Below are 57,671 nucleotides of genomic sequence, written 5' to 3'. Positions count from 1 at the left end.
TTCATTTCAACAAGGACCTTTTCCAGCAATCCATTGGTTTCAGGGAATCTCCGTATCGTGCCGATAGGGAGGTTGGAGGCGGTTGTCACACCGGAGAAAGCGGTGATGAACATGTATTTGATCCACATCCTGATCAATATGTTTTCCGTTCTGCCAGTCTTCATGATAGCTGATCCGGCTGCCTGCTCGAATTCATCGCAAATCTTTTCTTGTGACGGATGAAGCGGGCCATAGATCAAATCGTGATTATCGTTGGAGTGAATGACATGACCTTTTTCATCAAGAGTGGCGATGATGAAGGCACTTCCTCCCAAGACAGCTTCATCGCCCAGTTCGTCCTGCAAAATGGATACATGTTCCAATCCGTTCAAAAGCGGGAGGACCTTTGCGCCCTTTTCAACAAGGACCTTTAAATCTGGAAGGGTGCCTTGCAGATGCTGGCCTTTTACGGCGAGAATCACAAGGTCGACCTTTACAATATCATTTACGTCCTCTGTGATATGAAGATCGTTAAATTGGTAGTTTCCATGAGGGCTGGTTATGCTGATGCCGTTTTCTTTCAATTGTTTGGCGCGGTTTTTTCGGACAAGATATTGAACATGCTGCCCAGCCTGCTGCAGCCTGCCTCCAAAGTAGGAGCCGAGTGCCCCGGCCCCTATAATGACAATATTCAATGTGCACACCTCTCTTTTGATTAAGATGTACTAATCATAACATTTACTGAAATTTCAGTAAATATTCCCGTTTGAAGGGAAACTGGTTGTTTAGGTGTTTGTAAGAATGGGGAAAACAAAAAACCAGCCTGAATTAGGTTTCAGGCTGGCGCTTATCATTATTTATAGATTTTTACTTTAACGGTTTTTCTGCCCCAATTGATAGCTTTTGAGTGAGAAGAGTAGAAGACGTCAATTTTATTCCCTTTGATTGCGCCGCCTTTATCTGCTGCAATGGCATCCCCGTATCCTTCTACATGAACTTTTGTTCCTAGTGGAATGACCTTAGGGTCAACTGAGATGGCTTTTGCGTTAGGGTTTTTCTTTAAGTTAAGACCAGATGCTGTAATACCGCTGCAACCTTTGCAGTTCGCAGTGTAAGCTGTTGCATTCACGGTGATCGTTTTATATTTCTTGGATGATGATGTTTTAGCTTTAGGTTTAGCAGATGTCGATGTTTTCTTGACCTTTAAAACTTGTTTTGGATGGATGTTATCTTTTTTCAGGTTGTTCCAACTTTTGAGTTGATTGACTGTTATATTATGTTTATTGGCGATACCCCATAGTGTGTCGCCGCTTTTAACTTTGTATGTAGTAGTAGCAGCCGATGAAACTCCGGAAAAACTAAATACCAAAAAGAAAGCAGTGAATAGTGGAAGTAGTATTTTTTTCAAAATGAATAGTCTCCTTTGTTTTAAATCGTAGACTTAGAATAACAGGTCTTTATGACAACAATGTTTCGCTGGAATAGTAATTGTGTTACAAAAAGGTTTCCTTTGATAAATAAATGTAATATAAACTAGGACAAAAGGACTTATCTATTGAATGTAAATATATTATTTATTATGTCAGTATAAGCGTATCTTTGGTAAATAACGTTGGTTTTATGGAATATCCTGTTTAATGAGGTGAAATATGGGGATCTGTTCCCTGGTTTTAAAGTCCTGTATATTTTGTAAAAAAAACAATGAAATATTGAACAATTGAGTGGGGTTTATTTTAGTAGGAAAGGATATTCGAAGCATGAAAAAAGCCCGCATCTATGTGATGCCGGTTTTTTTCATGCTTTGGATTAATTTAAAACAAATTCAGAAGCGAAATCGACTAGCATTTTTTGATAGACTGCCACTGATTCAAGGTTGACGCATTCCCTATCTCCATGCCAGTTCTCACCTTTCGGACCGAATTCAATGGCTGGGATATCATAAGCCGCAAAAAACACGGTATCTGCGGATCCGTGCTGCCCAAAAATGACAGCATCCTGCTTGGTGTTGCTTTCGATAATCGGGCGGAGCATAGCGATGAATGGGTCTGACTCTTCGGTTTTTACAGGTTTACTGTACATATTAAGGTGGACATTATTTCCTGTCACACTTTCGATCTGAGCAATGATATCTTCCATTGTTTGCGTAGGAAGGTAACGTATATCAAGGCTTAGCAAACAGGCATCCGGTACCTTATTATAAACATCCCCGCCTTTAATTTTTGCTAAGTTAAGTGAAGGGGAAGAGTAAAGGGGGGTGTGATCCCTGGTAAAAGGAAGTTCCTTTATTTTTTGATAGAGATCATAGGCCTTTTCAATTGCATTCACGCCTTCCCATGGACGGCTTCCGTGTGCAGATTTGCCGGATACTTCAATATCGAGACGAAGGGCACCCTTTGCCTGGAGTCCGATTCCCAATTGCGTAGGTTCAGCACAGATTACAAAGTCACCTCTATAACCATGTTTCGCTAAATATCCGGAACAGTTCAATCCGCCAATCTCTTCATCCGATACGATTTGTAGCTGGATTTTCAAACCTAAGTCCTTATCTTTCAGTTCGGTAAATGCACACATCATCCCTGCAACTCCCGCTTTCATATCGGCTGTCCCGCGCCCATATAAGTTTCCTTCATGAACCTCAGGGAAAAATTGATCCGGCGTTCCGCTGACAACATCGACATGGCCATTCCAAATTACCGTTTTATCTCCGCTGCCAATCTCGCTAACAAACATTTTATAACCGTTATTTACGATCACATTCACAGTAATACCTTGTTTTTTAAGCCAGTCCGCACAGTAATCAACTGCTTGGTTAGCTCCTTCTTTCGTTGAACTGTCAATAGATACTAAATCTTTAAGTAACTCGATGAGCAAAATGATACCCCCCTAAAAATTTGCATATTATTATTATATATACCCTTTCTAAGTAAGGGTTAACTCAAAATAATTTCCTGTTAAATAACGTTTAGCCTTTTCATCCCCTGGGGTATGTAAAGGGGGAGCGACAATTTACATTCTTTAAGGAGGATGATAGATATGGATAAACGTATAATTGGTGTATATGAAACTGGAGAAGAAGCCATAAAGGCTGTTGAGTCATTACAGGCCCAAGGGTATGATCGTGAAGATATTTCGGTGGTAGCTAAAGATAAAGAAGAATTAAATACAGTGAATGAAGAAACGGGTACAAAGGTTGAGGAGGGGCTCGCAGCTGGTGCGGCGACCGGAGGTATTTTGGGCGGTACTGCCGGATTATTGGCTGGTGTGGGTGCATTGGCGATTCCGGGAATCGGGCCGGTACTGGCAGCTGGACCGCTTGCTGCAACATTAGCCGGAGCGGCAGTAGGTGCTGGTACCGGAGGATTGGCCGGTACATTAATCGGAATGGGCATACCTGAAGACGAGGCTAATCGATATGAAGCGGATGTAAAGAGTGGCAAGCTGCTTGTGTTAGTCGATTCGAATGCGAGAAAATCCAGTTCTTCTTACTCAGGAATAACTGAAACCGATGAAACGCTTACGAACAGTAGAAGAACTCTATAAATAAGTAAGGTAAAAAAGGACGGATCCCTTAGGATTCGTCCTTTTTTTTGATTAGAATGTGAATTTCTTTATTTCTTTGTGCATTTCCTGGGATAAGGCATCCAATTCACTAGCCAGGGCATTTAATTGTTCCATGGAAGCATTCGTTTGTTCTACGGAAGCTGATACTTCTTCAGTTCCTGCTGCAGTTTCCTGACTAATCGAATTTAAGCTTTCTGCATTGCTCGCCATTCGTGTGACCTCGTTTACCATATCGTTCATCATCTTTTTTATTTCGTCGAAATTGCTGAATGTATTCGCGATAATCGATGCAATGTGACTGAAGGCATTTTCCGTATCCGATACAGAAGTATCCTGAAGATGGATTTTTTGATTGACTTGATCAATCAAATGAACGGTATTGGTTGTATCGGTTTGCATGGCTTGAATGATTTCAGAGATTTCTTTCAGTGAGTTTTCCGTCTGTTGGGCCAATTTCTTCACTTCATCGGCTACAACTGCAAATCCCTTTCCGTGCTCACCGGCCCTGGCTGCTTCGATGGCCGCATTCAGGGCGAGTAAATTCGTTTGTCCTGCAATCCCGCTTATGGTCTTTACGATCGCACTAATATCATTGGAGCGTGCATCCAATGATTTGACTGCCGTACTCATCTTACTGGAAATCAGGGATGTTTCATTGAATTGCTGTTTGAGGCCTTGCACTTGAGTGATCCCGTTTTCGGAAGCCTTGAACATATTTTCGGATTCCGTGGCCATTTTGCTCGCTTGCGTTTCAAGACCATGGATTTTATCAGCCAATAGCTTTACAGCCATTTCGTTATTCTGCCCGACTTCAATTTGGTCTATGGCACCGGCCGCTATTTGTTCCATCGTCATGGCCACTTCGTTAGCTGCCGCTGAATTTTCATCTGCACTAGCCACTAGCGTCATGGAGGATTCCGATACTTTATCGGAAAGGTTGTTGACAGCGCCTAACATATGGCTCATATTCCTGGTCATTAAGCTGGTGTCTTCTGCAAGTTGCCCAATCTCGTCTTTCCTAGAAATGGAATTATTGGTTGTGAAATCGCCTTCAGCCATTTTCCGTATGGATTCCTGCAGCTTTTTAATGGGATTCGTTAGCGAACGGGTGATGAAGATGGCAGATAGCGCAGTGACAGTAAAGACGATCAGCAGTGTGATGATATTATCGATTACCATCGGGCTTGCACGGACTTTCACTTCATTTTCATCCATTACCCCTGTTATTCTCCATCCAGTTGTCGGATTGGTGGCGTATCCGATGATCCGGCTTTGCCCAACGTATTCCTCGATCATTGAACCGGATGCACTTTTCATTTTTCTGAACATATTTTCCTTTGATATATCCTGTTGGATTTTTTCCTTGTCTGGATGTGCAACGAATGACCCTTTCTTATCCAGCAAAACCGCATAGCCCGTTTCACCGAATTTCGTTTGATTGATCATCGTGATCAATGTATCGATCGAGATGTCGACACCGAGCACGCCTATTAATTCATCACGATCATCATATATGGCTTTTGCTGCCGTAATGACAAGTGCATTTGTCGCCTGATCCGTATAAGGTTCCGTCCAAATGGTCTTGTTTTTTTGTTTCAAAGCCGATTGATACCAATCCCTTTGTCTTGGATCAAAGTCAGCCGGCAATTCAGCTTTTGGGAATATCAATGTTTTTCCGTCTTTCTCTGTGCCAAGGTATAAACCAATTATTTCAGAACTGCTCGACTGTGTATGGGAAAATTCATCCATTATCGATTCGGGGTTCTTATCATAAGTACTCATGATAGGGTACTTACCGATCCTATCCAATTGATTTTCCGTTTTTTGAAAGAAGATTTCGAAAGAATCGTTCATTGACTTGACTTGTTCTTCTGTCGTTCCGGTAAGTTCCTGGGTCGTCAACTCGATACTATTTTTATAGCTCATGTAAGAGATGGCCATTCCGCTTATCATGATCAAAGCTAAAAAAGGAATCAAAATTTGTTTTTTTAGCGAATTAAAATACCAGTCTGTCAGTCTTTTCATTTTGGACAATTCTCCTTATATTCTTCAAATTGATTTAGGTTCTATAAGATATTTCGGTCTGCTTTGATTTTTTTGAAGTTTCAAGTTAGAAAATTCCCAATATTAATTTTGACTTGGAAGGGCTTACATTTATTCTAGGTGGGAGAGGGGGATAAAGTAGATTAAAAAAGAGCTGACTGCCATGGTCAACTCTTTCATTCATTGCTATTCGACTTGGATATTTTTTGTCCTGCCCATATACCATGTGTAAAACTCGTCTGCATATTCAACGGATACATCTTGGAGCTTTGTATGGTGTACCGGCTTGGAGCGGTTGATCGTTTCAATTGTGGCAAGACCGAAAAGCTTTTGCAACTTTGTACGTTCCACCTCAATTTGAATGACCTTGCTTCTTTTGGTAATGAATAGTGATGTTTCCAAACTTCCGGATTTTAACTGAATGAACTCATCATTTAACAAGTAACGGCTATTTTTGTAATCCATTATTCTCAATGAATAAATGAGGACGAGTAAAATCAGCGAGATATACCATAGGGAGGGTTTAAAAAAATAAATCGCCAATGTTGTGAGAATCCAGAAAAAGCTGGGCCTTAGCATTCGAATCTTGAAGGCCTGTCCCGATAGGGGCTTCATTGACTGTTCCACTTTGTAAGCGGGTAAAATCTCTTCTACCATCCCATATGCCCGTTCAATTGATAAAAAAGGATAGAGTGTATTCGTTTCCAGCTCTTCATCGCCCGTATTTCCTGCACTGACCAGTTTCACTTCTGCCAGGCCTAGCAATCTTTTAATGATGGATTGGGTGATTTCTACAGCTTGTACTTTTTCTTTCTGAATGGAAAAAGCGGATTCATCCAATACACCTTTCTTTATATATATACGCTCGTGATCGGATGAAATTTCATATTTTCCATATTTGACGAAAGTGGAAACGATTCCGAAGGCAACGGCGACACATATGAGGCCTGCAAGAACGATTGTTATGATCCACCACGTATCCAATAACTTGGCAAGAAACCCTTCGGCATTCTCCAAATTGATAAAATCATCGAGTGTATTATATAACGTAGCCAATATCGGGATAAGAGCCAGGAAGCTGAGTGATGTAAAGGAAGCTTTCAGCACATCCTGTTTGGTTGGTGTGAAATGGATCGTTTTCCCATTGATTGATTCTGCTATACGCTCTTCGGGAATTTCCACTTCGATAACCGTAATTTCCTGTTTTGAAGCATATTCCCCCTCCAGCCGTTCGGCCTCTTTTCGGGAAATCACCTCAAAAGGTACGGTACCCTGATCACCAGTCATCCCCGTTTCGAATGTTATAGAGGTTAAACTGAAAATTTTATGAAATAACGTCGTGCGTTGCTGAACATTCTGTACCTTATGAAGAGGGATCGTTCGATACGACTTCGAGATAAGGCCTGAAGTAATATATATGGTTCCTTCTTTGATTTGGTATGTATACGTATACCATTTTAGGATGATGAAAATGACTTTCCAAATCAAATAAACAAGAAAACCGATTTGAAGTACCTTCATATACATCTTTTCAGAACCGAAGTTCAGGACATAAAGCATGATGATGAAAAACGCATTTCCTTTCAGCAATTTCCAAAACTCGAAGGGGATTTTGAAAGGGTGTAATCGTTTTGCATGTTCTTCCATCATTAATCCACTTCCTTAATTTTTGCGAAATGGGCAATTTTATCTCGTAATTCATAAGCCTCTTTCTCTGGGATGGCAGGTATGTCATGAGAGTCCCCCATTGTTCCAATGCTCAGGGAGTAAAGGTTATATTTTCGCAAAAACGGTCCTTGGTTCAATTTGACGGATTGGACCTTCGTCATCGGAATGAGTTCATGCGTTTCACTCCAGGCTCCACGTTTTGTTTGAATGAATTCTTCGTTCACGTCGTAACGCCAATACTTTTGCAACAAGATCGGTTCAATGAAGATGGACCAGATTGCATGAATAAAAGATAATGTGATAAGTCCGTTTAAAATCCATCCAATCCATTCTTTCCAAGTGAAATAATCATCAATAAATAATAGGATGCCAAGGACAGTGAGGATAATGAGATTGGTAATGGCTCCAGTCATCCGCCAAACCTTCACTGATTCTTTGGAAATTTTCTTAGTTGGTGGCTGTATCTTTGAATACATATATTCACTCCTTACTATGTCTTTATACTTATACGGATTAGCCGACAAGAAAGTTCCCTATTATCCTTTTGTGCCAAGAAATCATGAAGTCGGGGGTCCCTATCGGTTCCGTGGAGTGGCGGCCGAATAATCCTCCAGTTTCCTGAGTATGTATAAATAAAGACTTCTAGTGGATCTTTTCTTTTTATATGACTGTAAATTGGACAAGATAGAAGTGGTAAGCTTTTAGAGTGGGAGTGATAGGTTTGACATACAAAAGGAAGTTGAGTTTTATATTCTTCCTGTTTTTGATCTGTTTTTTTAATGGAGAATCGATGCAGGCTGCGAATGATGATGGAAACCTAGGGCAGGAAATTCAACAAATATTGGATGAATCGCCGGGATTGGCTGGCGCGTTAACGGGAATTTCCATCCGTTCAGCTGAAACGGGGGAAATGATTTATGAACGGGGGTCGCAAACAAGATTACGGCCTGCTTCGAACCTTAAGCTATTGACTGCAGCAGCTGCGCTGGAAACTTTAGGGGAAGATCATGCTTTTCAAACGGAACTATACATAAAAGGAGTGCAAGTTGGCCATGTTCTGCAGGGCGATGTGTACCTGAAGGGAAAAGGGGATCCGACTTTATTGGAAAAGGATTTCGATGAGCTTGCAGCTTCACTGAAGCACAAACAAGTTAAGGTGGTTCATGGGGATCTTATAGGCGATGATTCTTGGTATGACGATGTTCGTTATTCCCAAGATTTAGTTTGGAGCGATGAACAGGAATATTACGGGGCGCCCGTTTCAGCTTTAACAGCTTCCCCGAATGAAGACTACGATACCGGTACCATCATCGTGGAGATATCCCCAGGGAAAAAGGCTGGTAAAAGGGCAACAGTGAAGCTGAAGCCGGAAACGGATTATGTGAAGGTCATCAACAAAACAAAAACCGAATCGGAAGATGGCAATAAGAAAATTGAAGTCGAACGCTCTCATGGCACACAAGTCATTACGGTGACCGGAACCATTCCGGAGCATGCCGGGGTGACCAAAGAGTGGATCTCGGTGAAAGATCCCACAGAATATGCCTTAAGCCTATTTGAAAACTCAATGAACAAACATGGAATTAAAGTGTTGGGAAAAAGGAAAAGAGGGAAGACGCCAGTAGGAGCGGACATGATTGCCACTCATCGGTCCATGCCGCTTTCACAACTGCTTATTCCTTTCATGAAATTGAGCAATAACAGCCATGCCGAGGTTTTGGTGAAAGAAATGGGCAAAGAGGCAGAAGGAGAGGGAAGCTGGAAGGATGGTTTGAAGGTTGCTCGAAATCAGCTGAAGAGTATGGGTCTTGATATGCAAACGATCATGATGCGTGATGGATCTGGAATTTCCCAAGTCAATATGATTCCAGCGAATGAAATAACGAAACTGTTGTATGCCGTACAGGAAAAAACGTGGTTTCCTGCATACTTGAACGCTTTGCCGATTGCAGGCGACGAAAATCGGATGGTGGGCGGTACGCTAAGGAAGAGGATGAAAGGGACTTATGCAGCCGGGAATGTTCGAGCTAAAACAGGGACGATTTCAGGAACGAGCTCCTTATCAGGTTATGTTACGACCAAAGGAGGGGAAAAAGTCATATTTTCGATCATCTTGAATAATTTCGTAGAAGAAAAAGGCATTACGGCAATCCAGGATAAGATAGCCGTGATGCTCGCAGAAAAAGAAATCCGGTTGGGGATTGGCCTTTAGTATCCATTTGGAAAACAAAGTCTAGAAACGGATCGTCATCTGCCCATTCATTTTCTTCGGCAAATCCGAATTGGCAGCATATAGCCGATGAGCCATTTTATTGCTGACTCGATATCGGCTTCGATCGTAAATCCGAATGGCGGATTCAATTCAATGGTCATTCGATAACATTGCCAGCACCTCCTTCTAGTTTTTTTCATTTTAATCCTCTCAAGGAAGGAATTTGAGGGAGGATGAATAGAAATAAGTAGTATAGGAGGAATGCTCATGAATTTTCCAACACTTGCTGGACAGTATACAATTAGCAGTCTTATAGCTGAAATTCACGAAATTTCCAATAAACGATCTCCATATATATTGGCCATAGACGGACGGGGCGGATCTGGAAAAAGTACACTTGCTTCCCGTATCCAAGCTGAGTGTCCGGGTAGCGCGGTCGTTCATATGGACGATTTTTATTTGCCATCACCGGATAGGTTCCAACTGCCTCCATCCCAAAAGCAGATTGGTGCGGATTATGATTGGGAGCGGGTGTTTAATCAAATTCTGAAACCGCTTACAAATGAACGGGAAGCAAGGTATCAAAGGTATGATTGGGAAACAGACACTTTGGCAGAATGGCATGATGTTCCTGCTGAAGGCCTTGTTATTATAGAAGGAACATATTCCATCCGTAAAGAATTGGCAGGGTACCATGATTTCACGATTTGGGTGGAATGTCCCCGTGATCAGCGTTTGAAACGGGGGCTTGAGCGGGATGGTGAAGAAACGCGGCAAATGTGGGAGGATAATTGGATGGTGCATGAAGACCTTTATGTGGGTGCGCAAAGGCCTCAAGAAAGAGCGGATCTTGTTGTGGACGGAACGAGCTGAATCCGTGGATTTCTGGAACTCGCTTTTAATTGTAAGGGTTTACCTGTAAAATTATATGTATGTTTAGATAATGCCGGAAACTTGGGGGGGGAACTATGTTTACTAATGAAGAACAAGCTGCCGTATATAAAGCCATTTATAATCGAAGGGATATCAGGAGTTTTTTGCCTAAGCCCATTTCAAAGGATATACTCCGCAGAATTTTGGATGCCGCACATCATGCGCCGTCTGTGGGATTCATGCAACCTTGGAGTTTCATCGTGATTTCATCTCAGGAAACCAAGAACAGTTTAGCATGGGCAGCGGATAAAGAAAGAAGGGCACTCGCCATTCATTATGAAGGCGATAAAGAAAATAAGTTTCTTAGTTTGAAAGTGGAAGGGTTAAAAGAAGCACCTTACACCATTTGTGTTACATGCGACCCGACACGGGGCGGCTCCCATGTTTTAGGGAGGAATTCCATTCCGGAAACGGATATCCTATCCACAGCCTGCGCGATTCAAAATATGTGGCTGGCTGCCTGTGCGGAAGGATTGGCAATGGGATGGGTAAGCTTTTATAAGAAAAATGATATTCGTGATATTTTGGAGATTCCGCCGCATGTAGAACCCGTCGCACTCCTGTCGATTGGCTATACGGATCAATATCCGGATAAACCCATTCTTGAACTTGCTAATTGGGAAAAAAGAAGGCCGATGGATGAACTTATTTTCAAAGATAAATGGGGTAATAAATAAAACGATATATTATGATTCCAGCCCCTGTCTCAGGGGTTTTTTGTTGAGAGGCATGACTTTTTTACAAAAAACAGAAATGAAGCAGTGGAAAATAGAGGACCCTTACGATGGATACATCTTTTGTAAGAGTCTTTTAAAATGCGTCATTCCGTAATATTGACATAAAATTTGGTTTGATTTTAAAATCTGCGCCGTTTTGAAGATCCCGGTATACCGAGGTCTTCACGGTATTTTGCAATAGTGCGGCGGGAGATCTTCATCCCTTCATTTTCGAATATTTGACAAAGCTTCTGATCTGAAAAAGGCTTTATCTTATCTTCAGCGGCAATCAAGACCTTTATTTTTTCTTTGATGGTGGTCGTTGATTCGGCTGCTGGGCTGTTCACGCGGTTTAACCCTCTAGTAAAGAAGTTCCTAAGTTTAAAGAGTCCATGCGGCGTCTGGATATATTTATTGCTCGTCGCCCTGCTGATTGTTGATTCATGAACCTGAAGTTTTTCCGAAATGTCTTTCAGTTTCATAGGTTTTAACCCCGTAATTCCCTTCATGAAAAACTCTTGCTGCTGGTCCACTATTGTTGCTGCCACTTTGTAAAGAGTCATTTGCCTTTGTTCGAGCCCTTTTAAAAGTAATTGGGCATCATTTATGTGCCCTTTTATATAATCTTTTGCTGGATTGACAGGATTCAGAGCGATGTGGTCCTTGTAGAAAGGACTGATGGAAAGCTTAGGTGTGCAGCTATCATTGACCGTTATCAGAAAACCTTCTTTTTCTTTTTCCACGTAAACGTCCGGAATGATGTAATGAGTCAAGTCATTGGAAAAGTGACTGACGGGACGCGGGTTTAACGTACGGATGAAATCCGCCGCTTCTTGCACTTCCTGAATGGTCACTTTGTATAGGGCGGCAATTTTTCTGTAGCGTTTTTCTGCTATGTCCGTTAAGTGCTTTCTAACGATCTTATACGCCAGTTCATTGCGACTCTCATGCTCACGCAGCTGAATGAGTAAGCAATCGGTCAGATCTTTAGCCCCGACTCCAATCGGGTCAAGGGATTGCAAAACTTGAATCATTTTTTCTATTTCTTCGACGGACACGGAAAAATGCGAGGCAGTCCAATTGGCATCCAATTCAAGAAACCCATATTCATTTAAGTTTCCAATTAAAAATTGGAGAACCTTCCTTTCAATTGCTTTCAACGAACTTAGTAAACTCAATTGTTCCAGCAAATGGCTTTCCAGTGTTTCTGTGTTGATTGAATAATTGTTGATAGGGTTGTAATCATTGTCTCCGTTGAAACTTTTACTTTTAGAGGACCGTTTCAGAGAATTTATTTTAGGTATACGAATGCTGGATTCAGAAAGTGATGCGAGGGGGTCTTCAAATCTTATTTCGAGAACGGGATTTTCGTAAGCCTGCCGGTTTAGGAAATCTATTAGTTCATGGGTCGAATATTGAAGGATCTTTATCGATTGCTGTAATTCAGGGGTTAATGACAATTTCAAGGTTTGTTTTTGGTACAGTTCAAATCCTACCTGCATATATATCAACTTCTTTCGTTTAGATTAACTAACATGGCGGCTCAAAAGGGATGGAAAAATATTAACATGATAATAATACAAATCTTCCGAAAATTCAACATTTTGTGTCAGGTTTTATAACATCAACTAGGGGACAGGTAATTTAGTATTTATTCTAATGAATGGGCGTTAGGTGATTCGAATATGAATCGAATGATTTATATGTGAATCAAAGCAACCTCCTAATGATTTATATATGAATCGTTTTAACTTGAATACCTTTAATATAAGGCACATATAATTTGGCATGCATCTTGCTATATCTAAATATATAAATAAAAAATAAACTAGTTTGAAAAAATCCACTACAAGAGAAGGGTGTTTTTTACATGATAAAAGAAACGACGGGTATTCAGGAATTAATCGATTTGGATAAAAAGCATTTTATTCATCCGACTACGGCAATCGAGCAACAGAAGGCAGATGGTCCAAGTTTCATCTTTAAGGAAGGGAAGGGAATATATCTTACGGATGTCACGGGCAGGACTGTCATTGATGGCATGGCTTCACTTTGGAATGTGAATATCGGACATGGACAAGAAGAGTTGGCTGAAGTCGCGAAGGAACAAATGACGAAGCTAGCTTTCACCTCAAGTTTCGCCACTTTCAGCAATGAGCCGGCAATCCGGTTGGCGGCCAAGATCGCTTCCATTGCTCCTGGGGATCTGAATGCGGTTTTCTTCACTTCAGGTGGATCGGAGTCGAATGATACGGCCATTAAACTTGCTCGTCATTACTGGCTTTTGAAAGGGCAGCCTAATCGTCAAAAAATCATTTCCCGCTCGAAATCCTATCATGGAGTGGCAATGGGAGCTACAAGTGCGACTGGCCTGAAGCCGTTCCGAGACTTCACGAATTCAATCGCACCGGATTTTTACCATGTGGACGGTTCTTCCATTGAGGAGTTGCGTAAGGTCATAGAACAGGAAGGGCCGGAAACGATTGCAGCATTTATTGCTGAACCGATTCAAGGTGCTGGTGGCGTGAACCTTCCTCCAGAAGGCTATTTTAAGGAAGTAAGGGAGATTTGTAATGAATACGGCATTTTAATGGTGACGGATGAAGTCATTACAGGTTTCGGAAGAACAGGGACTTATTTTGGGATAGAACACTTTGGTGTTGTACCTGATATGATGTGCTTCGCAAAAGGTGTGACGAGCGGATATGCACAGTTAGGCGGGGTCGTCCTGAATGATAAGATGCATCAGGATTTCATTGCCCTTTCAAAAGGTACCCTTTTACACGGCTACACCTACAGTGGCCATCCTATGGCATGTGCGGTTGCTTTGAAAAATATTGAAATAATTGAACGTGAAAACTTGATAGAAAACTCGAAACAGCGTGGTGAAGAGTTGCTTGCCGGCTTTAAGAAGCTTCAAAGCAAACACCCGATTATTGGTGATGTCAGGGCACTTGGATTAATTGGAGGCATCTCCATCGTAAAGGACAAACAAACAGGCGAAGGCTTTGAGACACAGCTTGCTCCAAGACTGGTTGCTGAAGCGGCGAAGAATGGTTTGATTTGCCGGTCTGTTACGTTTGACCAAGATACACTCGTATTCGCACCGCCTTTAATCATTACTAAATCGGAAGTCGAAAGAATAATTGAAATCCTTGATGAGACATTTACTGCTGTCGAAAAAGAAATTTTATAAGAGGTGAAAGTGATGGTCATGACGGAAACGCTGAAAAAGAAATTATTCATTAATGGTAAATGGCAAGAAGCTGAAAAGTTCACGACACTAAAGTCTCCCTATAGCGGGGAAGTTCTGGCGGAGATTCCTTCTGCAAGCCTTGAAGAAGTAGAGTTGGCAATAGAATCAGCCTATCAAGCTAGAAAAACAATGGCAGCTTTACCTAGTCATAAACGCGCTGCAATACTTGAAAAACTTGCGAGCCTTTTGGAGAGCCGCAAAGATGAGGCAGCTGAAATTATTGCTAAAGAGGCAGCAAAACCGATCAAAACGGCAATGGTTGAAGTATCCCGGACGATTGCCACATATAAATTTGCAGCAGAGGAAGCAAAAAGGATTCATGGGGAAACATTGACGATGGATGCTACAGCTGACGGAGAAGGAAGGATAGGATACACAGTCCGTGAGCCTCTAGGCGTTGTGGGTGCGATTACCCCTTTTAATTTTCCGATGAACCTGGTTGCCCATAAAGTAGGCCCGGCCATTGCTGCCGGAAATACACTTGTCCTGAAACCTGCGAGCCAAACACCGCTATCTTCGCTATTTCTTGCTGAACTATTAGCCGAAACGGATTTGCCGGCAGGTGCGTTTAATTTAGTTACCGGAAGCGGTTCGGTTATTGGTGATAAATTAGTCACCGATTCACGGGTGAAGAGCATTTCATTTACTGGAAGTCCGGCCGTCGGAATCGGAATCCGAAATAAGGCAGGATTAAAGAAAGTGAGTCTTGAACTAGGTTCGAATGCGGCTGTCATCGTTGATAAAGGGATCGATATCGATAAAATCATCCAACGCTGTGTATCGGCAGCATTCGCTTTTCAAGGGCAGGTCTGTATTTCCTTACAGCGCGCATATGTTCATGAAGAGGTATATGATGAGTTCGTCAAAAAATTCATAGAAGCAACGAATGGCTTGAAACTAGGAGATTCTTTGGACCCGTCTGTGGATATTTCGGCATTAATCAGTGCTGGTGATGTACAGCGAAGCCTGGATTGGATTAGTGAAGCTAAACAACACGGTGCAATCGTTGCTGCAGGAGGTAAATCTGAAGGGAATATCCTGCATCCGACTGTGTTGCTGGAAGTGGATGCAATGCTTAAGGTATCTTGCCAGGAAGTATTCGCTCCCATTGTTTTGATCAATAAGGTTTCTTCTGTTGAGGAAGCGATTGACTTGGTCAACGATTCCGAGTTCGGATTGCAGGCCGGGATTTACACGGAAAATATCAATCTGGCTCTTTCTGCCGCAGAAAAATTGGAAGTAGGCGGTGTTATCATTAACGATATCCCAACTTACCGCGTCGACAACATGCCGTATGGCGGAGTCAAAAAAAGCGGGACGGGCCGCGAAGGGTTAAAATATGCCATTGAAGAAATGACGGAAATGAAACTGATCATTATTAACCGAAATTAATTAGAAAAGAGGTGAGCAGCTGCTCATCTCTTTTTTTGAGCTGAGGCTTATTTTTCTATGAATCTTGAAAGAGGTTAAGATGAAGGAGTGCTCATATGTTATGCAAAAATGAATAGGTAATTCACGATTGAATTTAAATGAGACAGGAAAGAGTAAAAAAAACGTGTGTTACCTATTATTTCAAGCTGGCATGAATCTTGCTCATATCTTATATATAGGTTGATAACTTAAAACCGAGGAGGAATTTACATGCAGGAAACTTTGCAAAATAACACGAAAAAAGAAGGAACGGGAGCACTGGACTTAAAGATGTTCATCAATGGGGAATGGGTGAATTCGACTTCAGGGGAGAAGAGGGACGTATTGAATCCGGCTACGGGGGAAATTATTGCCAAAGCTGCGGAAGGAACACAGGAAGATGTGGATGCAGCGGTCGAGGCAGCAAAATATGCTTTCTATGAAGGTGGTTGGTGGGGAACTCCTGCGGTGGAAAGAGCTCGCATTTTATTCAAAATAGCCGACAAAATAGAAGAAAAAGCTGAAGAATTAGCTGCGTTGGAAACATTGGATAATGGGAAACCATTGCGTGAGGCTCGTTATGATATAGCAGATTCAGCAGCCTGTTTTAGATATTATGCAGGATTGGCTACTAAACCGACCGGTCAAACTTTTGAAGTTCCTGACGGTCAGCAAGCGATGGTCGTAAGGGAACCGATCGGTGTATGCGGGCAGATCGTACCTTGGAATTTTCCGCTAATGATGTCAGCGTGGAAACTCGCCCCGGCGCTTGCTGCAGGAAATTCAGTTGTGTTCAAACCATCTGAGATCACTCCTGTGACAGCGGTCAAACTATTCGAAATCATGGATGAAGTCGGATTGCCAAAAGGTGTCGCAAACCTTGTGTTAGGAGCGGGACCAGTTGTCGGACAAGCCATTGCCGAACATGAGGAAATCGATAAAGTGGCCTTTACAGGAGGAACGGCAACAGGACGTAAGATCATGGAGGCTTCACTGGGTAACCTAAAGAAAGTGACATTGGAGCTCGGCGGGAAATCGCCTAATATCGTATTTGCGGACTCTGACTTTGAGACGGCCGTTGATTATGCTCTATACGGGATATTCTGTAATCAAGGACAAGTGTGTTCAGCAGGTTCTCGTTTACTGTTGGAAGAGTCCATTTACGATCAGTTCATCGCAAGTCTTACTGCGAAGGCGAAAAAGATCAAAGTAGGTTCAGGTTCTGATGAAAGCAGCCAGATGGGACCTATCGTTTCAGAAGCCCATATGAACAAAATATTATCGTATATCCAAATCGGAAAAGAAGAAGGTGCCAAAATAATCGTCGGTGGAAATCGAATGAAAGAAGAAGGCTTGGAAAAAGGTTACTTTGTCGAACCTACAATTTTTGTTGATACGACACCGGACATGCGGATTGTGCAGGAAGAAATTTTTGGACCGGTGCTTGTCGTTCAAAAGTTCAAGGATGAAGCGGAAGCACTTCGACTGGCAAATGATACGAAATATGGTTTAGCGGGAGCGGTGTTCACGAATGATATTGCAAAAGCGTACCGTGTCATTAAAAAAGTGCGTGCCGGCATCACGTGGATAAACTCATATCATCCGACTTATAACGAAGCTCCGTGGGGAGGATTCAAGCAAAGCGGAAATGGACGCGAACTGGGAACTTTCGGTTACGAAGCTTACACTGAAGTGAAGCAAATCAATAACAACTTGGATATCCAGCCAACAGGCTGGTTTGATGAAGAATAAATGGCTTGACGAAAAGGCTGTTCCTTGTGGAACAGCCTTTTTTTGTGGAATCGCAGATAAATATCAAAAATCGAAGATATAACTCCGGAAAGTGCAGATAAATATCAAAAATCGAAGATATAACTCCGGAAAGTGCAGATAAATATCAAAAATCGAAGATATAACTCCGGAAAGTCAGATAAATATCAGAAAGTGCAGATATGACTCCGGAAAACGCAGATATATTCAAAGATTGCTTACATTGATTTACTTTTGGTGGACTTTTTCAAGATCAACCCGTCCTGAAAAGAAAACGGCGCCATTACCCATATCTGAGAGACGATCAGGGGTAAGGGAATTGATGTGCTGTTTTGTTTCAGGCGTATTCTGCCACAAGCCTTGGCTGACAAGAACGCCGGGTAACACATTTTCACCGGGAGCAGCGGTAAGCAAACATTCACCGCGACCGTTCCAGATTTTAACCATATCTCCAGAGGATATTCCCATTGTTTTGGCATCGGCGGCATTCATGTGCAGCTTCGGTTCCTTTTCCAAGGAGATATGTTTGGCATTATTTGAAAAGGTTGAATTCAAGAAATTGTGATTAGGTGCCGGAATGAATAAAAATGGCAGGTCGCTGTCTTTTATGATTGGAGTATATGTTGGCAAAGGCTCGTATCCAACCTGCTTCATCCGTTCGGAATAAAGTTCGATTTTACCGCTTGGTGTCGGGAGTTTTCCTGGGAACATCGGCTGCATCTTGGCTTTGACAAATTGATTCCTTGAAAGGGAGTCATAGGTGATGCCTTCTAAATGAGGGTTTTCGGAAAAATCCAGCGCCTGACGTATCATATCTTCCTCTGAATCCCTAAATGCTTGTTCCCCAAATCCCATTCCAGCAGCTAACAGTTTGAACAGTTCAACATTCGATTTCGACTCGCCATATTTTTCGACTACAGGTTTTTGTATTTGCACGTAATGATGCCAGTATGAATTATAAAAATCCTCCGTTTCATAAGATGATGTGGCAGGGAGGACGAGGTCGGCAAACATTGCCGTTTCGGTTAAGAATAAATCATGTACAACTGTAAATAGATCTTCCCGCATTAGGCCTTCCTGCACCTTATTAGCATTCGGAGCGACAAGTGCTGGGTTGGATCCGTATACAAACATGGAGCGAATCGGGTTTTCTTTTTCCAGAAGTGCTTGACCGATTTGGTTCATATTAATGGTCCGGGTAGCTTTATTATGCAATAAATCAGGACGTCTCAAGGCATTTGTATTAAAAGCCAGATATCCAGAATTTCCTTTGATGGCTCCGCCGCCTTCGGCCATCCATTGGCCGGTAAGTGCAGGTAGGCAGGCAATGGTACGTACCGCCATGCCGCCATTGTCATGGTGCTGCAGGCCATTGCCTATCCGAACGAATGATGGACTTGTGGTGCCATACATCCTGGCTAATTCATATAAGTCTTCAATTGGAACGCCAGTGATAGCAGAGACGGTTGCAGGGTCATATTGGCGGACGTGTTCCCGCAATTCGGCAGCACCCACTGTGTATTCATCGAGAAAGGGCTGGTCGACTAGATTCTCGGCATATAGTATATGCATTAATCCGAGGGCGAGCGCACTATCGGTGCCAGGCAGAATCGGAATGAACCAATCTGCCCACTTGCCGGTTTGGTTTTTATGTACGTCAATGACAACTACTTTGGCCCCGTTTTTTCGGGCTTGCTGGGCAAGCGTTACTTGGTGCATATTTGTGCTCACAGCGTTAATGCCCCACATGATGAAAAGCTTTGTATGAATCGTTTCTTCTGGATCGATGCCGAATGAACCACCCATTGTATAGTTGTATCCGACTGAGCCTGCCGCGTTACAAATGGAACGCTCGAGCATGCTTGCACCGAGTTTGTGGAAAAAACGGCGATCCATCCCCTCGGCGCTGAGGTTGCCCATGTTTCCGTAAAAGCTGTAGGGAAGTATGCTTTCCGGTCCGTGCATTTCAATCAGGCCTTTCCATTTGGAAGTGATTGTGTCAATGGCCTCTTCCCAGCTGATTGGAGCAAAATTCCCTTCTCCTTTCGGACCGATGCGCTTTAATGGCTGTTTTAAGCGATTGGGGTCATATAGGCGGGCAGTCATGTTTCGGACTTTGTTGCAAATATTCCCTTTTGTGACTGGATGATCAGGATCTCCTTGAACTTTAATGATTTTCCCGTCTTTTTTGTGCAACAGTAAACCGCATTGATCAGGACAGTCTAGAGAGCAAACAGAGGGAAAGACTCCATCTGGCTGATTGATATAGGATTGCATGGCGTATTCCTCCTAATAATTTAATCTAATAAAATGAATTTTCTTAATTATATTGAAAGTGAAATCGATCAAAGGTGCAAGAACTTCTTAACATATGTTTTTTTTTCTGATAAGCTTACAAGATGAAAATTAACCTATAAATAGGAGGATTCATTTTTGGATTATGGAATTATAATATCAATTGGAATATACATGGCAGGCATGCTGTTAATTGGTTATTTTGCTTATCGGAAAACGGCCAACTTAACCGATTACATGCTTGGGGGCCGGAACTTGGGCCCGGCTGTAACTGCATTGAGTGCAGGGGCTTCCGATATGAGCGGCTGGCTGTTGATGGGTCTTCCCGGTGCTATGTACATAAGCGGGTTAAGTGCTGGCTGGATTGTCATCGGCCTGTGTACAGGATCTTATTTAAACTGGTTATTCGTGGCACCAAGACTTCGGACATACACGGAAGTGGCCGGCAATTCGATTACGATTCCGGACTTTTTGGGAAATCGGTTTAAAGATGGCTCAAGGGTCTTAAAAGTGGTATCAGCATCTGTCATTTTAATTTTCTTCACCTTTTACACATCCTCAGGCATGGTAGCGGGCGGTGAGCTTTTCCGCTCCGCTTTCAATTTGGATTATCGGTGGGGCATCTGGCTGACGGCGAGCGTTGTTATACTTTATACATTATTTGGCGGATTCCTGGCTGTTAGCTGGACCGACTTCGTACAAGGTACAATCATGTTCATTGCCTTAATTCTAGTACCAGTTGTCACGATTGTAAATATTGGTGGCTGGGACCCTACCTTCAATGAAATAAAATCGATCAACCCGAATTTATTGCATGTCTTTGAAGGAACATCAACCATTGGAATCATATCTCTTCTGGCATGGGGGCTTGGTTATTTCGGGCAGCCTCATATTATCGTTCGATTCATGGCGGTTTCATCTGTTAAAGAATTGAAAAGTGCACGCCGGATCGGTATGGGCTGGATGATTTTTGCTATCGTCGGAGCGATGTTCACCGGATTGGTGGGGATAGCTTATTTTAACCTTGCAAATAGCCCTTTAGGGGAAAAAAATGCTGAGTCCGTCTTCATCATTTTATCTAAAGAACTGTTTCCTTCTTTAATTACAGGCTTCTTATTGGCTGCTATTTTAGCAGCGGTCATGAGTACGATTGCATCACAGCTGTTAGTATCGGCAAGTGCTCTGACCGATGATTTCTATAAGCAGTTCATTCGGCCGAATGCATCTGATAAGGAATTAGTGCTGGTAGGCCGGTTTGGCGTGTTGGCGATTTCCGCCATTGCCCTATTATTGGCTTTTAATCCAAGCGGCACGATCCTTAAATTGGTGGGTTATGCATGGGCTGGCTTTGGAGCGGCCTTCGGTCCTGTCATTCTGTTAAGCCTGTACTGGAAACGGATGACGAAATGGGGAGCCCTGGCGGGAATGATTGTCGGTACGGCAACCGTGATCATCTGGGATATGATCGATAAGTTCGCTGAAGTATACGAAATCATTCCTGGTTTCATCGCTGGTTCAATAGCGGTAGTCGTTTTCAGCTTATTATCGGCCAAGCCTACAAAAGATATAGAAGAAGAATTCAATCAAGCCATTAAGAACCTCTCTTGATCATTGAAGGTCGTTAAAATGGTGCTGTTTTTTTAGCTATATAAAACAATGAATGTAATATATATGGTACAATACCGATAGAGTCCTTATGTTGAAAACATGAGGGCTTTTTTTGAGTGATTTGGGAATAATAAACCAAAAAACAATACAAAGGAAAAAATATGAACCAATCTCATAAAATTGCATGTAAAGTGGCTTTAATATATATAATCATTGGGGTCTTATGGATTTTCGTTACGGATTACATCTCTATGACACAGTCAAGGGCAGATGTTCAGAGATATGCAATGTTTCAACATTCGAAAGGGTGGATGTTCATTTTCATAACCGGACTTATCCTATACTTCATTATCAGGTATTGGACGGGGAAAATGTTGAGGTCCCAACAGGAATTCGTTCTGAAGGATGAACAGTATCGGTCGCTGTTCAAGCATAACCCGGATTGTGTCCTTGAGCTGGATCTCGAAGGAAATGTCGTTTCGATAAACCCTGAAGCTGAAAAACTATTAGGTCATAACAGTGACAACTTGAAAGGCAAGAATGCGAATCATCTCCTCAACTGGAATGAAAGTGATAAAGTATCTGTATTCTTTAAACGGTCCCTTCAAGGGGAGGCTGTAAAATTCGAAACGACCATCCAGAATGGCAGTGATGAAGAGCGGATAATCCGTGTAACCTTTTTACCGATCATCGTTCACGCGGAAATGCTTGGAGTATATGCAATCGTTCGGGATATTACTGAATTGCGGCGCGAAGAGGAATTGATGATCATGTCTGAAAAGCTATCTGTAATCGGGCATCTGGCAGCAGCAGTCGCACATGAGATACGGAATCCCCTGACATCGTTAAAAGGTTTCGTACAGTTAATGGATATGACGCAGGAGGTGAACCCGCTGCATTCTGATATCATGTTGAAGGAAATTGACCGAATTAATATTATCTCAAGTGAACTTTTGATTCTTGGGAAGAAACAGGATGTAGCATTCCGCAGGATCGATCTTGCCGACAGTTTACAACAGGTATTCACGTTGATGAAAGCGGAAACGAATTTGAATAATATCGAAATGGGGTTCAGGGTTAAAACCGCCGAACCGATTTATATTATGGCTGATCCAATTGAAATTAAACAGTTGATAATCAATATCGTCAAGAACAGCATTGAAGCGATTGAGGATAATGGGAAAATTGATATATCACTGCAAACCGTCGATGGACAAGCAATGGTCAGCGTGAGTGATAATGGCATGGGAATGGTGCCCGAGCGTCTTGAACGGATTGGTGAGCCTTTTTATTCGACGAAAGAAAAGGGCACAGGGATCGGGCTAGCAATTTGCCGGAAAATCGTTCATCGGCTTCACGGGGAAATGCATTTTGAAAGTGAGGTAAACAAAGGGACGACGGTTACAATTCGTATTCCATTGGCTACTGGACAAGAATAAATGGTACTATGAAAGATAGGAAAAGTTATATTTTAAAGGAGAAAGATATGAGCGAATTACCTGAATTAGTGAACGATAGAAAAGCATATATACAAGAGGTCTGGAAAAAGTCCGGATTCGGGCAACTTACCCCGATTCAAACGAAAGCGATTCCGGTGATTGTCGAGGGAAAAGACATCTTGGCCGAATCACCGACTGGTACGGGAAAAACATTAGCATATTTACTGCCATTGCTAGAAAAGGTAGACCCTGAAAAGAAATCGCCCCAAGCTTTGATTTTGGCATCATCACGAGAACTGGTCATGCAAATCAATGAAGAGATTCGCATTTGGTCAGAGGGAAGCGGCATTACGGGTGCAGCATTCATCGGCGGTGCTAATGTGAAAAGGCAGTTGGACAAACTGAAGAAGCGTCCCCAGGTGATTGCTGGAACACCGGGGCGTATTTACGAATTGATTGCCCAAAAGAAATTGAAGATGCATGAAGTTAAGACGATAGTACTTGATGAAGGTGACCAATTGATCACTCCAGAGCATATGGGAACGATCAATAATATTATCAAAACAACGCTAAAAGATCGACAAATCATGGTATTTTCAGCGACCTTGCCGGAGGAAACGGAAAAAGCGGCCCGGGGATTCATGAATGAACCCGAAATGATCAAGGTCGATAAGCATGAAAAAATGGAATCAAAGGTGGACCATCTTTACTTTGTTGTTGAGAGACGGGAAAAGTCCAAGATTCTCGAGAAAATCACAAGAATTAAAGATGTGAAGGCCCTTGCATTCCTGAATGATATAGCGGAGCTGAGCGTCCTACATGAAAAGCTGAGCTATAAAGGTATTGAAATGGGTGTTCTTCATGGTGAATCCAATAAAGTCGACAGGGAGAAAGCGTTGCGGAAGCTTCGTTCGGGAAAATCCCCAATGCTGATAGCAACGGATGTAGCGGCAAGGGGGCTTGATATTAAAGGTCTTACTGCGGTCGTTCATATTGATATGGCCGACAACATCGAACAATATATCCATAGATCTGGGAGAACTGGTCGTGCAGGTGCAGATGGCACTGTCATTTCAATCGTAACGGAAAGAGAAGAGCGAGAGTTGAAAAAAATGGCCCGTGAACTGGAGATTCCATTAACGAGAGTAACCTTCTATGGTGGAAACATCGTAGTCGATGAATGATACAAAAAAAGGGACGGCCATGGCGGCTGTCTTTTTTTTGTAAATGCCCGTTAAGATATAAAAATTTAAAAGTTGCTCATTGTGCAGAATTCCCTGTAGAAAAGTGCCTGTTATTGCTGAATCAAATTGAACGATGGCTGCCTCGGCAAAAGTGCAGTTCAAAAAGAAATGATCCAATAAAGATCAGGATATTATCACCTCAAAGCATTTGATACTATAAAAATTGAATTGGGAAATGATTCTAAATTCAGGAGTTCATTAATGGGGGATAAACATGAATGAAAACGCTTCCTTTATATGGTTTTTTGACATATGATAGCAATAGACATAGGTTAGGAGGAGACGGTATGACAGGAAAGTATAAACAGTTTGAAACGGCAGTCATCCATGAAGGATATGACTCGAAGAAGCATTTAGGAAGCTTGGCAACTCCCTTATTCCAAACCTCAACATTCACTTTCGAAAATGCCGAGCAAGGGGAAAGGCGTTTTGCCGGTATGGAAGATGGATATATTTATTCTCGCCTTGGAAATCCAACGGTACAAGTACTTGAAGAAAAGATTGCCGCTTTGGAAGGAGGGGAAGCTGGCCTTGCATTCGGTTCAGGCATGGCTGCCGTTTCAGCAGTGCTTTTTGCGTTAACAAAAACAGATGACCACATCCTGTGCTCACAGGGGCTATATGGTTGTACATTTGGCCTCCTGCAGCTAATGAAAAATAAATACCGCATCACACATGATTTTTGTGAAATGGATTCAGAAGAACAGGTAAGGAAAATGATCCGGCCGGAAACGACCTGCATATATGTGGAAACCCCTATCAATCCGACGATGAAAATGATTGACTTACAGATGGTGGTGAGAGTTGCGAAGGAATATGATGTGACGGTCGTTGTCGATAATACGTTTGCGACTCCCTACCTACAGAGACCGCTTGAATATGGCTGTGATATCGTCCTTCATAGCGCTACGAAATATCTTTGCGGGCATGGTGATGTCGTTGCAGGCCTTGTCGTCGGTAAGAAGGAATTCATGAATCAAGTAGCCGGGACTACACAGAAGGATATCGGTGGAATCATTTCACCATTCGATGCCTGGTTACTATTACGGGGGCTGAAGACCTTGCCTGTCAGGATGGACCGTCATTCGGCCAATGCAATGGCAATCTTTCAAGAACTTAAGAAACATTCAAAGGTGAAAAAGGTATATTATCCAGGTGATGTAGCTTCACCGGATCATTATATAATGCAAAAACAAATGAAACATGGCGGCGGCCTTATCACTTTCGAACTGCATGGCACAAAACAGGATGCACAGGAATTCCTCAATAAATTGAAACTTATCAAAATTGCCGTAAGTCTAGGTGATGCCGAAACATTGATCCAGCATCCCGCTACCATGACGCACTCTGCCGTTCCTGAAGATTCACGGGAACAAATGGGCATCAGTGACCAGCTGGTCCGTCTCTCAGTTGGCCTTGAGGCTTGGGAGGATATCTGGCAAGATCTTCAGCAAGCATTTTAGGGTAACATATACCTTATTTGTTCCTCCTATTTTGAATGAAGATGGTGATGGATACGATAAAAGTGATGGCAGCCAGGATATAAGAAATGTCTGTGATTATCGGATAGGCGTCGCTATTTCGTATCCCGATGCCTATGAATGCCCAAACGAATACGAGAGGATAGCACCAATCCCGGTTTTTACCTGCAAAGAAAAAGGCCAAGGCTGTTGCTGCAATCAGCAGGACGATCGTCCAGGTTATACGGGAAGCCCCAAAACCGTCCCATTTGATATAGGTGAGGTAATAAGAAATGTCAGCTATGGTTGCAACACTTACCCAGCCCGTATATACGGAAAACGGAAATAGGTCAAAAGCAACATGCTCGACTTTTTTCATTCTTGTATAAATGACCATTAAAGTAGCCAATAGAGCAATGATAATGAATACGGATAACAAAAAGCGTTCATAGTGCCAAGCCAAAAGCCAAGCGCCATTCAAGACACAGCTTAAAGCAAACCAAGGAGAGGATGCCTTATATGCAGGGCTGTTTTGATGTTTACTTAAAAACTGCCTGAATACCCAGATGGCGAGCAGGAAATAGATCAAGCCCCATATGGAAAATACATAACCGGCAGGAGTGAAAAGGACATCAAGTTTATCGGAAATCTCTCCTGATGTTTGGCCGTTCAATGGCAAGAAATTGGCTAAAAAATTCATCGTGACGACGAATAGATAGAAAATCAAGTTAATGATGGAAATAATAATCGGCTTCCTCCTTGTATGAATTGTGATCCTTCTAACCTTATTCCACATATTCAGCCTGGTTAACCTTTTCGGAGCACATCGGGAGTACTTGGAGAGATTTTTCCATAAAAAGAGGAAGTTCCTGTAACAATGGAACCATTTAAGGTTAGAAATTTTACATCTTCACTTTATGGTGATAAAATGTTCAAAGATTCATATTTTTTTAGTCCTTCGGGGTCGGGTGAAAATCCCAACCGGCGGTGATGAAGAAATTCTAAGCCCGCGAGCCTGATAAAGGCAGGATTTGGTGAGATTCCAAAGCCGACAGTACAGTCTGGATGGGAGAAGGACGTGTGGAACCCAAGTGTATACGTATGCCTAATTTTTTGAAAATGAAAATATTAGGCTTTTTAGGTATACAATTTTTTTCACTCATTTCTCCTGCTAACTCCTTAGGTCATCCTAAGGGGTTTTTTATATTTTATAAAAGGGGGAAAAACATGTTTACGGGAATCATTGAGGATATCGGTACCGTGCATTCCTTAAAAAAAGGAAAAAGCAGTATGGAGTTATCGATTCGTTCTGAAAAAGTCCTTGAAGATGTGCAACTGGGGGATAGTATTTCAGTCAACGGGGTCTGCTTAACGGTAACATCCTTCACGAAAAGTTTGTTTACGGTCGACGTGATGCCGGAAACGGTCAAAGCGTCCACGATCCGGACATTGAAATTGGGATCACCTGTTAATCTCGAACGAGCAATGAGTGCACAGGGGAGGTTTGGCGGTCATTTTGTTTCAGGTCATATCGACGGAACCGGAACAATCATAAAAAAAGAACGGAAAGAAAATGCCGTATATTATGTAATCCAATTGGATGAAGGGCTTAGTACCTTCTGCATTCCAAAAGGTTCCGTGGCCATTGATGGAACAAGCTTGACGATATTTGGGATCGAAAGGAACCTTTTGACTGTATCACTGATTCCATTGACTCATCAGGACACCATATTGGGACAAAAAGCGGCTGGCGATATCGTTAACATCGAAAACGACATGATAGGGAAATATATAATACATCAAATGAAAAATGGCAATCCGAAACCAGGACTGAATTTAGAGTTTTTGGCAGAGCATGGATTCTAATAAAAGGGCGGTGTAATGATGTTCCATACAATAGAAGAGGCAATAGAAGATTTGAAGGCTGGCAAGGTAGTAATCGTATCCGATGATGAAGACCGTGAAAATGAAGGGGATTTTGTAGTGTTGGCCGAAAGGGCGACACCGGAAGCGATTAATTTCATGGCGACCCATGGACGTGGTTTGATTTGTACCACCATCACTGAAGAACTGGCAGCGAAATTGAAGCTGCATCCTATGGTAGGTGAAAATACCGATCATCATGGCACTGCTTTTACGGTAAGTGTCGATCATAAAAGCACCTCTACAGGAATCAGTGCTTTTGAACGGTCCTTGACCATCCTTGAACTTCTAAATGAAGATTCTGTCGCTGAAGATTTCCAAAGGCCTGGTCACACTTTTCCGATAGTCGCTAAAAAAGGCGGCGTATTAAGAAGGGCAGGACATACGGAGGCATCGGTGGACTTGGCGAAGTTATGCGGTGCCGCTCCAGCTGGTGTCATTTGTGAAATCATGAATGAAGATGGATCAATGGCCCGCGTATCCGATTTAGAAGTCATCGCTGATAAATTTAACCTGAAATTCATTACGATAGCCGATTTGATTCGGTATCTTGAACAAAATGATTCAATTGGGAAACAGGAACTTGAACTGAACATTCCTAAAGCTTGAATGATTATCAGAAATTAAATCTTAACGTGAAAAAAATGATATTGTTTTTTAAAATTAGGAGGAATTGGACATGGGGAAAACTATTGAAGCACAATTAATCGGATCAGGATTGAAAGTCGGAATCGTGGTAGGAAGATTTAATGAGTTTATAACTAGCAAGCTTTTAGGAGGGGCATTGGATGGCCTTAAGCGTCATGGCGTTGATGAGAATGATGTTGACATCGCGTGGGTCCCGGGTGCTTTTGAACTTCCGTTAATAGCTAAGAAGCTTGTGAATACAGGTAAATATGATGCTGTAATCGGTCTTGGAACGGTAATCAGAGGTGCCACTTCACATTATGATTATGTCTGCAACGAAGCAGCTAAAGGCATGGCTTCCGTTTCATTGGAAACAGGTGTACCGGTTATCTTCGGTTTGCTGACAACTGAGAATATTGAACAAGCCATTGAACGTGCAGGAACAAAATCAGGTAATAAAGGATATGAAGCTGCGGTTAGCGCCATTGAAATGGCTAACCTTGGAAAATTAATAGAACAATGATTTCACATAAGGAAGCCGCAGGGAATAACATTCCTGTGGCTTTTTTTAATTGTCCGTTGGAAATACCTCGATTTCAGAGTAATGTATTTTTAGGTATAAATCATGGAAAATAAAGAACCATTAGGAAATTTCAAAAAAAAAAACGAACAAAAGCATCACGTAATGGAAGCATGATAAAATATGCGGATATGATTATGCTACAATTGTAAAGATTGCAATTGAAATTCATGACTTTAGGGAAAAGTAATTTTATTAGTTATTAGGAGGGGTTTGTGTGTACCATCTCTTTACACATAATGATTTAGATGGAGTCGGCTGCGGCATTGTAGCTAAGCTGGCATTCGGAGAAGAAGTAGTGGTTAGTTATAATTCAATTGGGCGCCTTAACCAGAATGTAGGAGCATTTCTTGAGCAGGCTAAGATTGAAGATACATTGATTGTAACTGATCTATCGGTTGATGAAGATAACGAGAAAATGATTACTCAGTTTGTGGAAGATGGAGGCAAGGCACTGCTGATTGATCATCATAAGTCAGCACTGCATTTGAACGAACATGATTGGGCATCTGTAACTGTCGAACAAGAAGATGGTAAACAGACGGCAGCGACATCTCTATTCTATCAGTACGCAGTTGATAATAAATTGCTGGAACCCTCAAGCATTGTCGCTGAATTCGTTGAATTGGTTCGTCAATACGATACTTGGGAATGGGAAGTCAATAAAAATACAACGGCAAAACGATTGAATGACCTGTTTTTCATGATTCCGATAGAGGAATTCGAAATGAAAATCGCAAATAAGCTGTCCACGGCTGAAAGCTTTACTTTTGACGAAGTGGAGCAAACCCTTCTTAATGTTGAAGAGAGTCGAGTAGATCGGTACATAAACAGGAAAAAAAGAGAAGTCTATCAGGCTACGGTCGGTCCCCATACAGCTGGTGTGGTCCATGCAGAGTCATACCACTCGGAATTGGGTAATGAACTGTCGAAAGAGTTCTCGCATCTGGATTATATAGCCATTCTGATGGTAGGAAGTAAGAGAATCAGCTTCCGGACAATCCACGATGATATAGATGTTTCTGAGGTTGCCGGCAAGTACGATGGGGGCGGTCACCAAAAAGCCGCCGGTTGCACCATGTCCGAAAAGGCATATAGCCAATATGTCGAAAAGACCTTCCATGCCGAGCCCCTTAAACGAGACGCACATAAGAATCAATTGAATGTAAAGGAGTCCCCAGAGGGTTGCCTATATTCAACGAGAGACAAACAGGACATATTCATCTATGAAGATGAAGAAGAGGAATGGATTGTTGAAATCAACGGAAAACAACAGAAAAAAACATTCGATTCTTTTGCGGAAGCGGAAAAATACATGAAGCGGAAACACGCTGCATGGCTGGCCCATGATGAAAGGTATGAAGAGTTCGTCAATAAAGGTTGAATAAGAAAGCGGCTGTCCGAATGGGACAGCCGCTTTTCAATCTTCCATTGTCATTCATGCTTTACCTTTTAAGCGGGACAGGATGAACGATCGTGCGGGACCGTTTTTTCGGAATTGAATTTTGGCGATGTAGAATTGCATTGATTTCTCCGCCGATCACAAAAATCAGACCACTCAAATACAGCCATAGCATCAAGATGATCACGCCTCCCAAACTGCCGTAAGTGGAAGAGTAGTTGGCAAAGTTACTGACATAGAATGAAAATCCAAGTGATATTCCCAGCCAAAGTACAGTTGCGGTCACTGCCCCTGGGATGACATGTTTAATGGGAAAACTTTTATTCGGTGCAAAGCGATATAAAAAGGCCAGGACAAGTGAGATGACCACAACCGCGATGACCCACCGTAATAAGCTGAATAATATTTGCGTTTCTTCAGGGATCGGAATGACCTGCTGTAATAAATCGATGATGACTTTTCCGAAGACGGGAAGACCCAACATGACGATGAATGCTACAACCAGGCCTAATGTCAATACAATGGAAATGATGCGGGCTTTGATGAAATTCCTTGTTTCTTCTACATCATAGGCGATATTCATGGAATGGATGAACGCATTCATTCCGTTGGAAGCCGACCAAATGGTCCCAAGGAAACCAAAAGTCAGTAAGCCGCCGTTCCGTTCAGATAATATGTTGATGATATTTTTCTCGATGACATCCATCGTTTCCGCAGGCATGAAGGTTTTTATCGTGTCAAGGGCTGTCTGAATATCGATGTTCAGATAAGGTAATATGGACAGAAGTAAAATGAGCAAAGGAAATAGTGCCAGTAAATAGTAATAAGCTTGTTCTGCCGCCAGCCCGGTTACACGATCTTCCTTTATTTCTTTAATCAGTTTCTTTGAAAATTTTATCGACTTATTCATCGGGGCATCACTCCTGAATAGTTACTTAGGTTATCTCTTCTTTTCCCTCTGGTCATGTAAGTTAATCCTCAAAACAAAAGAAATTGAAAGTTCTAATCGACGCACTAGTGGAAGCTGTGATAATGACATAACCTCATAATAACCAAAAACAAATTTGGGGAGAGGAAAATCTATTTTAAATGCACCAGTAAAGTGCAAAATCGAAAATGATGGGGCTGAAGAAATGGCAATCCAAGGATGATCAACCTTAGCCTATTTTTATGACACTCTTTTTTGGAAGGTTTTACAATTAACTGTAAATAGGTGCTGTTGATACTTCAAGCCTATGGCCAAACACTACTACTAAGTTATTTTATGCCTTTTTTATAACAAGTATAATAATTATGATAGCATGTTATGGAAGGTAAACAGCAAAAAGGCCAGACATCTTGTCTGGCCTTTTTGCTCTATTGCACTTCTTTTCCCTGTTCCTTTTGGACCTTCGGAGGGGTCCATTTGAAGACTTTATTTAGGATATTATAAATGTGTTTGGATTCCTTGGTCAGGATAGGTCCAAGAATCGCTAAGGTCAACACATATAATGCAGCAAACGGGGTGAGTATAGGCATTAAACCGCCTGCAATGCCTAAGTTGGCTAAAATGATGGAGAATTCGCCGCGTGAAACGATTGTTAAACCGATGTTTGCGGAAGCTCTGTGAGATAAACCGGATTTGCGTCCGGCAATCATTCCAGCTGCAAAGTTACCGATTATGGTGATGATGACTGCTCCAAGAACCATCCAGACTGCTCCCCCAAGGGTCGTCGGATCGATACTCAAGCCAAAACTGAAGAAGAATATGGCCCCGAAGAAGTCTCTAAAGGGAATGACAAGTTTTTCAATCCTGTCGCTATGTTCCGTTTCCGAAAAGACTAGGCCGAGCAATAATGCACCAATGGCTTCTGCAACATGAATCGTCTCCGAGAAACCTGCAATGAAGAATAGTAACGCGAACACGACAATGATAAATATCTCATCTGAGGTTATATTGAATAATTTATTCAATACCCCAGAAGCCTTCCGGGCAATAACGAAGAATATCAGCATATACCCAATTGCGATAAATGTAGAAAGTAATGTTCCCCAAACGGAACCAGAAGAGCTTAATACCAATCCGGATACGACTGATAAATAAACAGCGAGGAAGATATCTTCAAACATGATAATACCAAGGATTAGCTCCGTTTCATTATTACCGGTCCTTTTAAGGTCCACAAGTACCTTTGCCACAATGGCACTTGATGAAAAGCTGATAATCCCTGTTAGTATCAGCACCTCTTTTAATGGGAGTCCGAGCAGGAAACCGTACAGCAAGGCCATTCCCACGTTAATTAAAATGTAATAGGTTCCGCCTGTCACGATATTTTTCCCGGACTTCATGAGCTTTTTCACGGAAAATTCAAGCCCTAGGTAAAACAGAAGGAATAAAATACCGACACGACCGAGGAAGGCTATGATTTCATCACTTTCAATGAAACGCAGGTCAATTAATCCGACGTGCGGGGCATGGGGGCCAACGAGCATCCCGATGATAATTAATAGTGGAACATTTGATATTTTGAATTTACCTGCTACGAGAGCGGCTAATGCCACTAGAAGTAGGGCAGTACCCACTTCAAAGACTAAATGGTCCATATGAGCTTAGTCACTCCTTTCGTCAGTCAATAATTCTCTTGTCAGGTTACGGATATCTTTTCTTTCACCGGATATCACAAGAGTGTCGCCTGTTTCAATGATGGAGTCAGGACCAGGATTACTCAATTGTTTTTTTCCTTTTTTAGAATGGGCGATGACGGTCACGTTATAATTACTCCTGATATCAATCGAACCGATCGTTTGATTGATGGCCTTTGAACCTGGTTCGACTTTGAACCATTCAATCACCAAGTCACCCAAAGACATTTCAATTGTTTCAAGTGCTTGTGGTTTATAAACCATGCCGCCTATGATGGAAGCCATTTGCCGGGATTCCTGATCGTTAAGGGTGATGCTCGATATGACGTCCTCATGTTCATTATCAAAATGGTATAATTCCCGACGGCCGTCATCGTGAATGACGATTACTAACTTTTCATCATTTCTCGTTATGATTTCGAATTTTTGGCCAATACCAGGAAGTTCACTTTCTCTAATTCTCACTGGAATTCCTCCTTAAAATGTTGGTTAGAGTTAAATAGAAGATAGCAGGATGTTTATAAGTTAACGTCAATATTCGTCTTGAATTTCTTCTCCTTGGATATGCCGATGTACTTTAATGTCTCCGATGGACTGGAATGATGGTAATGCTTCTGTATCAAGGCCAGTGAAACTCCTTGCTTATAGGCATGGTAGCCAAAAGTTTTACGCATCGAACTTGCTCCGAATTTTCCTGTCAGCCCTGCACCTTCCACAGCATCATGGATGATTCGGTGCGCCTGTTGACGTGTTATCGGCTTTTTTGTCTTAGGGGAAAGAAATAAAAATTGACCTTCGATAACCTTAGAGCCTTTAAGGTATTCTTGTAACGCGGTACGGACTTTCAGGTTCAAATAAATTTGATTGACTTCGTCATTTTCCGTCCGTTGTTCATAGAACTCCTTGATTTTGCCCGTTTCATCCAGAACACTGGCCACGGTGATTTCAAGCATTTCATTTATCTTCATACCTGTATTGATGCCGAGTACAAACAATAAATAATCCCGACTGGAGTGAGCGCGTAGGTATGTTTTTATTTTGCTGATTTGATTGATATCCTTAAAGGCTTCTACATATTCCATAAATCTTCTCCTCTTGCTAATGTAACATAATTACATTATAACACAAGTTATGTAACGTTGCATACATTTAGTCTTGAGGTGATTTCTATCCAAACAGTAATGCATGCTATCGAACGTAAAAAAACCTTTTCCTTATTCTCTGCTCAAACGAGGTAAATTATTTCAGGGAAGTTATTTAATGTGGAGATTACTGTTTGCATCATCGAGAATATCAGCCTGGAATGATAAAAAAAAGAAACCCCAAGTTGGGGTTTCCTCATCTTTTTAGTACACGGCTTTTTGTAGTTTGTGAATGACCTCAAGTGAAAGCCCGGTTCCGATGGCAACTGATTCAAGCGGGTTATCTGCAAGTTGGACTGGGACGACAATTTCATTCGTCAGCCATTCTTGTATCCCGTTGAGAAGTGCACCCCCGCCGGATAAGATGACACCTTGATCGACGATATCCCCGCTCAATTCAGGAGGACAATCTTCCAAAGTGGCCCTGATTGCTTCCAGTATATGAAGAAGCGATTCCTGAATAGCTTCCTGGACGTCAGTGGATGATATTGTAATCGGCTTTGGAAGACCCGTTACAAGATCGCGGCCCCTGACTTCCATGCTGATCTCGGAATGTTTAACGAGTGCGTAGCCGATTTCTTTTTTTATTTCCTCGGCTGTTCTTTCCCCAATCAGCACATTATGTTTTTTTCTAACATATTGGCTGATATCTTCATCCAATTGATCTCCGCCAATTCTGATTGAATTGCAAGAAACGACGCCGCCATAAGAGATGATCGCGACCTCAGTCGTTCCGCCGCCGATATCAACGATGACATTGGCAATAGGCTCTTCGACAGGCAGGCCCGCACCTATAGCAGCTGCTACTGGTTCCTCAATCAGGTGGACCTGTTTCGCTCCGCAGCTTTTGACTGCATCCTGAATGGCCCTTCTCTCAACCGACGTGGAACCTGATGGTGTACAGACCACTACACTAGGTTTGCGAATCGATAAACCTAGGGCCTTACTTGCTTTTTTCATGATTTCCCGAAGCATTTGCGCGGTTACATTAAAATCCGCAATGACACCATCCTTAAGCGGACGGATTGCCACGATATTTCCGGGTGTTTTCCCGATCATGTTTTTTGCATCCACACCGACTGCCAATACTTTATTAGTCTCTATATCAATGGCCACCACAGATGGCTCATTAAATACGATTCCTTTATTTTTACTGTAAACTAGCGTATTTGCAGTCCCTAAGTCAATGCCTATTTCTGTATTTGATAACATTTAGTCACCCCTCCATAAGAGTTTGACCCCCTATATACTCATTCTACCTTTTATTGCGAGTTTGTGGGGGTGGGAAATCTAGTAAATGGTGGAATTGCCATGCCCTTTCTTTTCAGAGAGCGAAAAAATGATCTAAATATAAAAATGCATTGGTGATGGCAAGCGAGTGGATAACGGCAAATGTCCAATTGTAACCAATCCACTGATGGCGGAAAGGCTGATGGCGCCAACATTCTGCTATTGTAATAGTGACCCCTCATATGTACCGTTTTTAATATATTTCACATAGCGCACCTCGCATCAGTCGAAAACAAGCATGGGTGGCCGCTTTGAATCAGCTTATTTTATGTTAAGATATAGATGAAAATCCGCTTAGATAAAGAAGGTAATTTTGTGAGTGCAAATTTAATCGAGAGTAAGAGTTTTAGAGTCATCTTTACAGCCTTTCTAGCCTTCCTGGGTGGTTATGCGTTTGATAGCCTTGGAATATACCTGCCATGGATGCTTGGACCATTATTCGTCGTGATGATCGCGAAAATGAAGTTAAGGAAGTACTTGTTTTGGTCTAAAACCTTTAGAAGTACTGGATTGGTCATTCTAGGTTTACAACTGGGCAGTTCATTCACGAAACAATCGTTGAATGAGATGATTGAATATCTGCCTGTTATGCTTTTTACGACAATCGCAATCATTTCATTTACAGTGTTGACTGGCTGGTTTGTCGGGAAACGGATGAACTTATCCTTGGGCACATCCATGCTTGGAAGTTTTCCTGGAGGTCTTTCGCAGATGGTGGTCTTAAGTGAGGAAATGAAGGATAGTGATGAAACGGTAGTGGGTTTCATGCAAACACTGCGGGTCATCCTGGTGATATCCATTGTTCCTTGGGTTGTGACTCATGTAATGTCAGTTGAATCAGGTGCGGTAATGGCCGTATCGGAGCGGCCGTTTTTCTTATTTGAATATGATGGGAAATTAGCCATCATGATGTTGTTAACCTTGCTATTATTCATCTTCATCACAAAGAAGGCGAATTTTCCGCTGCCTTTTTTGCTAGGACCTCTCATGGCCGCAGCACTTTTCAATTTAGCAGGCCCAGGTGCCCCGCAGATTCCTGACTTTTGGTTGAATTTGTCGCAATTGTTGATCGGCGCACATTTAGGCTACACACTGAAGGTTGATAATCCCCGACTTTTCAGAAAGATGTTCGGGGTCGTATTCGTCAGTAATGTCCTATTGATTGGATTTTGCTATTATCTTTCCATTCAGTTTGCCCCGATCCTATCATTACAGGCGAACGAATTATTTTTGAGCATGGCGCCAGGCGGCGTCGCCGAAATGGCAGTCACAGCCATGTCTGTGCATGTAGATTTATCCGTTGTAACAAGCTTTCATTTATTCAGGATTTTATTCATTTTATTTTTCCTGTCACCCATCATAAAATGGCTGGTTGGAAGAAGCAAGGGAAAACAAGAACAGGGACAAAGTTAACAGGCTTTGTCCCTTTTTCTTTTCGGAAATACTGAAGTGTGAAAAGAATAAATGCCAGGCGTTATGCGGAATTCACGAGTAAACCGCTGAAACTTACGAGTAAACGCGCATATTCCGGACGTTATGATAAAAGTACGAACGGAACATGCTTGAAATTCCATTCTCGAAAGAATATTGTACCAGAACCATTGAAATGTGCTGTTGAATAAGCTCATGTAGGCGCCAAAGCTGGTAGCTTTTGTGATGATATATTGAAAATTGAATCCGAATAATAAAATAATCCTCACTTTTTTTGAAGTTCATCCGATATAAGGAGGAGATGAGACTTTAAATGAATGGGTGAGTATTATGGATATAACATCAGTTTTGGGCGTAGTTCTCGGTATTGTGGCCATCTTGGTCGGAATGGTGTTGAAAGGCGTTAGTGTAACGGCGTTGATTAACCCGGCAGCTATTTTGATCATTATTGTAGGGACGGTAGCTGCTGTCGTAACGGCTTTCCCTTTGTCGGAATTAAAAAGACTACCAAAAATATTCAAGATTTTATTCTTTGAACAAAAATTGACAAAGCCTGAAGATTTAATAAAGACCTTTTCGGAATGGGCGGTCATTGCCAGGAAAGAAGGCTTGCTGGCATTGGAAAGTATTTCGGATCAAGTGGATAATGCCTTTTTGAAAAATGGCTTGAATCTTGCAGTCGAAGGTCAGAGTGCCGATTATATTCGTGATATTTTAGCGGAGGAAATAGACGCGATGGAAGAACGTCATTTAAGCGCGGCAGCGATTTTCAGTCAAGCCGGTACATACGCACCGACTCTTGGCGTATTGGGTGCGGTAATCGGGCTGATTGCTGCATTGGGGAATATGGCTGACACCGAGGCATTGGGACATGCCATATCAGCCGCTTTCGTCGCAACCTTGATGGGGATTTACACGGGGTATGTGTTATGGCATCCATTTGCCAATAAGCTCAAACGGAAATCGCAGCAGGAAGTCCGAATCAAAGAAATGATGATCGAAGGTATTTTATCGATCATCGAAGGGGAAGCGCCAAGAACGATTGAACAGAAATTAACATCCTATTTGCCTGCTGGAGATCGTAAGAAGTGGTTGGAAGGCGATGTGAGAGAAGATGGCTAGGCGCAAAAAGAAACAAAGGCATGAGGAGCATATCGATGAATCATGGCTGGTTCCCTACGCCGATATCTTAACGTTGCTTCTCGCGCTCTTTATCGTCTTGTTCGCTTCAAGTTCGGTTGATGCAATAAGGTTCCAGCAATTGTCCAATGTATTTAATCAGGTTTTTACAAGCGGAACGGGTTTTATGGATTTCCCAAGTGATTCCCCCAGCAATGAGCCGACGTCACCAGAACAGAGAACAGGTGCAGAAGAACTTGAGAAGCTTGGGAAAAACGAACAAGAAGAACTTATGGAGGTTCAGAAGCGTGTGAATGCCTACATAAAAAAGAATGATTTAACGGATAAATTGGGAACGAACCTTACTGATGAAGGAATGTTGATTTCAATTAGGGAAAACGTGCTGTTCGAATCGGGGGTGGCAGAGGTGAGACGTGAAAACCGAAAAATCGCTAAGGAAATCTCGGATTTATTGGTCATGGACTTACCCAGAAACATTATCGTAAGCGGGCATACCGATAATATTCCGATTAAAAATTACCAATATGAATCCAACTGGGATTTAAGCGTGATGCGATCCGTGAATTTTATGAAACTTCTCCTGGAAAATAAAAAGTTGGATCCCGAAATGTTCAGTGCTAAAGGACATGGGGAATTCAAGCCGGTTACTTCTAATGAAACGAAAAAAGGAAGGGCGAAAAACCGGAGGGTTGAAATTCTAATTGTTCCACGGACAGCGATAAATGAGTGAAAACCTGTCAGGAATGGACGGGTTTTTCTTTTTGAAGGAGAATATATGGAAAGAGAATATAAGAATGTGATGGAAGAAATCGTTGTGACATGGGTGCATGTATTAATGACTGGTATGGAATACCAAACATTTTGTTCGTGCAGGAAATGTAAGAATGACATCATCACATTATCATTGAATAACCTGCCTAATTATTATGTAACAACGGAAGAAGGGCGGAAAAGAATATTTGGAAATTTGAATACAGAAGAAAACAGGAAATGGATCAATAAAAGAATCATCAATGCGATACATGTAGTTGGCCAGTATCCTAAACATTGATCAAAAGGCTGCCATTATCTTTTTTCCGATATTAAAAAAGGTGGACAGCGACCGCCGAAGAGATGGCGGAAATACCTCGAAATATTACTCATAAACAAAAGGGACAACCATTAATTATGTGTTTTATTTATGGTGGCAGAGGGAACATAAATAAAGTACAAAGTAGGTTCATTCGATAAAAATTGAGGAGATGAATGATTATGGGTAAAAATATCGCATGTGTTGTAACGAATATGTTTGAGGACTCGGAGTATAGTGAACCGGCAAAAGCATTCGAGGAAGCAGGCCATAAGGTAACGACGATTGAAATGGTAAAAGGGAAAACGGTTAAAGGGAAACAAGGGGAGGTAGAAGTGGAGATTGATGAAAGCATCGACTCGGTGAAACCGGAAAATTTCGATGCACTATTCATCCCCGGCGGTTTTTCCCCTGATCAACTGCGTGCTGACGAACGCTTCGTAACTTTCGCCAAATCGTTCATGGATGATAAAAAACCAGTATTTGCAATCTGTCATGGACCACAGTTGCTGATTACGGCCAAAACACTTGAAGGGCGCCACGCAACAGGATATACATCCATTAAAGTCGATATGGAGTATGCAGGTGCCACATATTTGGACAAAGAGGTTGTGGTTTGCGGCAACCAGCTTGTAACCAGCAGGACACCTGAAGACCTTCCGGCATTTAACCGGGAATCGCTCAATCTATTGAAATAATGAAAAATCCCGGCAGCTGCCGGGATTTTTCATTTTAAAGGATTCATATACTTCAATCTTTGCAGTAAAATAAAAGGAGAGACCAATTACAAAGGAAGTGTCACGATTGATCGTATTAAAATCTGCACGTGAAATTCAAGCGATGCATGAATCGGGAAAAATTTTGGCAGCTTGTCATAGGGAGATTGCAAAGATGATTGTTCCTGGGGTGACAACATGGGAAATAGAAGAATTTGTTGAAGGATTCTTAAAAAAGCATGGTGCGAAGCCGGAACAAAAGGGTTACAAAGGGTATGAGTATGCGACATGTGCCAGCATAAATGAAGAAATTTGTCATGGTTTCCCTCGTAAGACCCCTTTGAAAAACGGAGATATCGTAACGATTGATATGGTTGTCAATCATAACGGGGCCCTTGCTGACTCTGCTTGGACGTATACGGTCGGTAAGGTTTCAAAGGAAACCGAACATTTAGTGAATGTGACGAAGGAATCTTTATATAAGGCGATTGAAGTATGTGTGGAAGGCAATCGGATTGGAGATATAGGTCATGCCATACAATCTTATGTCGAAGCGGAAGGCTTCTCTGTCGTTCGTGATTTCATCGGACACGGGATAGGAAATGTCATTCATGAAGAGCCGCAGGTTCCGCATTATGGACTGCCGAATAAAGGTCCGCGTCTTAAGGAAGGCATGGTATTCACCATCGAGCCAATGGTAAACGTAGGTACATATAAAGCAAGCCGAGATCCGAATGGATGGACGGCATCCACTGCAGATGGGAAATACTCGGCACAATATGAGCATACAATTGCCATTACGAAAAACGGTCCGCTTATTTTGACCGAACAATGAACATAAAAAACAGCATCGGTCATGATGCTGTTTTTCATTTTAATCGATGGGACGTTCCAATGAATACAAATCTTCTTCAATATTTCCTAATCTGTCCTCAATGACTTTTTGAGCATCTTTAATACCTTCATTATAAATAAAGGGAGCAATATTTTCGAAAATGAACTGCAAATGATTTTCAGCAGCGATTTCACCGATTTCCTTGCCATGTTCCTGATACACATATTCTTGGATGCTTTCGATCATCTTGCGGCGTTTTTCTATGGGAAATTGTATGAACATTGTGCCCTCCTTCATATTTGTTCTAAAAACCATGTAATGAATTGATCCGAATCCAAAGGGAAGACGGGTACTGAAGCATGACTCCTTGTTCGTTCCAGACATTCGGGCCAAGCCACAGCTGCTTTGACATTAGTAAGCCGTTCCAATAACAGGAGGTCACTTTCTTCTTTGATTAAAATGGCCTTAGGAAAGTCCTCTTGCTTATAACCTTCAATTAAAATCACATCAGGGAGAAATAGGCACAGTAATTGAACGAGCTCAGTGATAGGGGCTTTACCCTTGAAATTGCCGAGCAGCTCGATTGTGCCATCTCCTTCAACAAGTGATGCGGCCGCGCCTGCATGAAAGTGTTTATTAGAATCCTTCGTGGCTGTGACATCTGGTTTTCCGCCATGTCCATGATGTTTTAAAACGGCTGTCTCTAATTTTTCTTCGCGAAGCTTTTTGATTATATTCGTTATGAAGGTCGTTTTTCCTCTATTTTGGTAACCAACAACCTGGAAAATAAATGGCTTTACCAAGGCCATTGGCATCCTTCTTGGTCATCGAGAAGCAGGATGTCCACAAAATCCCCAGTTTGGAAACCACGTGTCCCCCCAGGTAAGACTGTCAGTGAATTGGCACCTGCCAAGCTTGTAGTAATATTGGATTTATCCACACCGCTAGGAGTTACCTTCAGCTGGCCGGATTCGTAAAATAATCGGGTCCGAAGCAGACGTGAGAATGGATTGGGTTTTAAGAAGTCTTCTGCCAATTGTGCCGTCTCTTTTCGTAAATGCGGATGCTCCGAAAACAGCATGGTGCGGATGATCGGTCTTGCAAATAGTTCAAAGCCGACATAACTGGCGGATGGATTGCCGGATAAACCGAATAAATATTTGTTATTATATACGGCTACGGTCGTCACGCTTCCGGGGCGCATGGCCACTTTGTTGAATAAGACATCAGCGCCAATTTTTTGATAAATATCCGGGAGAAGATCAAAATCACCGACAGAAACTCCTCCTGTCGTAATGAGCAGATCCACTTCCTTCAAGGCATTGGAAATGGCTTCGTAGCTTAATTCGAATTCATCCTTAAGCTTTCCATAGAAACGGACTTCCCCTCCTGCCCTCCGAATTTGGGCGGAGATCGCATGTGAATTGCTGTTGCGAATTTTGCCGGGCTGCAACGGTTCATTAACATCAAGAAGTTCAGACCCCGTAGCGAATAATCCAACGACAGGCTTAGTGGCAACTGGCACTTCTGCATAACCGAATGTTGCGAGCAAGCCGATGATCCCTGGATTGATCGCTGTTCCTTTTTTCACAAGAACATCGCCTTTCTTTGCATCCTCACCTTGAAAAGAAACGTTTTCGCCTTCCTTAAGAGAGCGTTTAAATGATATGTACTTCTTTCCGTCCTTTTCGAATTCCTTCGTAAGCTCGAGCATGATTACTGCATCACACTCAGCTGGCATCTGAGCTCCAGTCATGATTCTTGCCGCTTGATTTTTTTGAACAGGAATATTCGATACCATACCCGCAGCCAACTCTTCAACCACTTCGAACTCGAGAGGGGTATTTATGGAACCTTCTGCCGTATCCTTGGACCTAAGGGCGAATCCATCATATGGCGAGCGGTTAAAATGCGGAACATCATTTGTAGCTACAATATCTTGAGCCAAAAAACGGTCGTGGCTTTCCTCAAGGGGGATCAGTTCCGTATGTCCTGTTAATTTATGCTTCATCACTTTTTCCACTGCTTCTGCAATACTGATGGGCGTTCTTCTTTCTACCATGCTTACAACTCCTGTCGGTTTTCAAATTCTATATCAAATGTAGCAGGATTTTTTAAAAAATGAAAAAAATCCTCACCGGAATGGGAGGATTTGAATGTTACTTATTACGCAGTCTTCCAAGTTCTTCAGCGATAGCTTCCATTTCACGGACACTGAAATTCGTTTTTTTCATCACCATTGTATAAATATCGTGCAGTTCTTCGTACATCTCAATATCAAAATGGGTCGATTTGATTGCACCGAAGTTCATAACTTTTAATTTATCCTTGATTGCTTCAATCATAAACTCGACACTTTCGGCTGTGTTTTGCGTTAAATCCATTTCCTTCATCCTTTCATACGTTCCTAAATATTTTCATCTTTGCATGATTACCTTGAGAAGTCAATGAATATTCGGGTGGAAAACGAAGCTTGATTCCCGATATACTTGGTCATCTTCACGTTTTAAAGTGAGAGAGTTTGGGAAAAGATAGGAAAAAAAATATTTAAACATTGTATAATGGAGATAGCTACTACTATTATACATCAACTAATATATGACTAGGAGGAGAATATATGAGCAACATTCGTGAAGAATATAAGTGTGCCAAGAAAAGCAAATTTATGCAAGCGGTCTTTATTGGGGCGTTGGCTGGGGCAGCGATAAGCCTTTTTGATAAGGATACGCGTTATTCTGTATTGGAAAATAGTAAAAGCTGCATGGGTAATATGAAAGAATTCATAAAGAATCCCAACGGGGTGCTTACACAAGTACGTGAAACATCATCTAAGGTCCGTTCCACTGTTGAAAAAATTTCCGATGATGTCTCCTTCATTTCCCAAAAGGTGGAGGAAATGAAAGACATTCCTTCACAAGTTGCCCAAGTGGTGATGGAGACGAAGGAAGTTTTTGCTGGAGAGGAAGAAGGGACAACTTCAAGTCACCATGAACGGATTTCCTTAAATTAGAAAATGGGGTGGAGGTATGGCCAATAAAAAAGAATGGCTGAAAGGCTCATTCTTCAAGGCTTTCATAAAACGGTTGCAGGTCGATGATGTGTCTGGTCTTGCCGCACAACTGTCTTATTTCTTTTTACTTTCCCTGTTTCCATTACTTATTTTTTTATTCACTTTATTGGCCTATCTGCCATTTTCCCAAGAAGATATATTAAATACCGTTCGTACATATGCGCCTGACGATTCGATGAGAATCATTGAGGCTAACCTATCGGAAGTGATGGAAGCGAATGGGACTTTATTGTCGTTTGGTGTCATCGGAACGATATGGTCGGCATCGAATGGGATGAATGCAATCATTAAAGCATTTAACCATGCATACGGTGTAAAAGAAAGTCGAACTTTCTTTATTTCCCGGGGAATGTCGATTCTTCTCACTTTAGCGATGATTTTTGTTTTTATTGTCGTTTTATTGCTGCCGGTATTCGGAAAACAGATCGGAGTGTTTTTATTTGCCGAAATTGGACAATCCGATGAATTTCTTACGATTTGGAACCAACTTCGATGGGTGATCAGTACGCTTGTATTTTTAATTGTGTTCACCATCCTTTATTGGATTGCGCCGAACATAAAGCTGAAGTGCATAACCGTACTGCCTGGTGCTATCTTTGCAACGGCAGGATGGAGTCTCGCTTCCTTTTTGTTTTCATTTTATGTGGAGAACTTCGCTAATTATTCAGCAACATATGGAAGTCTTGGAGGAATCATCGTATTAATGGTCTGGTTTTATTTGTCGGGGCTCATAATCATAATGGGTGGGGAAATAAATGCGCTCATTAGTGAAAAGAAAAAACCGGAATGTGGATGATCTTCCTGGAGTTTCCGTAATAGCGGATTATCATGCTGCGGATACTATTCAAGAAATGACAACTTTAGAAGAGGAGGAGTTCTTTCATGAGTAAAAAGGATGGCAGCACAAAGCAAAAAGGGAAAAATAAAGGTTCGAACCATAAAACTTCAGGTTCTGCAAACGGTAAGAACGGATATCACTAAATGAAATAAACATAAAAAAAGGGAGCCTTGGAAGGCTCCTTTTTCATGTTTAGTTTCTCAAAAGTCTTAAGCTGTTCAGTATAACGAGAATTGTACTTCCTTCATGGCCAATGACGCCATATGGGAGGTCTAGAAATTGAAGGAAATTGGATGCTATCAGGATCATGATGACCGAAATTGAAAAGATGACGTTTTGTTTGATGATTCGATTCATCTTCTTGGATAATTTGACTGCTTCCGCAATGCGTGGCAGATCATTCTTCATCAGAACGACATCCGCTGTCTCCAAGGCAACATCCGTGCCTTCACCCATTGCAATTCCAACAGATGCTGTTGCAAGTGCAGGTGCATCATTAATGCCATCCCCAACCATTGCTACAGTGCCAAAATGTTCTTTCAGCTTTTTCACTTCAGTCACTTTGGTTTCAGGTAGACATTCGGCAATATATGCATCTATATGGCTCTCCGAAGCAATCGCTTTAGCCGTTTTTTCCCCATCCCCTGTAAGCATGACGGTATGGATGCCCTCATTTTTCAAGGCTTCGATGGCTGTAACGGTTTCTTCACGCACGACATCTTTCAAAGTGAGTATGCCTGCAATTCCTTGATCATCTTTTGCATAAACGATTGTCTTGCCTTGTTCAGCCAATGTCAGTGCAATGCCATTTTGGAATCGTTCTGCTTCACTGCGACCGACGAAATCAGCCTTTCCGACTTGCCAAAGCACGCCATTGATATAGGCTTGAACCCCATTACCTGAGATATCTTCCATGTTATTTGGTTTAATGATATCCTTTTGCAATTTCGATTTGGCATAACGTACGATCGATGTTGCCAAAGGGTGATTCGAATAATTTTCAACAGATGCAATATGAAATAAGAAGTCATCTTCGTTTAAATCTTCGCGGATAATGACATCGGTTACCTCTGGTTTTCCTTTTGTCAATGTACCGGTTTTATCTAAAGCAATTGCCTGCAGATTACCTAGATTCTCAAGATGGATGCCCCCTTTAAATAAAATGCCATGACGGGCTCCATTTGAAATGGCAGAAAGTGTAGCTGGCATGATAGAGGCCACAAGGGCACAAGGAGAAGCGACAACGAGCAGGATCATCGCTCTGTAGAATGTCTCGGTCCAGCTCCACCCCAATAGGAAATGGGGTATGAACATCATCAGGGCGACAACCGTCAATACTACTTTTACATAGGTTCCTTCAAACCGTTCAATGAACAGCTGGGAAGGGGACTTTTCACTTTGTGCGGATTGAACGAGAGTGATTATTTTTTGAAATAAAGTTTCACTTGCCGGTTTGGTGATTTCCACGGTAATCGTTCCTCGGAGATTGACCGTTCCCGCAAATACTTCATCATCCAATGATTTACTGACTGGTATGGATTCGCCAGTGATGGCGGCCTCATCGATATTGGTACGGCCGTCCGTGATTTTTCCATCTGAAGGGACTCTCTCTCCTGGTTTCACTAAAATTAAATCCCCGATATGCAGTTGTGAAACGGATACGGTTTCTTCATATCCGTTAGTGATGCGCAGTGCTTCTTCCGGCTGTAAGTCCATAAGTGCCGAAATTTCTTTATGGCTTTTATTCATCGTGTATGTTTCAAGGGCACCGCTTAAAGCGAAGATGAAAATCAATATGGCGCCTTCCGTCCAGTATCCGATGACCGCAGAACCGATTGCCGCAAAAATCATCAGCATCTCAACATTCAATTCCCGGTCGGCAATCGTATCTTCTATGCCTTCTTTCGCCTTGGCATATCCGCCAATCAAGAAAGAGGCCAAGTAAATGATTATGGAGGCAGTTTCCATTCCATTCTTTGAAAGAGCCCAGCCCAATACTATAAGTAAACCGCTGAATAATGCAGCAATAAGTTCTAGATGAGGTTTTGCTTTTTCCACCCAAGTGGTTTTGCATGCAGCCGGTTGGGTTAAATGTTTAGTATCTGTAGTCATAAGATTCCCTCCCACATTCTTCACTTTTTTTGTGTAAATGATATAGATTATCATTTGTGTTATATCTAATTGAGAAAGATAATCAACGTCATTTCTCTGGATAAAATATGAAAGCTGCCACCGTAATTGCGATGACAGCAATGTTTTCAAAGGTTTATAAACGTGATGTCCCTTTTGTTATTATTATAATACCACATATCCTATTCAGAAATAAAGAAGAATGATTCTAATCTAGTAAAAAATATAAAGTATTTTCTAACCAATATAAAGTCTATTGAAAAATTGAATAATAAAAGAAGCAGTCAAGATAAAAAATTATACTACATAACGGGAGCAGGCATTTTTTCCTTAAACAAGGCCAATGATATGAAGACAAGGAAAAGCATGATACTTATCATATAGAAAAAACTTCCTCCATCAATGTGTTCTATAACCAGGCCGCCAAAGAATGGACCGCCGATGCTGCCGAGACTAAAGAATATACTGCATAATAAATTCCCGGCAGGCAATAGGTTTCTAGGTAAAAGATCTGCCATATAACTGATTCCCAGCGAGAAAGTCGAACCAACCATCATTCCGCCAAACATAAAACAGATGAATAGGCCAAGCACTGAATAGGAATATATCCCTGCAAGCGTGAATATGGCAAACCCTGATATAAGAATCGTCAGCAAGGTCTTTCGCCGTCCAAAACGGTCACTGACCATCCCCAAGGGAATCTGGGTAAGCAGAGTCCCTGCAGAAAATGCCGGAATGATGATGGATACTGCGGTTAAATCGATTCCGGAGCGCAAAGCGAATACAGGGAAATTGCTATTCAATGAGGCTTCAAGCACGCCAAATGTAAACGGAAGTAAAAAAGCGACCCAGGCTATGCGGCTAACTTTCGTAAACCTTTTGAGTGTGCCAAGGAATGATGTGCTTTCAGAATCATCTTGTTCAGGAAGCTCATTTCTAATAAGGAACACAGTGGACCAAGCCAGAAGGCTAAGTATGGATGTGATGATGAAAGGCAAAGACTGATTGATCTCAAGAAGCTTCGTCATCAGCGGGCCAACCATGAAGCCAAGACTGAAGAAGAGTCCATAAATGGCAAGATTCCTTCCGCGCTTCGCTATTGGTGAAATGGCCGTGATCCAAGTCTGTGTAGCAAAGTGAAGTGTATGATCGCCGATACCAATGAAGAAACGCAGTACGAACCAAAACCAGAATGATTTCCAGACAGGAAATAGGGCAAGTGATACGATGACCGTTAGCCCGCCAAATAATATCAATGGCTTATAGCCGTATTTACGGAGTGGGGCTTCCATAAAAGGAGAAATCAATAGAATTCCGATATAAAGGGAGGCTGCATGAAACCCGTTTTGGGATGAGCTAATTCCTTCATTTTCAAAAATGATGGCAATGATCGGCAGAAGCATCCCTTGAGAAAACCCTGATATGCCGACAATTAAGATTAAAACGCTTAAAAGCAATTTATTATTCATAAAATCATGTCTCCTAAGAAGTGTATACCTTCTTGATGTTACATCTTAGGAAGAGGATTAAGCAATAGAAATTTGGGTAAATATTGTCAAGAAGAGAGGGGATGATAAAATTTTCCTTTGTCATCACCCGAAGATTATGTATGATAGTTTTTGTTACATAAAAAGAACTACAGGATTGTGAGGAGAAGTATCGTGAATAAAATATTTTTGGGGCTTGTCCTGTTAGGCGTCCCTTTATCTGTCATTGGGTCATTATTGCATTGGCCGAGTGTAATCATGTTCATAGTATATTGCTTAACAATCGTGGCGCTGGCAGGCTTCATGGGCCGGGCCACTGAAAGCTTAGCGATCGTTATGGGACCAAGGATTGGCGGTCTCTTGAATGCAACCTTTGGTAATGCAGTAGAATTGATCATATCCATCTTTTCATTAAAGGCGGGGCTAGTGGGTGTCGTGCTGGCGTCTTTGACTGGTTCCGTTTTAGGAAATTTATTGTTGGTAGCAGGACTTTCATTCTTTATCGGAGGGACTAAATACAAACGGCAGAAATTTAATGTATTCGATGCGAGGCATAATGCCGGTCTATTGATTTTTGCAGTAATTGTAGCCTTCGTCATACCGGAAGTATTCACACAAAACATGGGTGAATCAAGCACGATGTCGTTAAGTGTCGGAATTTCCATTATAATGATCATATTATATCTTGCTGCATTATTCTTTAAATTGGTTACACACCGCGGGGTATATCAGCATACAGAGAAACTCGAGGATCATGAAGCGGAAGTACCGGAGTGGAGCAGGAAAAAGGCAATTATAATACTTGCTGCCGCTACATTGGCTGTTGCTTACATATCGGAAAAACTTGTCCATACGTTTAGCGAGGTGGGGGAAGCCTTCGGATGGTCGGAGTTATTCATCGGTGTCATTATCGTAGCGATTGTCGGTAACGCGGCAGAGCATGCTTCCGCCGTCATAATGGCCTATAAAAACAAAATGGATGTCGCTGTGGAGATTGCCGTTGGTTCCACGCTTCAAGTAGCGATGTTCGTTGCTCCTGTACTCGTATTGATTTCGTTAATGTATCCAACGAGTATGCCGCTTGTTTTCACAATGCCAGAACTAATATCAATGGTTACAGCAGTCTTTCTGGTGATCATGATTTCTAATGACGGGGAAACGAACTGGTTTGAAGGGCTTACCTTATTGGCCGCTTACTTCATTATGGGAATTGGATTTTACTTATTATAAGAATGCAGGCCTTCCGATGCGGAAGGTCTTTCTTTTTATAAAATGAAAAAATAAAAATGACTCTGCTCGGGTTAGATTTAGCAGAGTCATTTCTATATTAGTAAATTACCATTCATAAGTTATTCCAAAATTTTTCATCATGCTTTTGAACAAGTTGAGAAAATATTCTAGAGTGTCACACCATCCTTTTACATCAGATTTAAAGGCGAATTCGTTTTCTGTCATCCTTTAAAAGGGTGTCATGGATTGTTCGATAAGCATACCTCCTGAAGGTTTAATAGGTATGAACGATTTCGCCTCCTTTTTATAATGTAAAATAAGTATAACTGATTCGAAGAGAAAAGTAAATATTCTGAACTTTACAAATTCATTACAAAGTTGAAATCGGAATGAAATGTATAGAATGTTGGCTAAAAACAAAATCTATAATCAATATGATTGAACCCCTCAAAGGAGTGCGACAGCATGAAAAGAACTATTATTATTACGATGATTGCCCTAATTGCCTTTATTCAGGCGAATGTAAGTTTTGCAGCTGATATACCGGAAGTCAAAGCAAATCAGAATAAGGTGAATATCCCACCTTCAGTATTGAATATTGCAAAGGAGAATACGTATCCGAACCCGACCCAGGATCTTCCGATGCTGCAGCCGAGTAATCTTGCCAAACAATTGATCGATTCGTCGGATATCAAGATTGAAAACCCAGAACTCATCCAAATGTTGAATGAATCCGCAATTGCAAAAGCCCCGCTTGCTTTTGGATACAGGGCAACCATTTACCTTGGCCATTGGGCCTTGAATTATGAGTCTTCTGAAACGGCACCAAACTGGGAATACCAAAAGATCAATACGAATTACTATGATAATCGCGGCGGTGAAGTTCCCTATAAGATTCGTTATGTCCAGGAAAGTCAGAAGGCAGTGAGTGGCGGTCTGACAGCGAAAATTCCAAAGGCTGAGGATGTTCAAAAGATGATGCTCCTAAAAGCCACTGAAAAAACGAATTTGCCTTTGGCTTTTGAAACGATCATCGGAGCTGGTACGAAAAAAGATCAAGTATATAATGTGGCTTCAAATAGGATTGGTTACTTATCCAGTTTTGCTTCCGCCGTCAATGAAAAAGGCAAGGTCACATATGGGGAAGTATATTTGAATCTAAAAGGAAATAAAAGAACCATTACGATAAAGAACATTACATCACAAGGCATCGGTGCATGGATACCGGTTCAGGACCATGTTTCCTTCAGCTTTACAGTCTCGCAGCAACCAAGGTAAATTGAAAAAACTCGCCGGATTGGCGAGTTTTTCTTCATATGGTTGACTTCCTGATCCTGAAGTCCTCCTTCGGGTAGTAAGCATTTTTGACGAGAACATTCGGGCCTAGACATTTGACTGCCGGGCAGTGGCAGTTCAATTCATTGGCCAGTTTCGAATTCATCCATGTGTCATAGGAATCGGTCAAGGGCTGATCTTTGATATTCCCTAATGTAGGCGCGTCCCCGAAATCGGTCACGATCACTTCCCCAGTGAAAATATTGATGTTCAACCTGGAACGTCCATCAGGGTCATTCCGTACCGTCACTTTATGTGAACCATAAAGGCGTTGAAGCAACTTTATGTCCTCTTTACTGTTATTGCAAGGATAAAATGGCAGGGTACCGAAAAGCATCCAAACATTTTCATCACGGATATCAAGCAAATGATGAATCGCTTCACGCATATTATCCAATGGTAAAGTTTCAAGTGCCGAAGCGAAATCGCTTGGATACATCGGATGAATTTCATGTCTTTGACATCCCATTTCATCGACGATCTGTCTGTGAATATGCTCAAGATGAGGCAATGTCCGTTTATTAAGCATCGTTTCAGCAGATACCAGCACACCAGCTTTTGTCAGGGCACGGGAATTTTCGATCATTTTATCGAATAGTTTCTTTCGCTGTTCCCGAGATGGTTTTCGATCCATCATGGCAAAGCCGATATCAATGAATTCATCGATCGTTCCCCAATTATGGGAAATGTGCAGAACATCCAAATAAGGAATGATTTCCTCATACCGTTCCAAGTCAAGGGTCAAATTGGAATTGATTTGTGTCCGTACCCCGCGGCTGCGGGCATATTTCAATAGAGGCAAAACATAATTCTTCACTTGTTTTCTTGAAAGCATCGGTTCCCCGCCAGTGATGCTGAGCGAGCGGAGCAAAGGGATCTCATCAAGGCGCTGAATCAGTAATTCCAGAGGCAGGGCATCCGGGTCCTTGGGCTGGAGTGTGTAACCGACGGCACAATGCTCACAACGCATATTGCAAAGGGTGGTGGTGGTGAACTCCACATTGGTGAGGCTGAGTTTTCCATATTGTTCAACGTCCATATATGCTTCCCAAGGATCATACTTGGGTGTAATTGGTGTTAAAAGATCTTGCTTGATTATTGACATATTTAAAACTCCTTACGTAATAATGCACTAACCCATTATGAACAATGGGAATAAAAATTGTCAAATGGCGGAGAGCTGTATTTATAGCTTGCCATTGCACTTTCAAGCAGATTTCGTTACGATGAAAGAAGAACGGAAGGAGAGTGCCTCATGGGAAAATCCATTACAGGTAAAAACGAACAATTAACATACTTAAAAGAACGCCTCACGATGTTCATGGAAGTTCTTGATCATATCGAACCGGAAACTGCGGAGTTGGAAGATATAGACCGTTTAATCGGCATGATAGATGATTTGGAAGGCAAAGTGGAACAATTCAAAACCCGGGAAGACTGATATCTGTTTCGATAGTATGACTTTTTCAATGTTAATATTCATGAAGGGATGACGAGAAACCTGCGTCATCTCTTTTTAATATCAAATCTTCCTGGAAATGATTGGTGATGGTATTTGACTTATGGGCTATTTAAGGCGCTTTGATCATTTCTCTCCAAATTGCTATTCATTAAGAAAAATAATTACTTGTTTTCGAAAGATTATGTTAGATGTATAATAAAACGGGTGTTGAATCATTCGCTATTTATAGAGAAGCAGGGAAATGATTAAATCTAAATCTAGGGGAAAATAAGAGGGGGAAGAGAAATTTGGATATTCAAAAATTCCAAGAAAGTATGTACAGTCTTATCGTTGAAACTTCAACGAATCTTCCAAAGGATGTTCGTCGTGCGGTCAAAAGTGCAAAACAACGTGAAAATGCTGGTACTCGTTCTGCATTAAGCTTGGATACCATCACGAATAATATTACAATGGCTGACGACAATGTATCACCGATTTGTCAGGATACTGGTCTGCCGACTTTCAAAATAAAAACTCCAGTTGGCGTGAACCAACTTGAAATAAAAAAAGCAATCCGAAATGCGATCATTTTAGCGACTAAAGGCGGAAAACTTCGTCCAAACGCAGTTGACTCTTTATCGGGTGAAAATAGCGGGGATAACCTTGGGGAAGGTCTTCCCGTCATTAAATTCGATCAATGGGAAAAAGACTATATTGATGTTCGCCTTATCTTAAAAGGCGGCGGCTGTGAAAATAAAAACATCCAATACAGTCTGCCTATGGAACTTGAAGGATTGGGGAAAGCGGGCCGTGATTTGGACGGAATCCGTAAATGTGTACTTCACTCTGTCTACCAAGCACAAGGACAAGGCTGCAGTGCCGGCTTCATCGGCGTTGGTATCGGTGGGGACCGTTCATCCGGATATGATCTGGCAAAGGCTCAACTCTTCCGCAGTAATGAAGATGTGAATCCGAATGAAGACCTTCGTAAACTTGAAGATTACATCATGAAGTCAGCTAATGAATTGGGAATCGGCACGATGGGCTTTGGCGGCGAAACTACACTGCTTGGGTGTAAAATCGGTGTCATGCACCGTATTCCGGCAAGCTTTTTCGTATCCGTTGCTTACAACTGCTGGGCGTTCCGCCGTTTAGGAGTGAAAGTCAATCCTGAAACAGGTGAAATCAATGAGTGGTTGTATCAAGAAGGCGAGAAAATCGACTTTGCTTTAGAAGCAGAAAAAGCAGCCAAGGACGAAGTGGCAGCCGCTGCTGAACCGGACGTTAAAGCTTCCCGTGAAATCACCCTGCAAGCACCAATCACGGAAGAACAAATCCGCGAATTAAAAGTTGGTGACGTAGTTCATATTAACGGCAGAATGTATACAGGCCGTGACGCGATCCACAAGCATTTATCTGAAAATCCTGCACCAATCGACCTGGATGGACAAATCATCTATCATTGTGGCCCGGTTATGCTGAAGGACGAAGAAGGTAAATGGCATGTGAAGGCTGCGGGACCAACGACAAGTATTCGGGAAGAACCATACCAAGGCGATATCATGAAACGATTCGGCATCCGTGCAGTTATCGGTAAAGGCGGAATGGGTCCAAAAACACTAGAGGCACTTAGTGAACACGGCGGCGTTTATCTAAACGCAATCGGCGGGGCTGCTCAATATTATGCAGACTGCATCAAATCCGTCGAAGGTGTGAACTTCACCGAATTTGGTATTCCAGAAGCGATGTGGCATCTGAATGTTGAAGGATTTACTGCCGTAGTTACCATGGATTCACATGGAAACAGCCTGCATAAAGACGTTCAGCAATCTTCGTTGGAAAAATTGGCACAATTCAAAGAACCAGTATTTAAATAATTGTATGGGAAAAGACGCTCACCAAATGGTTGAGCGTCTTTTGCATATCCTACTTTTCGGTTTTCGGCAGTGGATCGATCCTTGAAGCATCCTCTACATTCAATCCACTTTTCACAAAATGAACAAACACTCCGCCACCTAAACCAAGACAACCAACAAAGCCTATAGTGATAACCCATTCCAGCATTTCATTCCCCCCCTTGCTAAATGTATATGAAAAAAAAGGCGATAATTTACTCGAAAAAGTACAATCTTTTGGAACGCTCGCACATACATTAGAAGGGAAAGGGGGGATTTTCATGCAGAATAGCTACATCTTATTCTTTATCGCCATGTTAACCGGCTTTGCTTTCATCCAACTCCCTGTGGCAAATACGATTTTCTCCGGTCTTGAAACATTCCTTGACGTAGTCGGAATTGTTATCGTTCTCATTTTCGCTATCGCCATTATTTGGAAGGCGGCACAAGCGTTATTTAAAGGATAAACAAAGCATGGGGGGCCCATCCTTTTTGGAGGATAGGCCTTTTTTTTGTGGATTTAGGTTTGGCAGGGAAATACCTCTAATATTTTGGCCGTGGTACTAAAATTGGTTCCTGAGCGTAGTGAATTAGACATAGGGTCCAATAATTCGACATTCACAATATCATGCATATAAATCTCCGTGTTCCAAACAATAAGAAAAAAGGACATGGGGGATATTCCAATGAAAAAAAAGGTGATTTTATCCGCTTTAATATGCTTGATATGCTCTTTGGCAAGCCCAGCTTTTGCAGAATCCTATAACTGGGGTTTCAATAAAGGTAAAAATGGGACACCTGCCGATGCAGGTGAAAAATTCAATGAGATGCTGCCTGAATATGAAGCGATTTATAAAGGGGATACAAGGAAAAAAGTCGTTTATTTAACATTTGATAACGGTTATGAAAATGGCTATACGGCCCAGATTTTAGATGTTCTGAAGAAACATGGTGCTCCTGGAGCTTTTTTTGTCACGGGTCATTATTTAAAGACCGCACCTGAGCTTGTTGTCCGTATGGCTAATGAGGGGCATATCGTAGGAAACCATTCATGGAACCATCCGGATATGACCAGTGTGACGGACGATGTGATACGCACGGAGCTTGAGAGGGTAAAAGAAGCAACGGAAAAATTAACGGGGCAAAAAGGAATGAATTACTTAAGGCCGCCTCGTGGGGTATTTAATGAGAGAACGATGAGAGTCGCAAAAAAAGAAGGGTATTACCACATCTTCTGGTCACTGGCATATAAAGACTGGATTGTTGATCAACAAAAGGGTGCCCCGTTCGCACACGATGAAGTGCTTAAGCAGATTCATCCTGGCGCTATTTTATTACTGCATACCGTATCGAAGGATAATGCGGAAGCATTGGACTCGATTCTGACGGATCTTGAAAAACAGGGGTACACATTCAGTAGCCTGGATGCTTTAATGATTGAGAAACAATTGCCGAACCGAATGCTTTATTAAAATGAGAAGCGGGTCCTGTAGTGATAATTCAGGTCCCGCTTTTATCCATTCTCTTTAATTTCAAGTAATATTTCTGGAAACATGCTATAATACGTGGAAAACTGCTAAAGGATTGATCGCTTGTGTGGACAGAAAAATTACAGGTTCAAGGACCCTATAATTTCGATCTAGTTCTCGAACGATTATCGTTAGACCCACTTCAGGTAGTTGATTTTACTAACAGGACGGTAAAAGTTCCGCTATATATAGAAAAAGAACCAATCGTTTTACAGGTTCAGGCAATAGGAAATATCGATGAACCATCCTTTATCATCAAAGGTCATTCAGAGGTTTACAAGTCAAAAGCAATCGAACGGTTAAAAAAGGTTTTTCATTGGCATCAGCCATTAGAAGGCGTTTCCCGGCATTTCCGGGAAACGGATTTAAGTAAAATCTTCGAAGAGCACCGCGGTACTGCCATAGTCTTGGACTTCGATTACTACAGTTGCCTCGTCAAATGCATCATACATCAGCAATTGAACTTATCCTTTGCCCATACGCTCACGGAACGATTCGTTAAAACCTTCGGCTACCAGTTGGAAGGTGCCTGGTTTTACCCGACACCGGAAACAACAGCCCAACTTCAAATCGAACAATTAAGAGCCATACAATTCAGTGGCCGGAAAGCCGAATACGTCATCGGACTTTCAGAGCAAATCATTCAAGGCCATCTCAACCTTGATATAATGGAAAAGCTATCCGATCAAGAGGTTATGGACACACTAATAAAAATACGCGGTATCGGTAGATGGACGGCTGAAAACTTCCTGCTTTTTGGACTTGGCCGGCCGAACCTATTTCCTAAAGCCGATATTGGCATTCAAAATGCCTTGAAAATATTATATGGCTTACCGCAAAAGCCAACCCAAGAAGAAATGGAGTCCTATAGTGTGAAATGGGCCCCATATCTAAGCTACGCTTCCCTCTATTTGTGGAGAAGCATTGAAAAACGGAGTGAAAAGAAATGACAAACATTCAAGATACAAAACTGGAAGTGAATCAAACCCTTCCCCTTACGATTAAACGGCTGGGCATTAACGGGGAGGGAGTCGGTTATTTCAAAAAGAAAGTCGTCTTCGTCCCAGGTGCATTGCCTGGTGAAGAAATTGTAGCTTTGGTCACAAAGGTTCAGCCAAACTTCACCGAGGCGAAAATAAAAACCATCCGTAAAGAATCACCGCATCGCATTGCAGCGCCATGTCCGGTTTACGCTGAATGCGGCGGATGTCAGTTACAGCATTTAAGCTATGCCCAGCAGCTAATTGAAAAACGCGATATCGTCATTCAAGCGATGGAACGTCATTCTGGATTCCCAGTTTCTTCATTAAATGTAAAAGAAACGATCGGCATGGAAGATCCTTGGAATTACCGTAACAAAAGTCAGTACCAAGTCGGCCAAAAAGATGGCAAATTGATTGCTGGCCTTTACGGCTTGAATTCCCACACACTGATCGATATCCCGAATTGCCTTGTACAGCATAAGGCAACAAATAAGGTAACGCGGACAGTGAAAAAGATACTAAAGAACCTGAACATCTCGATTTATAACGAAAGAAAAAGAAAAGGTGTGATCCGTACGGTCATCACACGGGTAGGATTTGAAACAGGTGAAGTGCAGGTTGTCCTCGTTACTGGTGCGGAGGAAATTCCACAAAAAGATCAGTTGCTTAAACAAATTCGTGACCAACTGCCAGAAGTGAAATCGGTCGTTCAAAACATCAACAACCGGAACACATCACTTATCTTTGGCGAAAAAACGATTCACCTGGCAGGCGAAAAAGTCATCAACGAAACATTGGGTGACCTATCATACGAACTATCAGCCCGTACATTCTTCCAGCTTAACCCGGTCCAAACTGTTCGCTTATATGATGAAGTGAAAAAAGCGGCAGCCTTAACCGGCACGGAAAAAGTGGTTGACGCTTATTGCGGTGTCGGGACCATTGGCCTATGGCTGTCCGAAAATGCCAAGGAAGTCAGAGGAATGGACGTCATTAAAGAATCCATTGAGGACGCCAAGAAAAATGCCAAAAAACATAAACGGAACAATGTATACTATGAAACAGGCAAAGCCGAGAATATCCTTCCACGCTGGACCAAAGAAGGCTGGAAACCGGACGTACTGGTCGTCGACCCGCCAAGATCCGGCTGTGATCAATCGTTACTGCAGACAATCTTGAAAGTTAAACCGAAAACCATTGTGTACGTATCATGCAACCCGTCTACATTGGCGAAGGACTTACAAGAACTGGGCTCTTCTTATCGCGTGGAGGCCATGCAGCCTGTGGACATGTTCCCACAGACGAGCCATGTTGAAGTAGTGACCTCATTGAAGCTGATTGAAGAATAACCAGAGTGATCCG

53 protein-coding genes, 1 pseudogene and 1 riboswitch (1 of these 55 only partly in view) are annotated in these 57,671 nt (G+C 42.0%); of the genes and pseudogenes, 31 read left to right on the top strand and 23 right to left on the bottom strand.

The genetic code is table 11. The features are described 5' to 3' along the window. The 3 genes from ACFRAK_RS10445 to ACFRAK_RS10435 all read right to left on the bottom strand — a co-directional run. On the bottom strand, positions 1-674 hold the 5' portion of the coding sequence (locus ACFRAK_RS10445) for a ketopantoate reductase family protein (protein WP_394571711.1). 238 nt of this gene lie to the left of the window's left edge; the window shows 674 of its 912 coding nt (coding positions 1-674); its start codon is at positions 672-674; its stop codon lies beyond the left edge, outside the window. Between the two features lie 158 nt (positions 675-832). Further along, on the bottom strand, positions 833-1,387 hold the full coding sequence (locus tag ACFRAK_RS10440) for a LysM peptidoglycan-binding and 3D domain-containing protein (protein ID WP_260286542.1): 555 nt from the start codon (positions 1,385-1,387) through the stop codon (positions 833-835). A 398-nt stretch (positions 1,388-1,785) separates the two neighbouring features. Beyond that, on the bottom strand, positions 1,786-2,850 hold the full coding sequence (locus ACFRAK_RS10435) for a M20 family metallopeptidase (protein WP_387601866.1): 1,065 nt from the start codon (positions 2,848-2,850) through the stop codon (positions 1,786-1,788). 162 nt (positions 2,851-3,012) lie between these two features. Here ACFRAK_RS10435 and ACFRAK_RS10430 point away from each other — a divergent pair, with 162 nt between their 5' ends. Then, on the top strand, positions 3,013-3,519 hold the full coding sequence (locus ACFRAK_RS10430) for a general stress protein (RefSeq protein ID WP_192207736.1): 507 nt from the start codon (positions 3,013-3,015) through the stop codon (positions 3,517-3,519). A gap of 51 nt (positions 3,520-3,570) precedes the next feature. Here the strand turns inward: ACFRAK_RS10430 and ACFRAK_RS10425 are convergent, their stop codons facing one another. From ACFRAK_RS10425 to ACFRAK_RS10415, 3 genes are all read right to left on the bottom strand, one after another. Next, positions 3,571-5,565 carry a methyl-accepting chemotaxis protein gene (locus ACFRAK_RS10425; RefSeq protein WP_394571710.1) on the bottom strand — a complete coding sequence of 665 codons (1,995 nt, stop codon included), beginning with the start codon at positions 5,563-5,565 and terminating at the stop codon, positions 3,571-3,573. A gap of 204 nt (positions 5,566-5,769) precedes the next feature. Then, positions 5,770-7,233, bottom strand: coding sequence for a PH domain-containing protein (locus ACFRAK_RS10420; RefSeq protein WP_387601873.1), 1,464 nt, complete (start codon positions 7,231-7,233; stop codon positions 5,770-5,772). After that, the gene (locus ACFRAK_RS10415; RefSeq protein WP_387704396.1) at positions 7,233-7,727 is read right to left on the bottom strand and encodes a PH domain-containing protein; all 495 of its coding nucleotides are present in this window, start codon (positions 7,725-7,727) and stop codon (positions 7,233-7,235) included. Before ACFRAK_RS10415 ends, ACFRAK_RS10420 begins: the two co-directional genes overlap by 1 nt. A gap of 314 nt (positions 7,728-8,041) precedes the next feature. Here ACFRAK_RS10415 and dacB point away from each other — a divergent pair, with 314 nt between their 5' ends. After that, complete coding sequence (dacB, locus tag ACFRAK_RS10410) at positions 8,042-9,463, top strand: D-alanyl-D-alanine carboxypeptidase/D-alanyl-D-alanine endopeptidase (RefSeq protein WP_483878284.1); 1,422 nt, start codon at positions 8,042-8,044, stop codon at positions 9,461-9,463. A 47-nt stretch (positions 9,464-9,510) separates the two neighbouring features. Here dacB and ACFRAK_RS10405 read toward each other — a convergent pair whose 3' ends face one another. Continuing rightward, positions 9,511-9,663 (bottom strand): hypothetical protein, encoded by a 153-nt coding sequence (locus tag ACFRAK_RS10405; protein WP_387601881.1) that lies wholly within the window; start codon positions 9,661-9,663, stop codon positions 9,511-9,513. A gap of 67 nt (positions 9,664-9,730) precedes the next feature. On the opposite strand from ACFRAK_RS10405, the gene ACFRAK_RS10400 reads away from it, so the two are divergent. Both ACFRAK_RS10400 and bluB read left to right on the top strand, forming a co-directional pair. Next, a complete protein-coding gene (locus ACFRAK_RS10400) occupies positions 9,731-10,336 on the top strand; it encodes a uridine kinase family protein (protein WP_394571709.1) in 606 nt (201 codons plus the stop codon). 95 nt (positions 10,337-10,431) lie between these two features. Continuing rightward, positions 10,432-11,073, top strand: a complete 642-nt coding sequence (gene bluB / locus ACFRAK_RS10395; RefSeq protein WP_260286553.1) for a 5,6-dimethylbenzimidazole synthase — start codon at positions 10,432-10,434, stop codon at positions 11,071-11,073. A gap of 179 nt (positions 11,074-11,252) precedes the next feature. Here bluB and rpoN read toward each other — a convergent pair whose 3' ends face one another. Further along, positions 11,253-12,614, bottom strand: a complete 1,362-nt coding sequence (gene rpoN, locus ACFRAK_RS10390) for an RNA polymerase factor sigma-54 (protein ID WP_394571708.1) — start codon at positions 12,612-12,614, stop codon at positions 11,253-11,255. Positions 12,615-12,982: 368 nt separating this feature from the next. On the opposite strand from rpoN, the gene ACFRAK_RS10385 reads away from it, so the two are divergent. The 3 genes from ACFRAK_RS10385 to ACFRAK_RS10375 all read left to right on the top strand — a co-directional run bounded on the left by ACFRAK_RS10385 (position 12,983) and on the right by ACFRAK_RS10375 (position 17,530). Beyond that, positions 12,983-14,308 carry an aminotransferase family protein gene (locus ACFRAK_RS10385; RefSeq protein WP_394571707.1) on the top strand — a complete coding sequence of 442 codons (1,326 nt, stop codon included), beginning with the start codon at positions 12,983-12,985 and terminating at the stop codon, positions 14,306-14,308. Positions 14,309-14,326: 18 nt separating this feature from the next. Beyond that, a complete protein-coding gene (locus ACFRAK_RS10380; RefSeq protein WP_387704410.1) occupies positions 14,327-15,760 on the top strand; it encodes an aldehyde dehydrogenase family protein in 1,434 nt (477 codons plus the stop codon). A 249-nt stretch (positions 15,761-16,009) separates the two neighbouring features. Further along, complete coding sequence (locus ACFRAK_RS10375; protein WP_387601890.1) at positions 16,010-17,530, top strand: aldehyde dehydrogenase family protein; 1,521 nt, start codon at positions 16,010-16,012, stop codon at positions 17,528-17,530. 246 nt (positions 17,531-17,776) lie between these two features. Here the strand turns inward: ACFRAK_RS10375 and ACFRAK_RS10370 are convergent, their stop codons facing one another. Beyond that, positions 17,777-19,825: a molybdopterin oxidoreductase family protein gene (locus ACFRAK_RS10370; RefSeq protein ID WP_394571706.1), complete on the bottom strand. Its 2,049-nt coding sequence runs from the start codon at positions 19,823-19,825 to the stop codon at positions 17,777-17,779. A 156-nt stretch (positions 19,826-19,981) separates the two neighbouring features. Between ACFRAK_RS10370 and putP the strand changes: the two genes are divergently transcribed. The 4 genes from putP to megL all read left to right on the top strand — a co-directional run bounded on the left by putP (position 19,982) and on the right by megL (position 25,597). Further along, positions 19,982-21,451: a sodium/proline symporter PutP gene (gene putP, locus ACFRAK_RS10365; protein ID WP_387601896.1), complete on the top strand. Its 1,470-nt coding sequence runs from the start codon at positions 19,982-19,984 to the stop codon at positions 21,449-21,451. A gap of 251 nt (positions 21,452-21,702) precedes the next feature. Beyond that, positions 21,703-22,890 (top strand): ATP-binding protein, encoded by a 1,188-nt coding sequence (locus ACFRAK_RS10360; protein ID WP_387704386.1) that lies wholly within the window; start codon positions 21,703-21,705, stop codon positions 22,888-22,890. Between the two features lie 47 nt (positions 22,891-22,937). Next, entirely contained in the window at positions 22,938-24,074 is a 1,137-nt protein-coding gene (locus tag ACFRAK_RS10355) for a DEAD/DEAH box helicase (RefSeq protein WP_387601902.1), read from the top strand. A gap of 347 nt (positions 24,075-24,421) precedes the next feature. Then, positions 24,422-25,597 (top strand): methionine gamma-lyase, encoded by a 1,176-nt coding sequence (gene megL, locus ACFRAK_RS10350; protein ID WP_387601904.1) that lies wholly within the window; start codon positions 24,422-24,424, stop codon positions 25,595-25,597. 13 nt (positions 25,598-25,610) lie between these two features. Here the strand turns inward: megL and ACFRAK_RS10345 are convergent, their stop codons facing one another. Then, on the bottom strand, positions 25,611-26,390 hold the full coding sequence (locus ACFRAK_RS10345; RefSeq protein WP_387601907.1) for a TspO/MBR family protein: 780 nt from the start codon (positions 26,388-26,390) through the stop codon (positions 25,611-25,613). Positions 26,391-26,544: 154 nt separating this feature from the next. Continuing rightward, positions 26,545-26,675: riboswitch (FMN riboswitch) on the top strand. Positions 26,676-26,821: 146 nt separating this feature from the next. Between ACFRAK_RS10345 and ribE the strand changes: the two genes are divergently transcribed. From ribE to ACFRAK_RS10325, 4 genes and pseudogenes are all read left to right on the top strand, one after another. Further along, positions 26,822-27,460, top strand: a complete 639-nt coding sequence (gene ribE / locus ACFRAK_RS10340) for a riboflavin synthase (protein ID WP_387601910.1) — start codon at positions 26,822-26,824, stop codon at positions 27,458-27,460. Positions 27,461-27,478: 18 nt separating this feature from the next. Continuing rightward, positions 27,479-28,117: pseudogene (gene ribB, locus ACFRAK_RS10335) on the top strand (3,4-dihydroxy-2-butanone-4-phosphate synthase); the annotation flags it as partial. A 79-nt stretch (positions 28,118-28,196) separates the two neighbouring features. After that, on the top strand, positions 28,197-28,667 hold the full coding sequence (gene ribH, locus ACFRAK_RS10330) for a 6,7-dimethyl-8-ribityllumazine synthase (RefSeq protein ID WP_048685088.1): 471 nt from the start codon (positions 28,197-28,199) through the stop codon (positions 28,665-28,667). 274 nt (positions 28,668-28,941) lie between these two features. Next, entirely contained in the window at positions 28,942-30,108 is a 1,167-nt protein-coding gene (locus tag ACFRAK_RS10325; protein WP_387601912.1) for a DHH family phosphoesterase, read from the top strand. Between the two features lie 61 nt (positions 30,109-30,169). Here the strand turns inward: ACFRAK_RS10325 and ACFRAK_RS10320 are convergent, their stop codons facing one another. From ACFRAK_RS10320 to mreBH, 5 genes are all read right to left on the bottom strand, one after another. Further along, a complete protein-coding gene (locus ACFRAK_RS10320; RefSeq protein WP_387601915.1) occupies positions 30,170-31,036 on the bottom strand; it encodes a YihY/virulence factor BrkB family protein in 867 nt (288 codons plus the stop codon). A 446-nt stretch (positions 31,037-31,482) separates the two neighbouring features. Beyond that, on the bottom strand, positions 31,483-32,709 hold the full coding sequence (locus ACFRAK_RS10315; RefSeq protein ID WP_260286566.1) for a cation:proton antiporter: 1,227 nt from the start codon (positions 32,707-32,709) through the stop codon (positions 31,483-31,485). A gap of 6 nt (positions 32,710-32,715) precedes the next feature. Continuing rightward, positions 32,716-33,213 carry a cation:proton antiporter regulatory subunit gene (locus ACFRAK_RS10310; RefSeq protein WP_098370481.1) on the bottom strand — a complete coding sequence of 166 codons (498 nt, stop codon included), beginning with the start codon at positions 33,211-33,213 and terminating at the stop codon, positions 32,716-32,718. A gap of 53 nt (positions 33,214-33,266) precedes the next feature. After that, the gene (locus ACFRAK_RS10305; RefSeq protein ID WP_063234693.1) at positions 33,267-33,830 is read right to left on the bottom strand and encodes a tyrosine-type recombinase/integrase; all 564 of its coding nucleotides are present in this window, start codon (positions 33,828-33,830) and stop codon (positions 33,267-33,269) included. Between the two features lie 264 nt (positions 33,831-34,094). Then, positions 34,095-35,102, bottom strand: coding sequence for a rod-share determining protein MreBH (gene mreBH, locus ACFRAK_RS10300; RefSeq protein WP_387601922.1), 1,008 nt, complete (start codon positions 35,100-35,102; stop codon positions 34,095-34,097). 393 nt (positions 35,103-35,495) lie between these two features. On the opposite strand from mreBH, the gene ACFRAK_RS10295 reads away from it, so the two are divergent. The 6 genes from ACFRAK_RS10295 (at position 35,496) to map (ending at position 40,371) form a co-directional block, all read left to right on the top strand. Then, a complete protein-coding gene (locus ACFRAK_RS10295) occupies positions 35,496-36,593 on the top strand; it encodes an AbrB family transcriptional regulator (protein ID WP_394571702.1) in 1,098 nt (365 codons plus the stop codon). Between the two features lie 348 nt (positions 36,594-36,941). After that, positions 36,942-37,733 carry a flagellar motor stator protein MotA gene (gene motA, locus ACFRAK_RS10290; protein ID WP_192207760.1) on the top strand — a complete coding sequence of 264 codons (792 nt, stop codon included), beginning with the start codon at positions 36,942-36,944 and terminating at the stop codon, positions 37,731-37,733. Beyond that, positions 37,726-38,481 (top strand): flagellar motor protein MotB, encoded by a 756-nt coding sequence (gene motB / locus ACFRAK_RS10285; protein WP_387601928.1) that lies wholly within the window; start codon positions 37,726-37,728, stop codon positions 38,479-38,481. Before motA ends, motB begins: the two co-directional genes overlap by 8 nt. Positions 38,482-38,526: 45 nt before the next feature. Further along, entirely contained in the window at positions 38,527-38,802 is a 276-nt protein-coding gene (locus tag ACFRAK_RS10280) for a late competence development ComFB family protein (protein ID WP_394571701.1), read from the top strand. Between the two features lie 200 nt (positions 38,803-39,002). Further along, a complete protein-coding gene (locus tag ACFRAK_RS10275) occupies positions 39,003-39,518 on the top strand; it encodes a type 1 glutamine amidotransferase domain-containing protein (RefSeq protein WP_387601932.1) in 516 nt (171 codons plus the stop codon). Between the two features lie 106 nt (positions 39,519-39,624). After that, a complete protein-coding gene (map, locus tag ACFRAK_RS10270; RefSeq protein ID WP_387601935.1) occupies positions 39,625-40,371 on the top strand; it encodes a type I methionyl aminopeptidase in 747 nt (248 codons plus the stop codon). Positions 40,372-40,410: 39 nt separating this feature from the next. On the opposite strand, the gene ACFRAK_RS10265 is transcribed toward map, so the two are convergent. The 4 genes from ACFRAK_RS10265 to ACFRAK_RS10250 form a co-directional block, all read right to left on the bottom strand. Next, positions 40,411-40,653, bottom strand: coding sequence for a DUF2164 domain-containing protein (locus ACFRAK_RS10265; RefSeq protein ID WP_387601937.1), 243 nt, complete (start codon positions 40,651-40,653; stop codon positions 40,411-40,413). A gap of 11 nt (positions 40,654-40,664) precedes the next feature. Next, positions 40,665-41,180: a molybdopterin-guanine dinucleotide biosynthesis protein B gene (gene mobB / locus ACFRAK_RS10260; protein WP_387601940.1), complete on the bottom strand. Its 516-nt coding sequence runs from the start codon at positions 41,178-41,180 to the stop codon at positions 40,665-40,667. Next, complete coding sequence (locus ACFRAK_RS10255) at positions 41,168-42,433, bottom strand: molybdopterin molybdotransferase MoeA (protein WP_394571700.1); 1,266 nt, start codon at positions 42,431-42,433, stop codon at positions 41,168-41,170. The genes mobB and ACFRAK_RS10255 overlap by 13 nt, the downstream gene beginning before the upstream one ends. A 97-nt stretch (positions 42,434-42,530) precedes the next feature. Continuing rightward, entirely contained in the window at positions 42,531-42,755 is a 225-nt protein-coding gene (locus tag ACFRAK_RS10250; protein ID WP_034305672.1) for a DUF1128 domain-containing protein, read from the bottom strand. 233 nt (positions 42,756-42,988) lie between these two features. On the opposite strand from ACFRAK_RS10250, the gene ACFRAK_RS10245 reads away from it, so the two are divergent. Beyond that, positions 42,989-43,381, top strand: a complete 393-nt coding sequence (locus ACFRAK_RS10245; protein WP_387601946.1) for a YtxH domain-containing protein — start codon at positions 42,989-42,991, stop codon at positions 43,379-43,381. A 16-nt stretch (positions 43,382-43,397) separates the two neighbouring features. Then, the gene (locus tag ACFRAK_RS10240) at positions 43,398-44,237 is read left to right on the top strand and encodes a YihY/virulence factor BrkB family protein (protein ID WP_260286578.1); all 840 of its coding nucleotides are present in this window, start codon (positions 43,398-43,400) and stop codon (positions 44,235-44,237) included. Between the two features lie 234 nt (positions 44,238-44,471). Here the strand turns inward: ACFRAK_RS10240 and ACFRAK_RS10235 are convergent, their stop codons facing one another. Next, positions 44,472-46,391, bottom strand: coding sequence for a heavy metal translocating P-type ATPase (locus ACFRAK_RS10235; protein WP_387704380.1), 1,920 nt, complete (start codon positions 46,389-46,391; stop codon positions 44,472-44,474). Positions 46,392-46,711: 320 nt separating this feature from the next. Beyond that, a complete protein-coding gene (locus ACFRAK_RS10230; RefSeq protein ID WP_394571699.1) occupies positions 46,712-47,878 on the bottom strand; it encodes an MFS transporter in 1,167 nt (388 codons plus the stop codon). A 189-nt stretch (positions 47,879-48,067) separates the two neighbouring features. Here ACFRAK_RS10230 and cax point away from each other — a divergent pair, with 189 nt between their 5' ends. After that, the gene (gene cax / locus ACFRAK_RS10225; RefSeq protein ID WP_387602118.1) at positions 48,068-49,126 is read left to right on the top strand and encodes a calcium/proton exchanger; all 1,059 of its coding nucleotides are present in this window, start codon (positions 48,068-48,070) and stop codon (positions 49,124-49,126) included. Between the two features lie 465 nt (positions 49,127-49,591). Beyond that, the gene (locus tag ACFRAK_RS10220) at positions 49,592-50,404 is read left to right on the top strand and encodes a YfkD famly protein (RefSeq protein ID WP_387601955.1); all 813 of its coding nucleotides are present in this window, start codon (positions 49,592-49,594) and stop codon (positions 50,402-50,404) included. A gap of 34 nt (positions 50,405-50,438) precedes the next feature. Here ACFRAK_RS10220 and yfkAB read toward each other — a convergent pair whose 3' ends face one another. Continuing rightward, positions 50,439-51,566: a radical SAM/CxCxxxxC motif protein YfkAB gene (gene yfkAB / locus ACFRAK_RS10215; protein WP_394571698.1), complete on the bottom strand. Its 1,128-nt coding sequence runs from the start codon at positions 51,564-51,566 to the stop codon at positions 50,439-50,441. A gap of 150 nt (positions 51,567-51,716) precedes the next feature. Here yfkAB and ACFRAK_RS10210 point away from each other — a divergent pair, with 150 nt between their 5' ends. Both ACFRAK_RS10210 and ACFRAK_RS10205 read left to right on the top strand, forming a co-directional pair. Beyond that, positions 51,717-51,902 (top strand): SE1561 family protein, encoded by a 186-nt coding sequence (locus tag ACFRAK_RS10210; RefSeq protein ID WP_387601961.1) that lies wholly within the window; start codon positions 51,717-51,719, stop codon positions 51,900-51,902. Between the two features lie 308 nt (positions 51,903-52,210). Continuing rightward, the gene (locus ACFRAK_RS10205; protein WP_311202561.1) at positions 52,211-53,779 is read left to right on the top strand and encodes a fumarate hydratase; all 1,569 of its coding nucleotides are present in this window, start codon (positions 52,211-52,213) and stop codon (positions 53,777-53,779) included. A gap of 49 nt (positions 53,780-53,828) precedes the next feature. On the opposite strand, the gene ACFRAK_RS10200 is transcribed toward ACFRAK_RS10205, so the two are convergent. Next, positions 53,829-53,966, bottom strand: coding sequence for a hypothetical protein (locus ACFRAK_RS10200; RefSeq protein WP_387601965.1), 138 nt, complete (start codon positions 53,964-53,966; stop codon positions 53,829-53,831). Between the two features lie 112 nt (positions 53,967-54,078). On the opposite strand from ACFRAK_RS10200, the gene ACFRAK_RS10195 reads away from it, so the two are divergent. From ACFRAK_RS10195 to rlmD, 4 genes are all read left to right on the top strand, one after another. Then, a complete protein-coding gene (locus tag ACFRAK_RS10195; RefSeq protein WP_387601968.1) occupies positions 54,079-54,264 on the top strand; it encodes a hypothetical protein in 186 nt (61 codons plus the stop codon). Between the two features lie 219 nt (positions 54,265-54,483). Then, a complete protein-coding gene (gene pdaA, locus ACFRAK_RS10190; RefSeq protein ID WP_387601971.1) occupies positions 54,484-55,269 on the top strand; it encodes a delta-lactam-biosynthetic de-N-acetylase in 786 nt (261 codons plus the stop codon). A 122-nt stretch (positions 55,270-55,391) separates the two neighbouring features. After that, positions 55,392-56,276, top strand: coding sequence for a DNA-3-methyladenine glycosylase family protein (locus ACFRAK_RS10185; RefSeq protein WP_387601974.1), 885 nt, complete (start codon positions 55,392-55,394; stop codon positions 56,274-56,276). Further along, the gene (gene rlmD, locus ACFRAK_RS10180; protein WP_260286586.1) at positions 56,273-57,658 is read left to right on the top strand and encodes a 23S rRNA (uracil(1939)-C(5))-methyltransferase RlmD; all 1,386 of its coding nucleotides are present in this window, start codon (positions 56,273-56,275) and stop codon (positions 57,656-57,658) included. Before ACFRAK_RS10185 ends, rlmD begins: the two co-directional genes overlap by 4 nt. Positions 57,659-57,671: the final 13 nt, after the last annotated feature.

The organism is Peribacillus sp. NPDC056705, from assembly GCF_043656335.1.
Note: the sequence above shows the minus strand (reverse complement) of the source record. Positions and strands in the feature narration are given on the sequence as shown.

Bases quoted from the DNA above. Each gene is read 5' to 3' on its own strand.
- ACFRAK_RS10220 (WP_387601955.1), top strand. From the start codon at position 49,592: ATGAAAAGAACTATTATTATTACGATGATTGCCCTAATTGCCTTTATT.
- megL (WP_387601904.1), top strand. From the start codon at position 24,422: ATGACAGGAAAGTATAAACAGTTTGAAACGGCAGTCATCCATGAAGGA.
- ACFRAK_RS10195 (WP_387601968.1), top strand. From the start codon at position 54,079: ATGCAGAATAGCTACATCTTATTCTTTATCGCCATGTTAACCGGCTTT.
- ribE (WP_387601910.1), top strand. From the start codon at position 26,822: ATGTTTACGGGAATCATTGAGGATATCGGTACCGTGCATTCCTTAAAA.
- bluB (WP_260286553.1), top strand. From the start codon at position 10,432: ATGTTTACTAATGAAGAACAAGCTGCCGTATATAAAGCCATTTATAAT.
- yfkAB (WP_394571698.1), bottom strand. From the start codon at position 51,566: ATGTCAATAATCAAGCAAGATCTTTTAACACCAATTACACCCAAGTAT.
- ACFRAK_RS10275 (WP_387601932.1), top strand. From the start codon at position 39,003: ATGGGTAAAAATATCGCATGTGTTGTAACGAATATGTTTGAGGACTCG.
- ACFRAK_RS10210 (WP_387601961.1), top strand. From the start codon at position 51,717: ATGGGAAAATCCATTACAGGTAAAAACGAACAATTAACATACTTAAAA.
- motB (WP_387601928.1), top strand. From the start codon at position 37,726: ATGGCTAGGCGCAAAAAGAAACAAAGGCATGAGGAGCATATCGATGAA.
- ACFRAK_RS10425 (WP_394571710.1), bottom strand. From the start codon at position 5,565: ATGAAAAGACTGACAGACTGGTATTTTAATTCGCTAAAAAAACAAATT.
- mreBH (WP_387601922.1), bottom strand. From the start codon at position 35,102: ATGTTATCAAATACAGAAATAGGCATTGACTTAGGGACTGCAAATACG.
- ACFRAK_RS10280 (WP_394571701.1), top strand. From the start codon at position 38,527: ATGGAAAGAGAATATAAGAATGTGATGGAAGAAATCGTTGTGACATGG.
- ACFRAK_RS10375 (WP_387601890.1), top strand. From the start codon at position 16,010: ATGCAGGAAACTTTGCAAAATAACACGAAAAAAGAAGGAACGGGAGCA.
- ACFRAK_RS10255 (WP_394571700.1), bottom strand. From the start codon at position 42,433: ATGGTAGAAAGAAGAACGCCCATCAGTATTGCAGAAGCAGTGGAAAAA.
- ACFRAK_RS10385 (WP_394571707.1), top strand. From the start codon at position 12,983: ATGATAAAAGAAACGACGGGTATTCAGGAATTAATCGATTTGGATAAA.
- ACFRAK_RS10240 (WP_260286578.1), top strand. From the start codon at position 43,398: ATGGCCAATAAAAAAGAATGGCTGAAAGGCTCATTCTTCAAGGCTTTC.
- ACFRAK_RS10235 (WP_387704380.1), bottom strand. From the start codon at position 46,391: ATGACTACAGATACTAAACATTTAACCCAACCGGCTGCATGCAAAACC.
- motA (WP_192207760.1), top strand. From the start codon at position 36,942: ATGGATATAACATCAGTTTTGGGCGTAGTTCTCGGTATTGTGGCCATC.
- ACFRAK_RS10420 (WP_387601873.1), bottom strand. From the start codon at position 7,233: ATGATGGAAGAACATGCAAAACGATTACACCCTTTCAAAATCCCCTTC.
- ACFRAK_RS10415 (WP_387704396.1), bottom strand. From the start codon at position 7,727: ATGTATTCAAAGATACAGCCACCAACTAAGAAAATTTCCAAAGAATCA.
- ACFRAK_RS10405 (WP_387601881.1), bottom strand. From the start codon at position 9,663: ATGAAAAAAACTAGAAGGAGGTGCTGGCAATGTTATCGAATGACCATT.
- dacB (WP_483878284.1), top strand. From the start codon at position 8,042: ATGCAGGCTGCGAATGATGATGGAAACCTAGGGCAGGAAATTCAACAA.
- ACFRAK_RS10245 (WP_387601946.1), top strand. From the start codon at position 42,989: ATGAGCAACATTCGTGAAGAATATAAGTGTGCCAAGAAAAGCAAATTT.
- ACFRAK_RS10370 (WP_394571706.1), bottom strand. From the start codon at position 19,825: ATGCAATCCTATATCAATCAGCCAGATGGAGTCTTTCCCTCTGTTTGC.
- ACFRAK_RS10380 (WP_387704410.1), top strand. From the start codon at position 14,327: ATGACGGAAACGCTGAAAAAGAAATTATTCATTAATGGTAAATGGCAA.
- ACFRAK_RS10250 (WP_034305672.1), bottom strand. From the start codon at position 42,755: ATGGATTTAACGCAAAACACAGCCGAAAGTGTCGAGTTTATGATTGAA.
- ribH (WP_048685088.1), top strand. From the start codon at position 28,197: ATGGGGAAAACTATTGAAGCACAATTAATCGGATCAGGATTGAAAGTC.
- ACFRAK_RS10305 (WP_063234693.1), bottom strand. From the start codon at position 33,830: ATGGAATATGTAGAAGCCTTTAAGGATATCAATCAAATCAGCAAAATA.
- rpoN (WP_394571708.1), bottom strand. From the start codon at position 12,614: ATGCAGGTAGGATTTGAACTGTACCAAAAACAAACCTTGAAATTGTCA.
- ACFRAK_RS10430 (WP_192207736.1), top strand. From the start codon at position 3,013: ATGGATAAACGTATAATTGGTGTATATGAAACTGGAGAAGAAGCCATA.
- ACFRAK_RS10360 (WP_387704386.1), top strand. From the start codon at position 21,703: ATGACACAGTCAAGGGCAGATGTTCAGAGATATGCAATGTTTCAACAT.
- ACFRAK_RS10345 (WP_387601907.1), bottom strand. From the start codon at position 26,390: ATGTGGAATAAGGTTAGAAGGATCACAATTCATACAAGGAGGAAGCCG.
- ACFRAK_RS10320 (WP_387601915.1), bottom strand. From the start codon at position 31,036: ATGAATAAGTCGATAAAATTTTCAAAGAAACTGATTAAAGAAATAAAG.
- mobB (WP_387601940.1), bottom strand. From the start codon at position 41,180: ATGGCCTTGGTAAAGCCATTTATTTTCCAGGTTGTTGGTTACCAAAAT.
- rlmD (WP_260286586.1), top strand. From the start codon at position 56,273: ATGACAAACATTCAAGATACAAAACTGGAAGTGAATCAAACCCTTCCC.
- ACFRAK_RS10200 (WP_387601965.1), bottom strand. From the start codon at position 53,966: ATGCTGGAATGGGTTATCACTATAGGCTTTGTTGGTTGTCTTGGTTTA.
- ACFRAK_RS10230 (WP_394571699.1), bottom strand. From the start codon at position 47,878: ATGAATAATAAATTGCTTTTAAGCGTTTTAATCTTAATTGTCGGCATA.
- ACFRAK_RS10400 (WP_394571709.1), top strand. From the start codon at position 9,731: ATGAATTTTCCAACACTTGCTGGACAGTATACAATTAGCAGTCTTATA.
- ACFRAK_RS10265 (WP_387601937.1), bottom strand. From the start codon at position 40,653: ATGTTCATACAATTTCCCATAGAAAAACGCCGCAAGATGATCGAAAGC.
- ACFRAK_RS10355 (WP_387601902.1), top strand. From the start codon at position 22,938: ATGAGCGAATTACCTGAATTAGTGAACGATAGAAAAGCATATATACAA.
- ACFRAK_RS10315 (WP_260286566.1), bottom strand. From the start codon at position 32,709: ATGGACCATTTAGTCTTTGAAGTGGGTACTGCCCTACTTCTAGTGGCA.
- pdaA (WP_387601971.1), top strand. From the start codon at position 54,484: ATGAAAAAAAAGGTGATTTTATCCGCTTTAATATGCTTGATATGCTCT.